Raw genomic sequence first — 57,671 nt, forward strand, 5'->3', positions numbered from 1 at the left:
GGGGCTGACACACCGCTATCGCAGGCAAGCCAGCTCCCACAGTTTGATTGGGTTTCTTCAGTTGGATACGTCAGCGATTGCTTGCGCCAGCAATGCCAGGCGCGTCGCATCAACTCCGGCAACGTTGGCCCGCCCCGAATTGACCATATACACGCTGTGCTTCTCGCGCAGTTGTTTCACTTGCTCGGCACTCAAACCGGTGTAGGAAAACATCCCACGCTGTGCCCCGATATGCGCAAACCGCTCAGCCAACCCATGGGGCGCCAAGGCTTCCACCAACCCGGAGCGCAGATGCGCAATCCGCGAACGCATGGCTTCCACTTCACCACTCCACAGCGCTTTCAGCTCGGCATCACCCAGGATCGTCGCCACCACCGCCGCACCATGATCCGGCGGCGTGGACCACAAATTACGCGCGATATTTGCCAGTTGGCTGCGCACATCCGTGAGCTTTTCGGCATCCGCCGCGCACACGATCAACGCACCGACCCGGTCGCTGTACAGGCCGAAGTTCTTCGAGCAGGAGCTGGTGACCAGCACTTCCGGCAGTTCGGCGGCGAACAGCCGCACGGCCCAGGCATCTTGCTCCAGGCCGTCGCCAAAGCCCTGGTAGGCAAAGTCGATCAGTGGCAGCAATTGGCGCTCGCGCACGATCTGCAGCACTTGGCGCCAGTCGTCCTGGGACAGGTCGAAACCGGTCGGGTTATGGCAGCAGGCGTGCAGCAGCACCACGTCGCCTTTCGGCACGGTGGCCAGGGTGGCGAGCATGGCCGTCACATCCAGGCGGTTGTCCGCGCCCACGTAGGGGTAGTGGCTGACCTTGAGCCCTGCCTTGGCAAAGATGCTTTCGTGGATCGGCCAGGTCGGGTTGCTCAGCCACACGCCACGGCCCGGCAGACTGTGGGCGATAAAGTCGGCGCTCAGGCGCAGGGCGCCGGTGCCGCCTGGGGTCTGGGTGGCGCCGGCACGGCGGGCGTGGATCAGCGCCGAGTCGGCACCGAGCACCAGTTGGCTGATCAGGGTGCCGAAGGCCGCATTGCCGTGGCCGCCGATGTAGGTCTTGGTGGTTTGCGTGTCCACCAGGCGCTGCTCGGCCAGTTTCACTGAGTGAGGAATCGGGGTCAGGCCCTGATCGTCCTTGTACACGCCAACGCCAAGGTCGAACTTGTTCGGGTTGCTGTCCTGGGCATACAGGTCCATCAGCCCGAGGATCGGGTCACCGGGTACGCGGCCAATCGCATCAAAGTGCATTACTTGCGGCCCTCGGCGTCCTTGGCCACTTCGTCGGTGCGGGCGGCCATGATGAAGTCATTGCGGTGCAGGCCCTTGATGGAATGGCTCCACCAGGTCACGGTGACCTTGCCCCACTCGGTGAGCAGGCCAGGGTGATGGCCTTCGGCTTCGGAGATGTCACCCATGGCGTTGGTAAAGGCCAGGGCGAACTTGAAGTTCTTGAACAGGAAAACCTTTTCCAGCTGCATCACGCCATCGCGCACTTCGATGTTCCAGTCGGGGATCTGCTTGATCAGTACTGGCAGTTCTTCATCGCTGACTTGTGGGGCATCGGCGCGGCAGGCTTCGCAGTGGGCTTGGTTCAAGGTGGTCATGGGAAAGTGTCCTGAATTCGAGTATTTGAAGGTCAGTGGCGTCACCCTAAAGCAACGCGGGGCCAGGGAACAGACTCACCTGGCCTTAAAAGCGGAGTCTCACGCGGCTTTTGGCTTGGGCGGGAACTTCGGTGCGTGCAGGCCGAGCTGCATGCCGCGTTCGACCATGCCCATGATGTCTTCCTGCGCCACGTCGAACAGGCGCTTGAGCTCGGGCAGCACGAAGTACAAAGGTTGCAGGATGTCGATGCGATACGGCGTGCGCATCGCTTCCAGCGGGTCGAATGCCTGGTGCTCGGGCTCGGCGGACAGGCTGTACACCGTCTCCTTGGGCGACGACAAAATGCCGCCACCGTAGATGCGCAGGCCTTGGGGCGTGTCCACCAGGCCAAACTCGATGGTCATCCAGTACAGCCGCGCCAGGTACACCCGTTGCTCTTTGCTGGCGGCGAGGCCGAGCTTGCCGTAGGTGTGGGTGAATTCGGCGAACCAGGGGTTGGTCAGCAGCGGGCAGTGGCCAAAGATCTCGTGGAAAATGTCCGGCTCTTGCAGGTAGTCCAGTTCTTCACGGGTGCGAATAAAGGTCGCGACCGGAAACTGCTTGTTGGCGAGCAGTTCGAAGAAGGTCTGGAAGGGGATCAGCGCGGGAACGCGGGCCACTTGCCAGCCGGTGGTTGCGGCCAGCACTTTGTTGATCTCGCCCAGTTGCGGGATGCGGTCGTGAGGCAGGCCGAGCTTGTCGATGCCGTCCAGGTATTCCTGGCAGGCGCGGCCTTCGATCACTTTCAACTGGCGCGTGATCAGGGTGTTCCACACCGCGTGTTCTTCCGGCGGGTAGTGGATAAAACCTTGCGCATCGGGCTCGCGGGCCACGTAGTGCGTCTGCTTCATACGGCTCTCCTGCTAGGCATTCGTTCTTGTTATGTCCTGGGATGCCCCTATTGATACCCCGTACCGGGCAAGACGCCATCCGTGTTTCAGATTGAAATGTGGGAAAAGTTACTGGTTTTCGTAAAGTATTCGTTACGGTTGTGGCGCAAGTCGTTGCAATGGGCTGGGAAAAGGTCACGGGCTGTCACATAATCTTGACGACTATCTGCGCCCAGCGACAAAAAGACGCGGCGCCTACCCACTTTTCGAGCCTCTTCATGCGTATCAAAGTGCACTGCCAGAACCGCATCGGCATCCTGCGGGACATTCTCAACCTGTTGGTGGAGTACGGCGTCAACGTCGCCAAGGGCGAGGTCGGCGGTGAGCATGGCAACGCCATTTATCTGTTTTGCCCGAACCTGGTGAACATGCAGTTCCAGGCGCTGCGCCCGCAGTTCGAGGCGATTGCCGGTGTCTTTGGCGTGAAGCGTGTAGGGCTGATGCCCAGTGAGCGTCGGCATATGGAACTCAATGCGTTGCTTGGCGCCCTGGAGTTTCCGGTGCTGTCCATCGACATGGGCGGTTCCATTGTTGCTGCCAACCGTGCGGCGGCGCAGCTCCTCGGGGTGCGCGTGGATGAGGTGCCGGGCATTCCGCTGTCGCGTTATGCCGAAGACTTCGACTTGCCGGAGCTGGTGCGCGCGAGCAAATCGCGGATCAATGGCTTGCGGGTCAAGGTCAAGGGTGACGTGTTCCTGGCGGACATCGCGCCGCTGCAATCCTCCGAACACGATGACAGCGAGGCCATGGCCGGCGCCGTGTTGACCCTGCACCGTGCCGACCGCGTGGGTGAGCGTATCTACAATGTGCGCAAGCAGGAGCTGCGCGGCTTTGACAGCATCTTCCAAAGCTCCAAGGTGATGGCCGCCGTGGTTCGTGAGGCCCGGCGCATGGCGCCTTTGGATGCACCACTATTAATAGAAGGTGAAACCGGCACTGGCAAAGAATTGCTGGCGCGTGCCTGCCACCTGGCCAGCCCGAGGGGGCAGTCACCGCTGATGGCACTCAACTGTGCCGGTTTGCCGGAGTCGATGGCCGAGACCGAACTGTTTGGCTACGGCCCCGGTGCCTTTGAGGGGGCGCGGGCCGAGGGCAAGCTCGGGCTGTTGGAGCTGACGGCGGGCGGGACGTTGTTTCTCGATGGTGTCGGGGAAATGAGTGCGCGTTTGCAGGTGAAGCTGCTGCGGTTTTTGCAGGACGGTTGCTTCCGGCGTGTGGGCAGCGATGAAGAGGTGTATCTGGATGTGCGCGTGATCTGCGCGACCCAGGTGGACTTGTCGGAACTCTGCGCCCGTGGCGAGTTTCGCCAGGATCTTTACCATCGCCTCAATGTGCTGTCGCTGCATATCCCGCCGCTGCGCGAATGCCTGGATGGTTTGGCGCCGTTGGTTGAGCACTTCCTCGATCAGGCCAGCCGGCAGATTGGTTGCCCGCTGCCCAAGCTCGCGCCCGCTGCCATGGAGAAGCTCAGCCACTACCACTGGCCGGGTAATGTGCGGCAACTGGAAAACGTGCTGTTCCAGGCGGTGTCATTGTGCGAAGGCGGTACGGTGAAGGTTGAACATGTTCGATTGCCGGACTACGGGTTGCGTCAACCGCTTGGCGATTTTTCCCTGGAGGGTGGCTTGGAGGACATTGTCGGGAGATTTGAGAAGGCAGTGCTGGAAAGCTTGTATGCCGAGCACCCTAGCAGCCGACAGTTGGGCAAGCGCCTGGGGGTGTCTCACACGACGGTCGCGAACAAGTTGCGCGACTACGATATAGGTAAGTAAGCCGTGATATTGCCCCGGTTGCGGGGCAATACGTGCAATCAGAATGGATACCCATAGTCGACGCCGATGGGGATGGTCTTGCCTGATGCCTGTTCTACCCATGCCATGGAGTTTTCGTCGTTCTCATCCTTTCTAAAGACAAATGTCAGGTCGTAATTCTTGTTGTTTTCCAACATGTCCAGGCTGCTTTTCATGTCTGGGCTGAGCGGGCCGTACTTGCCACTTTTCAGGTCGTTGGAGTTGATCCCCTCCCTGATGCGCTTGAGGGGAGCGGTGTTGACGTCGGGCATGTCGTGAGTTGCCGATCTGCCGGTTACTTCAATACGTGGGCCGCCGTTCTGGGGTGCCCAGAAAGTTGACGCGGTGTTGTCGTTATAGTGTTCGACCAAGTGGTAGTTTTGATTTTTATCGAGCATGGCCAGTTCTTTTTCCGCACCAGGCGTGAGTTTGCCGTATTTGCCCGCGCGTAAATCATCAGAGGTTATTCCTCGCTCGTTTTCAATATCCCTGTTGGGGATCTTGCGTAGCAGTTCGTGCACTGCCAGTACCTTGGCATCGTAATCGGCGCGATTCGGTGGGTTCGGATCAACATAGTCGTCATCAAAGCCATTGATGTCATCGTGCAGCCATTCATCTGCGTCAAGCCAGGGGTCGAAGGGGTGGGTGTTCATGGCGTACTGGTCGTGCTGCTGTTCCAGGCGAATCTGGGCAAGTGTTCGCGCAGGCTGGCAGTTAACGTTGCAGTCAGGTTCACGCCATTGAACTTCCGGGTGGCATGTTTGGCTGTTCCAGTCATCGTAGTGGTTGAAGTTTTGGCGTTGAGTCGGTGGCAGGGGATAGCCTCCGGTTTGATGCTCGTAGGCGGTGTGCGGGCTCAATGGCGGTGGTTGGATGAAAGCCGAGTGTGACATTGAACGATCGAGATGATTGAGCATGTTGTTGTCCTGTGGTTGCTTGTTTTTTTTGCTGATGTGCCAAGTGAGCACGAGGCGAAATTACGCAATCTGTGCTGGCTTTCACAAGTTGTATTTGTGCTAGAAGTGTAAGTCTGTATGGGGGAGTGTTTGTACATGTTTGCAATAAGGGTGAGGGCGTCAGGTGCAAGTGGTGACATAAGTTATAACTTGTTTATCTAGGGTGCGGCCTGCATGCGCCGGTTTGATATTCGATGAGTTTTGACATAATAAAAGTGGCGGTTGTCTGGTTGTTTGCAGTGGTAAAAAAATATATTGAGATCTGCTCGGTGCCGACAACCCAGCCGACTGGCTGGGCACCGCCGAAAGCCTGGAGGGGGCTATTCCCAGCATTGGATCTACGTCGCCAATCTGACCAGTGCTTGCCGCAGGCGGCATAAGTCCGCCGTTTTTTCGACTCGCAGCCAATCCCTATTGGCAGGCGGATCGCCGCAAACCCCCGCCCTGCCGGGACTTCCTCCTCTTTTAAAAAGTTGGTTCGCAAATTGCTTAACCCTCATCAGCACAGCGGTGGGCGGCAAACGTCCGTCAGAAAGAGGAAAGAGCGTGGACAAGTACCTTTATGTGGCAATGACCGGCGCCAGCCAGAATGCTCTGGCGCAGAAGGCCCATGCCAACAACCTGGCGAACATTTCCACCAATGGTTTCCAACGTGACCTGGAACAGGCGCGTTCGATGCCGGTATTTGGTGACAGCTTTCCGGCGCGGGCGTTTGCCCTCACCGAACGCCCGGCCACCGACTTCAGCCCCGGCGCCATGATCGAAACCGGCCGTGACCTGGACGTGGCCGTCAGCGGCGACGGCTGGATGGCCGTGCAGACCCCGGATGGCGGCGAAGCCTACGTGCGCAGCGCGAGCATGAACGTCGATGCGCTGGGCGTGCTGCGTGCCGGCAACGGCATGCCGATCATGGGCAACGGCGGCCCGATTGCCGTGCCGCCCCAGCAGAAAATCGAAGTGGGCGCCGACGGCACCATCAGCATCCGCGCCATGGGCGAAGGCCCGCGTGTGATGGCTGAAGTGGACCGGATCAAGCTGGTGCAGCCCGATCTGAAGAACATGACCAAGGGTCTGGATGGCAGCATCCACACCAAGGACGGCCAGCCGGCCCAGGTCGATGCGGGCGTCAAGCTGACCTCGGGTTTCCTGCAGGCGAGCAACGTGAATGCGGTGGAAGAAATGACCGCAGTGCTGGCGCTTTCCAAGCAATTCGAGCTGCACATCAAGATGATGAACAGCGCCAAGGAAGACGATCAGGCCATGACGCGCGTCATGGCAATGACCTGATTGCAACCCACTAACTAATTTGTGATGCGCGCCAACAAACAGGCGCACAAAGGAGAACAGCATGCTTCCGGCTCTATGGGTTGCCAAAACCGGTCTGTCCGCCCAGGACACCAACCTGACCACCATCTCCAACAACCTGGCCAACGTGTCGACCACGGGTTTCAAACGTGACCGTGCCGAATTCCAGGACCTGCTCTATCAGATCAAGAAGCAGCCGGGCGCCCAATCGACCCAGGACAGCGAACTGCCGTCGGGCCTGCAACTGGGTACGGGTGTGGCGATTGTCGGCACCCAGAAGAACTTCAGCGCCGGTAACCTGCAACAGACCGGCCAGCCGCTGGACATGGCGATCAACGGCCGTGGTTTCTTCCAGATCCTGCAACCGGATGGCACTACTTCCTACACCCGTGACGGTACTTTCCACCTGGACTCCAACGGTCAGATGGTCACCGCCAACGGTTTCGCCCTGGAGCCTGCCGTGATCGTCCCGGCCGATGCCAAGACCTTCACCGTCGGCAATGACGGCACCGTGTCCATCACCGTGGCCGGCAACCCGGCGTCGCAAGTGATCGGCAACCTGCAAACCGCCGACTTCATCAACCCGGCCGGCCTGCAAGCCATGGGTAACAACCTGTTCCTCGAAACCGCCTCCAGCGGCGCGCCGCAAATCGGCACCCCTGGCCTGAACGGTTTTGGTACCACGCTGCAAAGCACCCTGGAAACCTCCAACGTGAGCACGGTCGAGGAGATGGTCAACATGATCACCACCCAGCGCGCCTACGAGATGAACTCCAAGGTGATCTCCACTGCCGACCAGATGCTCTCGTTCGTCACGCAGAATCTGTAATCAAGTCTATGGGGCGCCCTTGAGGGCGCCTGCAACACCGTGAGGTAAGGGTCATGAATCGCTACGTTTCTGTTCTGGCATTGAGTGGGATTGCCGTGCTCGCGGGCTGTGTCGCCCCGACGCCGAAACCCAATGACCCGTACTACGCGCCGGTGTTGCCACGCACGCCGTTGCCGGCGGCGGCCAACAATGGCTCGATCTACCAGGCCGGTTTCGAACAGAACCTGTACAGCGACCGCAAGGCGTTCCGGGTCGGTGACATCATCACCATCACCCTGAACGAGAAGACCCAGGCCAGCAAAAACGCCAACTCGCAGATCGGCAAGACCAGCAAGACCGGCATCGGCCTGACCTCCCTGTTTGGCGGCATCCCCAACACCAACAACCCGCTGGGCAGTGGCGACCTGAGCCTGGAAGCCGGCTACAGCGGCGACCGTGCCACCAACGGCAAGAGCGCGGCGGGGCAGGGCAACAGCCTGACCGGTTCGATCACCGTGACCGTGGCCGATGTGTTGCCCAACGGCATCATCGCCGTACGCGGTGAAAAGTGGATGACCCTCAACACCGGCGACGAGCTGGTGCGAATTGCCGGCATGGTGCGTGCCGATGACATCTCCACCGACAACACCGTGCCGTCCACGCGGATTGCCGATGCGCGCATTACCTATTCGGGTACGGGTTCGTTTGCCGATGCGAGCCAGCCGGGCTGGTTCGACCGTTTCTTCCTTAGCCCGCTGTTCCCTTTCTAGGTGGCCATCTTGAACTTCAAACAGCTGATGGTGGCGGCCTTGTTGCTGTCCCTGAGCGCCGTCGCCCAGGCCGAGCGCCTGAAAGACATCGCCAGCATCTCCGGCGTGCGCTCCAACCAGTTGATCGGCTACGGCCTGGTGGTGGGACTCAACGGCACGGGTGACCAGACCACCCAGACCCCGTTCACCCTGCAGACCTTCAACAACATGCTGTCGCAGTTCGGCATCAAGGTGCCGGCCGGCTCGGGCAACGTGCAGCTGAAAAACGTCGCGGCCGTGTCCATCAGTGCCGACTTGCCGGCGTTCTCCAAGCCGGGCCAGGTGGTGGACATCACCGTGTCCTCCATCGGTAACTCGAAAAGCCTGCGTGGCGGCACTTTGCTGATGACCCCGCTCAAAGGTATCGACGGCAACGTCTACGCCATCGCCCAGGGCAACCTGGTGGTGGGCGGGTTTGACGCCGAAGGTCGCGACGGTTCGAAGATCACCGTCAACGTGCCGTCCGCCGGGCGCATTCCTGGCGGCGCCACGGTGGAACGCACCGTGCCGAGCGGTTTCAACCAAGGCAACAGCCTGACCCTGAACCTCAACCGTTCCGACTTCACCACCGCCAAGCGCGTCGTCGACAAGATCAACGACATGCTTGGCCCTGGCGTGGCCCAGGCCATCGACGGCGGCTCGATCCGCGTGACCGCGCCGCTGGACCCAAGCCAGCGCGTGGACTACCTGTCTATCCTGGAAAACCTCGAAGTCGATCCAGGCCAGGCGGTGGCCAAAGTCATCATCAACTCGCGCACCGGCACCATCGTGATCGGCCAGAACGTCAAGGTGTCGCCGGCCGCGGTGACCCACGGCAGCCTGACCGTGACCATCACCGAAGACCCGATCGTCAGCCAGCCTGGGCCTTTGTCCAACGGCCAGACGGCCGTGGTGCCGCGCTCGCGGGTAAATGCCCAGCAAGAAGCCAAGCCGATGTTCAAGTTCGGCCCCGGCACCACCCTGGATGAGATTGTCCGCGCGGTGAACCAGGTGGGCGCAGCGCCCGGCGACTTGATGGCGATCCTTGAAGCCCTGAAACAGGCCGGCGCCTTGCAAGCCGACCTGATCGTGATCTGAGGCCATGGCCATGGATATGCGCAAGAGCGGGATCACCAGCACGGCGGACTCGGGGTCGTACTCCGACTTGAACCGGCTTAACCAGCTCAAGGTCGGTGCCGACAAGAACAGCGAAGGCAACATGCGCAAGGTGGCGCAGGAGTTTGAGTCGCTGTTCCTGAGCGAGATGCTCAAGTCCATGCGTTCGGCGACCGAGGCATTGGGCAAAGACAACCCGATGAACACGCCGGCGGCCAAGCAGTACCAGGAAATGTACGACCAGCAACTGGCGGTATCGATGTCCCGCGAAGGCGGTGGTATCGGCCTGGCCGACGTGCTGATGCGCCAGATGCAGAAGAACAAACCGGTGGAAGCCCAGGCGGCCACCTTGCAAGGCCCGGCGGCGGCTGAGCCGGCGAAGAAGGTGGATGTGCCGACGGAAATCGGCGCGGGCACCCAGGCCGAAGGTCCGCTGGGTCGTTCCAATGGCCAGCGCCCACTGTGGGCGTATCGCGTGGCGGAGCCGCAGGCCGGCGCCGCAGCGTCCCACAGCAATGACATGGAGCTGATGAACCAGCGCCGCATCGCCTTGCCGAGCAAGCTGACGGATCGCCTGCTGGCTGGCATCGTGCCAAGCACCGACACCAGCGTCGCCAAGGCCGCGCCACTGCGTAACAGCGCCGCCGACGACAACGTGATCAACAGCACTGCACGCAGCTTTGCCGTGCCAAGCGGGCGCATGCAGGTCTATGGCCGCGCCATTGCCCAGCCACCGCTGGCGCCGGCGAAAAAAGCCTTCGGCTCCCAGGACGAATTTGTCGCCACCATGCTGCCGATGGCCAAGGCGGCCGCCGCACGCATTGGCGTCGATCCGAAGTACCTGGTGGCCCAGGCCGCGCTGGAAACCGGTTGGGGCAAGTCGGTGATGCGTGCCGAAGACGGCAGCAGCAGCCACAACCTGTTCGGCATCAAGGCCGGCCAGAGCTGGCAGGGCGGTCAGGCCCGCGCGATCACCAGCGAGTTCCGCGATGGGGCGATGGTCAAGGAAACGGCGCAGTTCCGCTCCTACGATTCGTACCAGGACAGCTTCCACGACCTCGTGACATTGCTGCAAAGCAATGATCGCTATAAAGAAGTTGTGAAGTCGGCCGACAACCCGGAACAGTTTGTACGCGAGTTGCAAAAGGCCGGTTACGCAACCGACCCAGACTATGCCAGCAAGATTTCGCAGATCGCCAAAACGATGAACAGCTACCAGAACTACGCTGCCGCTGGCGCAACCACACATTTATAAGGTCTGAATCATGAGTTTGCTCAGTATCGGGATGTCAGGGCTCAATGCCGCTCAAGGATCGTTGTCGGTCTTGAGTAATAACATTGCCAACGTCAACACCGCGGGCTACTCACGTCAGCAGGCCACCCAGAACGCCAGCGCGTCGAACCAGTTCGGCGGCGTGTTCATCGGCACCGGCACGACCCTGGCGGATGTGCGTCGGGTGTACAACGAGTACCTGGATGCGGCGTACCAGAACAGCACCGCGCTGAGCAGCGATGCCAATGCCTACCTGGGGCAGGTCAGTGCCATCGACAAAGTGTTGTCGGACAAGACCACCGGCATGTCGTCGGCGCTGAGCTCGTTCTTTGCAACCCTGCAGACCGCGTCGTCCAACCCGAATGACCTGTCGGCGCGCCAGCTGCTGGTGTCCAACGCCAAGACGCTGAGCAACCGCTTCAACTCGATCTCGACGCAGCTGACCCAGCAGAAAGAAACCATCAACAGCCAGCTGAGCACCATGAGTGATCAGGTCAATCAACTGACCTCCTCGATTGCTTCGCTGAACAAGCAGATCTCCCAGGCCCAGGGCTCGGCAACCGCCGCGCCAGCGAACCTGCTGGACTCACGCAACGAGGCCGTGCGCGCGCTCAATGAACTGATCGGCGTTACCGCGACGGAGAAGAACGGCCAATTCAGTATCAATACCGGCACCGGTCAGTCGCTGGTGGAAGGCGGGATTGCCAACACGATTTCGGCGGTACCGAGCAAGGACGACAACAGCCAGTACACCATCCAGCTGAACGTCAATGGCACCGCCCTGGACATGGGCTCGGTGATCAGCGGCGGCAGCATTGGCGGCTTGTTGCGCTATCGCAGCGACGCCCTGATGCCGGCCATCAACGAGCTGGGGCGCCTGGCGATTGCGACTGCCGATACGATCAACAATCAGCTGGGCCAGGGCCTGGATCTGAACGGTGACTTCGGCACGTCGCTGTTCAAGGACATCAACAGCGCCACCGCCATTGCTTCGCGTAGCCAGGCGGCAGCGGGCAACAGCGCCGCGTCCAGCAACCTGAATGTGACGATCAACGACAGCAGCAAGCTGACGACCTATGACTACAAGATCACGTTCAGCGACAAGACCAACCCGAACATGATCACCGTGGAGCGCTCGGACGGTAAGTCCATGGGCAACTTCGACATCAGCTCTACCACCGTCCCCGTGTCGTTTGACGGCGTGACCGTGACACTCGATGGCAAAGGCACGATGAGCTATGGCGACAGCTTCAAGGTCAGCCCGACGGCCAACGGTGCCAGCGCTATCGGCGTGGACATGGCGGATGCCAACAAGCTCGCCTTTGCCGGCCCACTCATTGGCGAAGGTGGCAAGACCAACAGCGGCACGGGCACCTTTACCCAGCCGACGCTGACGGCGCCACTGGATATCCATGGCGGTGCGGACACGGCGAAGCTGCGCACGAACATCGAAGGCCTGATGCCGGTGAAAATGGTGTTTGGCAAACCGGCCGCCGACGGCACCCAGTCCTATACGATCAGCAACGCCCAGGGCAAGGCGATTGGCACCGGCACCATCGTGCCGGGGCAGGGCAACAAGATCACCGTCAATGTGCCCGAGCTGGATGCGACCGGTACGCCGATCCCGGGTTCGGGCTTCAAATTCGACACCACCATCAACGGCTCGCCGGCTGACGGTGACAGCACCACGTTCTCGTTCAACAGCGCCGGCAAGTCCGACGGCCGCAACGCGCAGCAGTTGCTTGACCTGCAAACCAAGGCCACGGTGGGCATGGGCGACGGCAACGTCGGCGTGAGCCTGGTGGGGGCGAACAGCCGCCTGGTGTCCCAGGTGGGTGCCAAGGCCAGCCAGTCGAGTGTCGATGTGGCCGCGACCGGCGCCTTGCTGGCGGCCAACAAAGGCGCGCGCAACTCGGTGTCCGGGGTCAACCTGGATGACGAGGCGGGCGACATGATCAAGTTCCAGCAGTACTACACCGCGTCGTCGCAGATCATCAAGGCCGCGCAAGAAACCTTCACCACATTGATCAATAGCCTTTAAGGGAGTCTGGGACGATGCGTATTTCTACACAGCAGTATTTCGAAACCAGCTCCACCAAGTACCAGGAAAACTATTCCAGTGTGGTCAAGGCGCAGGACCAGGCCAGCTCTGGCGTGCGTGTGCAAACGGCTGCGGATGATCCGGTCGCGGCCGCGCGGTTGCTGATGCTGCAACAGCAAAAAGACATGCTGGGGCAGTACAACACCAATATCGACACGCTGAAAAACTCGCTGCAGACCGAAGACAGCGTGCTGCAGAACATCAACACGGCGATCCAGCGCGCCAGCGAACTGGCGCTGAAGGTCGGTAACGTCGGGATCAGCGATGCTGACCGCAAATCGACCGCCGCCGAAATCGGTGCCCTGGAAGACCAGATCATGGGTCTGCTCAATACCAAGGATGCCAGCGGCAACTACCTGTTCTCCGGCAGCAAGACCGACACGCCGCCCTACACGCGCAACAACGATGGCACCTACACCTATCAGGGCGATGACACCGCGCTGAACCTGCGGGTGGCGGAGAATCTGTCGGTGCCGATGGGCGATACCGCGAAGAAAATGCTCGAGACCTCGGCCAACACCGGTCGTACCCAGGCCACACCGGTGCTGGTTCCGCCGGCGGTGGATGACGGCAAGGTCACGATCTCGGCGGGCCTGATTGCGTCGGGTGTCGATGTGAAGTTTGCCGACGGCCAGCCTTACACGCTGAAGTTCCTCAGCAGCACCCAATACACCGTCAGTGACAGCACCGGCAAGGACATCACGTCCGAGATCGCGGGCAACGGCACCTTTGACTCCACCAAGGAAGGCGGTTCGACCATCAGCCTGCGCGGGGTCAAGTTCGACATCGGCCTGAACCTGGGCAAAGACGTACTGCCGGGCGCGCCGTCGGATGCGCTGGTAAAAGACCGCGAGTTCACCCTGGCCCTCAAGCCGGACTCGTTCAGTGTTTCGCGTACCGCCAGCAACCCAAGCGCGGCCCAGTTGACCGGTGGTTCGGTGAGTGATCCGGCGGCTTACGCCAGCACCTTTCCCAACGCCGGCCTGGTGGTCAAATTCGGTGCGGGCGGTAGCTATAACGTCTACGCGCAGCCTTACACGGCAGACAGTAAATCCATCGCCAATGACACGCTGGCTGCGGGCGCGACCTCGATCACCGTGGCGGGCGTGACGCTGGGCGTGACCACTGCGCCGGCACCGGCAGATGGCGATCAGTTCCTGGTGGGCGCCACCAGCAACAAGAACGAAAACGTGCTCGACACCCTCAGCCGCCTGCGCCGCACGCTGGAGACGCCGTCGGATGGCAACCCGGCGGCGCAGAAGGAACTCAAGGATGTGGTCGCCCGGTCCATCGGCAACCTGACCAACGCCTACAGCCAGATCGACCAGGTTCGCGGGGATATCGGCGCACGGCTGAACACCCTGGATATCCAGAGCGCCGAAAACACCAGCCTGAGCCTGGCGAACGCCACCACCATGAGTTCGCTGGGTAACGTTGACTTCGCCGAAGCCGCGATCAACCTGAGCTTGCAACAAACCATGCTGCAAGCCTCGCAGCTGGCGTTCGTGAAAATCTCCCAGCTGAGCCTGTTCAACAAGATGTAAGCGGCCCGCTGCACAGCAACGGCCCAGCCTGGAAACAGGCTGGGCCGTTGTCGTTTGCGGGACTTAATTGTTTGAAGGTTTTGCAGAAAGCACACACAATTAGGTGACCTGCGGGTCATAAAGCGCATCTTCACTGTATCGTGTGAAAAGGATAAGTCGTCCAAGGCGCCTTGCGCAGCGGCTTTCAGCGAGTTCTTCACGGGGTTTGTCCCCTTTATTGTCACCACTTCGCGAGGCAGTTCGCGGGGTGTTCTCCAGCTATTTAGTATTGGGAAGCCACAATGATTGGCATAAAAAGCATCGCCAGTTACGTGCCGGCCGACGGCATCGATAACTACGCCCAGGGTGCCAAATTCGCCAAGGATGAAGAATTCATCATTGGCAAGATCGGTTCGGCGTTCCTGCCGCGCAAGGAAGCTGCCCAGGAAACTTCCGATCTGTGTGTCGAGGCAGTCAACGCTTTGTTTGCCAACAACCCGCAGTTGAAGCGCGAGTCGATTGACGCGCTGATCGTCGTCACCCAGAACGGGGACGAAGAGGGTTTGCCCCACACCGCCGCCATCGTCCAGGACAAACTGGGCCTGCCGACCCACGTGGCCGCGTTCGATATCTCCCTGGGCTGCTCCGGCTACGTCTACGGCATCTACGCGATGAAGGGCTTCATGGAAGCCGCCGGCCTGAAAAACGGCCTGCTGATCACCGCCGACCCGTACTCGAAGATCGTCGACCCGGAAGACCGCAACACCACCATGCTGTTCGGCGACGCCGCCACCGCCACGTGGATGGGTGAAGACGCGCCTTGGCTGCTGGGCAAGTCGAAGTTCGGCACCGACGGTTCCGGCGCGCCGCACCTGAAGGTCAGCGACGGCGTGTTCTTCATGAACGGTCGCCAGGTGTTCAACTTCGCATTGCTCAAAGTGCCGGCGCATTTGCACGAGCTGCTCAATGAGTCGGACCTCAAGGCCGACGACATCGATGCCTTCTGCATTCACCAGGGCAGTGCGGCGATTGTCGACGCTGTGGCGCGCCGCTTTGAAGAGGCGCCGGTGGAGAAGTTCATCAAGGACATGGTCGAGACCGGCAACACCGTGTCGTCGAGCATTCCGTTGCTGCTGGAAAAGCACGTGATGGACGCCACCTGGAAGCGCGTGGCGATCAGTGGTTTTGGCGTGGGCCTGTCGTGGGGCTCGGCGATTCTCTATCGTCCGTGACGCTTTAACCCGCAATACAAAAAACGCCGATGATCGAGAGATCATCGGCGTTTTTTATTTGGCGCCAGAAAAGCCAATGAATGCTGGGTTTTACCCCTGTGTAAGCCCTTGAATTGCAAGGGGTGGCACCAAGCCAGCAAAAAAATCAAAAAAAAGACTCAAGCAACCGGCACACACGACGATAACTATTACGAAGGTTCTCTAGGCCACACCCGGCGGTTGCCAGGGCCGGAAGCCGCAGCATCCCATCCAACGAGGATTTCGTCATGGCATTATCAGTTAACACCAACATCACGTCTCTGGGGGTCCAGAAGAACCTGAATAAGGCTTCCGACGCTCTGAGCCAGTCGATGAACCGTCTGTCCTCCGGCCTGAAAATCAACAGCGCCAAAGACGACGCTGCCGGCATGCAGATCGCCAACCGTCTGAACAACCAGGTCAAAGGCCTGAACGTTGCCATCGCCAACGCCAACAACGGCGTGTCGATTGCCCAGACTGCTGAAGGCGCAATGCAAGAATCCACCAACACCCTGCAGCGTCTGCGTGAACTCGCCCTGCAAGCGGCGAACGGTGATAAAAGCGACGCTGACCGTGTTTCCCTGCAGCAAGAATTCACCGCTAAAGTGGGCGAGCTGAACCGTATCGCCAGCACCACTACCTTCGGTGGTCGTAACCTGCTGGACGGCTCGTTCCAGAACGTAGCTTTCCAAATCGGCGCCAACGCCAACGAGACTATCTCGTTCGGCATGACCGACATCAGCTCCACCGCGCTGAAAGGTAACTTCAGCGAAGCCACTGTTAACAGCACCGCATTGAGCGGTCTCGCTGCTACCACTACTGGCTCGGTACTCACTGATAAAGCCACTGTCTCGGGTTCCGCTGCTGTTGGCGCCACTGTGGCGAGCGACAATATCAAAATCAACGGTACAACAATCACTTTCGGTGCTGTCGCAGCTAGTGACTTGGGTGTTGCCGCAGCTGCTGCTATCAACAAAGAGACAGCTACCACCGGTGTTACTGCAAGCACCGATGCTACTGGCGTCCTGACACTGAGCTCCACCAAGGCTATCAACCTCGCAGCTGGCGATGTTGTAACTGCTTCTGCTGGCCCACCCCCAGTCGCTGCCAAAACTGATGGCTTGGCTAACCTGAAGCTGACTGCTAACCCTGCCATTGCCACTACCAGCAACCTGACCTCTGACGGTGCGATCACTGTAAACGGTGCTGCAGTAACTTGGGCGAAAGGCGACGCCATGTCGACCGTTCTCACCAAGCTCACCAATGCTGCTGGCGGCACTGCAGCGGGTGCTTCCGCTACCTTCACCGAAGGTCGTCTCAAGCTGACCTCGGGCAACGGTGCAGACATCAAGCTGGCTAACACTAACAGCGGTTCACTGTCGCAACTGGGTCTGTCTGCCGGTACCACTCAGGCCAAACTGACCGACGATACTTCCATCTCCGTCAACGGCGTAGAAGTCAAGTTCAAGAAAGGCGACACCGCTGATGCAGTTGTAGCTTCGATCAACAGCGCAAGCACCGGTGTACAGGCGAGCAAAAACGCTGACGGTACTCTGAGCCTGTTCGCAGACAAAGACATCACCATCAAAGACGGCAGCGCTGGTACCGGTCTGAAAGCCCTGGGCCTGACCACTGTTCCTGCCAACGGCACCAAAACCGCCGTGACCATGGAAACCAGCGTTTCCGACCTGAACATCCTGTCCGCCGCTTCTTCGCAGCAGGCTATCCAGGCTCTGGACGACGCCATGCAGCAGATCGACAGCCAGCGTTCGCAGCTGGGTGCCGTACAAAACCGCTTCGCCAGCACCGTGGCCAACCTGCAGAGCATTTCGCAGAACTCCTCCGCTGCCAAAGGCCGCGTAGAAGACGCTGACTTCGCTTCTGAAGCTGCTGAACTGACCAAGCAACAAACCCTGCAACAGGCTTCGACTGCGATCCTGTCCCAGGCCAACCAACTGCCATCCTCTGTTCTGAAGCTGCTTCAGTAATAGCGGTAGCGGTTAAATAACGGGAGGGTGCGTGCATAACGTGCCCTTCCGTTTTTTCAGTTTGGAGGTGATGACATGGACATGAGCATCAAGCTGAACACGCCGTACCCGGCTGCCGTAACCCAGCCCAGCACTGCACCTGTCGCCCAGGCCCAGCCTGCGGCCAACAGTGAAGCGAAAGTGCCGGCGAGCGAAGAGCCACAGCGCGTTGCGCTGGAAAAAGCCGTTACCGATATGCGTGAGTTTGTGCAGGCTTCACAGCGCAACCTGGATTTTTCCATCGATGACTCCACTGGCATAGTGGTCGTCAAGGTGATCGCCACCGACAGTGGTGAAGTGATTCGACAGCTTCCATCGGAGACCGCGCTGAAATTGGCGCAGAATTTGAGCGATGCCAGCAGCCTGCTGTTTGATAGCAAGGCTTGAGTTGGCACGAAACATGTTTCTGATTGCGGCATCGGCGCTTGAGCGCCAAAAAACGGCCGCTTCAGGACAAGGAGAATAAGCAGATGGCTAGTTCAACGATTTCCGGCCCAGGTTCGGGCTACAACACGCAAGCGATCGTCGAGGCACTGGTTGGGGCTGAAAAGGCACCCAAGCTGGCCCAGATCACCAGTCAGCAAAAAGACGCGACTATCAAGTTGTCGGCTGTCGGCTCGATCAAAACCGCGTTGGAAGCCTATCAGGCGGCAATCACCAAGTTGAACAATGTCTCTGCGTTCAACGGGCTTTCTGCCAGTTCTTCCGAAGACAAGAACATCAAGGTCACCTTGGGTGACGGTGCTTCCAGCGGCAAGTACGAGGTAAAGGTCGATAGCCTGGCCACCGCCGCCAAAGTCACCAGCAAGGTGAATACGGACGGTGCCACGGGCAAGGCCAACAGCACTGACGAAGCGCAGACGTTGACCATTAACCAGGGCGACAAAAGCTACGACGTGGTGATTGCCGGCGGCGCGACCCTCAAGGAAGTGCGTGAAGCCATCAACACCCAGCTCTCGGCCCAGGGTATCAGTGCCAACGTGCTGAGCGACTCCAACGGCGCACGTCTGGTCCTGACGTCGACCAAGACCGGCGATGGCACCGATATCACCCTCAGCGGTGACTCGGAGCTTGCCGTCGGTTACGACCAAGGCAAGCCCCCGGCCAACGCCAAGTACAGCATCGACGGCGTCGCGATGTCGTCCGCCACCAACAAGATCGATTCCGCCATCAGTGGTGTGACCCTCGACTTGCTGGCCGTTGACTTGACCAAGCCGACCACCACCATCACCGTGGCCACCAATACCGACACCTTGAAGACCTCGGTGCAGTCCTTCGTTACCGCGTACAACGCGTTGACTACGGCGATCAACACCCAGACCAAGGTGACCGCCACAGGCGATGCGTCGACGACCGTTGCGGGCGCCTTGACGGGTGATGCGTCGATGCGTCAGCTGGTGAACAGCATGCGTACCGAACTGACCAGCGGCTCCGGTGCGGGCAGCATGACCAGCCTGGCACAGATGGGGATTACCACGGACCAGAAAACCGGCCTGTTGACCCTGGACGACAAGGCGTGGGACAAGGCAGTGGTCAAGGGCGCTGGCGATGTGGCCAAGTTCTTCACTGGCGACACGGGCTTGATCACCCGCATGAACAAAGCCACCGCCAGCTACGTCGGCACCACCGGCACCCTGGCGACGCGCGCCACCGACCTCAACAACAAGTTGACCTCGCTGACCACCGAATCCTCCGACCTGGACGTGCGCATGGAGGCCTTGAAGAAGTCCCTGAGCGCCAAGTACACCGCGATGGACACGATGATCGCGCAGATCAACGCCAGCAGCTCCAGCATCATGACGACCCTCAACTCGCTGAACAACGCGAAGTCGTCGTCCTGATTCGTGGGGGCGCTTCGGCGCCCCGCAGCAGGCTTTACCGGTGGTCTGGCGTATGACGCCTGGATTAAAGAATTTTGTGACGTGGTCGAAAAACTGGTTAAGCAACCCTATTCGACATGGCCAGTAACGAGGTAGCAACATGAACCCGATGAGAGCCCTTCGCCAGTACCAGAAGGTCAATTCCCACGCCCAAGTCTCCGAAGCCAGCCCGCACCGCCTGGTGCAGATGCTGATGGAAGGCGGCCTTGATCGCATGGCGCAGGCCAAGGGGGCATTGAGCCGTGGCGATATCGCTCAGAAAGGTCTGATGCTGGGCAAGGCGATTGAAATCATCTCTGGCCTGCGTGATGGCCTCGAACCGGAAAAAGCGGAAGATCCGGCGTCGGTACAGCAGCTGGATGCGCTGTATGACTACATGAGCAACCGTCTGGTTGAAGCCAACCAGGTGAACGATGCCGACATGATCGACGAAGTCGCGCGGTTGCTGATTACCGTCAAGTCCGGCTGGGATGCCATCGCTCCACAATAAGGCCAAGCGCCTTGAGGTACACATCATGAGCCAAGCACTGCAACGCATCGATGAAGCCCGCGACGCCCTGATAAGCGCGTTGGCCGAGCGCAATTGGGATGCTGTCGGTGAGCTGGATATGGGCTGCCGTGCGGTGATCGATGAGGTGCTCAGCGAGGCGCCGGTGGACGAGGATGCGCTGCGCGAAAAGCTGGAGAGTCTGCTGGCGGTGTATCAGCAGTTGCTGGAAGTGACCACTGGCGAAAGACAGGCGATTTTTGAAGAGATGTCGCAGATCAACCAAGCTAAAAATGCGTCAAAGGTTTACCATCTGTTCGGCTGAACGGGCTCAGTTAAACCGAATGCGCGTCATAAATTTGACTGCGCGTGATTTTTTGACTTAACTAGTGCTGTTTTCAGATTTCAGAGGGGTGTAAAGCAGAAAATGCTTACAGCCATCTAGATTGCCCAGACTTCAGGGCACTTGAGTTAACTAGGGAAGTTGCTATTGCATGTGGCGTGAAACCAAAATTCTGCTGATTGATGACGATAGCGTCCGCCGCCGCGATTTAGCGGTGATTTTGAATTTTCTTGGCGAAGAAAATCTGCCCTGCGGCAGCCATGACTGGCAGCAGGCGGTCAGCTCATTGTCATCGAGCCGTGAAGTCATTTGTGTGCTGATCGGGACGGTAAACGCTCCTGGCGCTGTTTTGGGCTTGTTGAAGACACTGTCTACGTGGGATGAGTTCCTTCCCGTGTTGCTGATGGGCGATATTTCTTCCGTCGAGCTGCCCGAAGACCAGCGCCGCCGCGTGCTGTCCACCCTGGAAATGCCGCCCAGCTACAGCAAATTGCTCGATTCCCTGCACCGCGCCCAGGTCTATCGCGAGATGTACGACCAGGCCCGCGAGCGCGGCCGCCACCGCGAACCCAACCTGTTCCGTAGCCTCGTCGGCACCAGCCGTGCGATCCAGCACGTGCGCCAGATGATGCAGCAAGTGGCCGACACCGACGCCAGCGTGCTGATCCTCGGCGAGTCGGGCACCGGCAAGGAAGTGGTCGCGCGCAACTTGCACTATCACTCCAAGCGCCGCGACGGGCCTTTTGTGCCGGTCAACTGTGGGGCGATCCCGGCAGAGCTGCTGGAAAGCGAATTATTCGGCCACGAGAAGGGCGCCTTTACCGGGGCGATCACCAGCCGTGCCGGGCGTTTCGAGCTGGCCAACGGCGGCACCCTGTTCCTTGACGAAATCGGCGATATGCCCCTGCCGATGCAGGTCAAGCTGCTGCGTGTGTTGCAGGAGCGTACCTTCGAGCGTGTGGGCAGCAACAAGACCCAGAGCGTCGATGTGCGCATCATCGCGGCCACCCACAAGAACCTCGAAAGCATGATCGAGGTGGGCAGCTTCCGCGAAGACCTGTACTACCGCCTCAACGTTTTCCCAATCGAGATGGCCCCGCTGCGTGAGCGCGTGGAGGACATCCCGCTGCTGATGAACGAACTGATCTCGCGCATGGAGCACGAGAAGCGCGGTTCGATCCGTTTCAATTCCGCCGCGATCATGTCCCTGTGCCGCCACGGCTGGCCGGGCAACGTGCGTGAGCTGGCCAACCTGGTGGAGCGCATGGCGATCATGCACCCCTATGGTGTGATCGGCGTGGTCGAGCTGCCGAAGAAATTCCGCTACGTCGATGACGAAGACGAGCAGCTCAATGACATCCGCAGCGACATGGAAGAGCGGGTAGCGATCAACGGCCACACGCCGGACTTCGCGTCTACCGCCATGCTGCCGCCGGAAGGCTTGGACCTCAAAGACTACCTCGGCAACCTGGAACAAGGCCTGATCCAACAGGCCCTGGACGACGCCAACGGCATCGTCGCCCGCGCCGCCGAGCGCTTGCGTATCCGCCGCACCACCCTGGTGGAGAAGATGCGCAAGTACGGCATGAGCCGTCGAGATGGCGATGAACAGGCGGATGATTGACGCCTAAATCACAAACCGCTGATTAGTCAGCGGTTTTTTTTTAGGCACGGGTATTGCTACAACCCTCGCAACGTTCCGTTTAACTGACGGTCAGCCAAGCGAGAGAGCATGATGCCCCACGCCGCCCAACTATCTTCGGCTCCCGATGCCGAACAGCTCAGCCGCAATGGCCTGGAACAGGCCTTTTCGCTGTTCAACCAGATGTCCAGCCAACTGACAGACTCCTACAGCCTGCTGGAAGCCCGGGTTTCCGAGCTTAAAGGCGAGCTGGCGGTGGTCAGTGCGCAGCGCATGGAAGAGCTGGCCGAGAAAGAGCGCCTGGCCAACCGTCTGCAAAACCTGTTGTCGCTGTTGCCCGGTGGCGTGATCGTCATCGACGAAGACGGCCGCGTGCGCGAAGCCAACCCGGCCGCCTGCGACATGCTCGGCCTGCCGCTGGAAGGCGAGCTGTGGCGCCACGTGATCACCCGCTGCTTCGCGCCCCGTGAAGACGACGGCCATGAAATCTCCCTGAAAGACGGCCGCCGCCTGTCCATCGCCACGCGCTCGCTTGATGCCGAGCCCGGCCAGCTGGTGCTGCTCAACGACCTCACCGAAACCCGTCACCTGCAAGACCAACTGGCGCGCCATGAGCGTTTGTCGTCGTTGGGCAGGATGGTCGCTTCTTTGGCGCATCAGATCCGCACGCCGCTGTCGGCCGCGCTGATCTACGCCAGTCATTTGACTGATGAGCAACTGCCGCCAGAAACCCAGCAACGTTTTGCTGGCAGGCTCAAGGAGCGTCTGCACGAATTGGAGCACCAGGTGCGCGACATGCTGGTGTTCGCCCGCGGCGAATTGCCGCTGACCGACCGAGTCACCCCGGCCGAGCTGATGCGCGCCCTGCAAGCCGCCGCGAGCACTCATATCCAGGAGGCCGAAGTGCGCTGGCAATGCGACAGCCACCTCGGCGAGTTGCTGTGCAACCGCGACACCCTGGTCGGCGCCTTGCTCAACCTGATCGAAAACGCCACCCAGGCCAGCACCCCCGGCGCGCGCCTGAAGATTCACCTGTACAGCCGCGCGCAAACCCTGCGCCTGTGCATCAGTGACAGCGGCAGTGGCATCGACCCGCAGGTGCTGCAGCGCCTCGGCGAACCCTTTTTCACCACCAAGACCAACGGAACGGGCCTGGGCCTGACCGTGGTCAAGGCCGTGGCACGCGCCCATCAGGGAGAATTGCAGCTGCGTTCCCGATTGGGGCGTGGCACCTGTGCATTGATGACCTTGCCGCTGTTTTCAGGCGCGGCAAGCGCGGAGTAAGCGAACATGGCAATCAAGGTTTTATTGGTAGAAGACGATCGCGCCCTGCGTGAGGCATTGGCTGACACGCTGTTGTTGGCGGGCCATGACTATCGGGCGGTCGGTTCAGCCGAGGAAGCCTTGCACGCGGTCGAGCAGGAACCCTTCAGCCTGGTGGTCAGCGACGTCAACATGCCCGGCATGGACGGCCACCAGTTGCTCGGCCTGCTGCGCGCCCGCCAGCCGCAATTGCCGGTGCTGCTGATGACCGCCCATGGCGCCGTGGAGCGCGCGGTCGACGCCATGCGCCAAGGCGCGGCGGATTACCTGGTCAAGCCGTTCGAACCGAAAGCCCTGATCGAGCTGGTGGCCCGTCATGCCCTCGGCGTACTGCCGGCCAGCGACGGCGAAGGGCCGATTGCCTTCGAGCCGGCCAGTGCGCAATTGCTGGAACTGGCCGCCCGCGTGGCGCGCAGCGACTCCACGGTATTGATCTCCGGCGAGTCCGGCACCGGCAAGGAGGTGCTGGCGCGCTATATCCACCAGCAATCCAGCCGCGCCAGCCAGCCGTTTGTCGCGATCAACTGCGCGGCGATCCCCGACAACATGCTGGAAGCCACCTTGTTCGGCCATGAAAAGGGCTCGTTCACCGGTGCCATTGCGGCCCAGGCGGGCAAGTTCGAACAAGCCGACGGCGGCACGATCCTGCTCGATGAGATTTCCGAAATGCCCCTGGGCCTGCAAGCCAAGTTGCTGCGCGTGTTGCAGGAGCGTGAAGTGGAGCGGGTCGGCGCACGCAAGCCGATCCAGCTGGATATCCGTGTGGTCGCCACCACCAACCGCGACCTCGCCGGCGAAGTGGCGGCGGGGCGTTTCCGTGAGGATCTGTTCTACCGCCTGTCGGTGTTCCCCCTGGCGTGGCGCCCGCTGCGTGAACGCCCGGCGGACATCATTCCGCTGGCCGAGCGCCTGCTGAACAACCACGTCAAAAAAATGAAGCACGCCCAGGCACGTCTGTCGGGCGAGGCCCAGGCGTGCCTGATCGCCTATCCATGGCCCGGCAACGTGCGGGAATTGGACAATGCGATCCAGCGCGCGCTGATCCTGCAACAGGGCGGCCTGATCCAGCCCCAGGATTTCTGCCTGGCCATGGGCAGTGGCGCGGCGCCATTGCCGAGCCTGGCACCCGCGCCGGTGCCTGTCGAAGCCGAATCTGCCGGTGCCCTGGGCGACGACCTGCGCCGCCGCGAATTCCAGATGATCATCGACACCCTGCGCGCCGAGCGCGGCCGCCGCAAAGAGGCCGCCGAACGCCTGGGCATCAGTCCGCGCACCCTGCGCTACAAGCTGGCGCAGATGCGCGATGCGGGGATGGATGTGGAAGCGTATCTGTTTGCCACCTAACTGGTACCAAGGCCGACAAGCTTTGTCGCCTTTTCTTACGAATCGATACAGAGCTGGCACCCTTGTTGCTACTTCCCCTAGTAATTGCGGCGTAGTGTCAAAAATTTGCGGGTTGTCGGAGAGAGAAGGTCATGAGCCAGGGTATTGAGTTCAATCGGTTGATGTTGGATATGCGCTCCATGCAAATGGATGCCATGGCTCAACCGAAATCCGTCGCGCAAGCGCCGGAATTGGGCCAAAGCAGCTTCGCCGACATGCTCGGCCAGGCGATCAATAAAGTCAGTGACACCCAGCAAGCCTCCAGCCAGTTGGCCACCGCGTTCGAAATCGGCAAAAGCGGCGTGGACCTCACCGATGTGATGGTCGCTTCGCAAAAAGCCAGCGTGTCGTTCCAGGCGTTGACCCAGGTGCGTAACAAGTTGGTTCAAGCCTATCAAGACATCATGCAGATGCCGGTTTAAGGACGAGATTTAAGTCATGGCAGAAGCAGTCGTGGACAACGCACCCGCCAAGGCAGACGGCAAGCCGCCGCTGTTTGGCCTGTCGTTCCTGGAAAACCTCTCCGAAATGACCATGTTGCGTCAGGTGGGCCTGATGGTCGGCCTGGCTGCCAGCGTGGCGATTGGTTTTGCCGTGGTGTTGTGGTCGCAGCAACCGGATTACCGCCCGTTGTACGGCAGCCTGGCGGGCATGGATTCCAAGCAGATCATGGAAACCCTCGCCGCCGCCGACATCGCCTACACCGTCGAGCCCAACTCCGGCGCCTTGCTGGTCAAGGCCGACGACGTGGCCCGTGCGCGCATGAAACTCGCCGCCGCCGGCGTGACGCCGTCCGACGCCAATATCGGTTTTGAAATCCTCGACAAAGACCAGGGCCTGGGCACTTCCCAGTTCATGGAAGCCACCCGCTATCGTCGCGGCCTGGAAGGCGAGTTGGCCCGCACCATCTCCAGCCTGAACAACGTCAAGGGCGCCCGCGTGCACTTGGCCATCCCGAAAAGCTCGGTGTTTGTGCGCGATGAGCGCAAGCCAAGCGCCTCGGTGCTGGTGGAGCTGTTCTCCGGCCGCTCCCTCGAGCCTGGCCAGGTGCTGGCGATCATCAACCTGGTGGCCACCAGCGTGCCTGAGTTGAGCAAGTCGCAGATCACCGTGGTCGACCAGAAGGGCAACCTGCTGTCGGACATGGCCGAGAACTCCGCGCTGACCCAGGCCGGCAAGCAATTCGACTACAGCCGCCGCATGGAAAGCATGCTCACCCAGCGCGTGCACAACATCCTGCAACCGGTGCTCGGCAACGACCGCTACAAGGCGGAAGTGTCGGCCGATGTGGACTTCAGCGCCGTCGAGTCGACCTCCGAACAATTCAATCCGGACCAGCCCGCGCTGCGCAGCGAGCAGTCCACCAGCGAACAACGCACCGCCAGCAGTGGCCCGCAAGGTGTGCCGGGTGCCCTCAGCAACCAGCCACCTGCACCAGCCTCGGCGCCGCAAACCACTGGTGGCGCCGCAGCCACCGCGGGCGCCATCGCCCCGGGCCAACCGCTGCTGGACGCCAACGGCCAGCAGATCATGGACCCGGCCACCGGCCAGCCGATGCTCGCCCCGTACCCGGCGGACAAGCGTAACCAGTCCACCAAGAACTTCGAGCTCGACCGTTCCATCAGCCACACCAAGCAGCAACAGGGCCGCGTCAATCGCCTGTCGGTGTCGGTGGTGGTCGATGATCAGGTCAAGGTCAACGCCGCGGACGGCACCATTACCCGTGCGCCATGGGGTGCCGATGAGTTGGCGCGCTTCACTCGCCTGGTGCAGGACGCAGTCGGTTTCGACGCCAGCCGTGGCGACAGCGTCAGCGTGATCAACATGCCGTTCTCCGCCGAGCGTGGTGAAGTGATCGCCGAAGCGGCGTTCTACACGCAGCCGTGGTTCTGGGACATCGTCAAGCAAGTGCTGGGTGTGTTGTTCATCCTGGTGCTGGTGTTCGGCGTGCTGCGCCCGGTGCTCAACAACATCACCGGCAACGGCAGCAAGAAACAACTGGCAGCCTTTGGTGGCAGCGACGTCGAGTTGGGTGGCATGGGCGGCCTGGACGGCGAACTGGCCAACGACCGCGTCAGCCTCGGCGGCCCGCAAAGCATCCTGTTGCCAAGCCCGAGCGAAGGGTACGACGCGCAGTTGAATGCAATCAAAAGTCTGGTGGCAGAAGATCCGGGTCGTGTGGCCCAGGTCGTGAAAGAGTGGATCAACGCAGATGAGTGATAATCGAGCCGCTGTTGCCAAGCTCACCAAGGTCGACAAAGCGGCGGTTCTGCTGCTGTCCCTCGGTGAAACCGATGCCGCCCAAGTGCTGCGTCACATGGGCCCCAAAGAGGTTCAGCGCGTCGGCGTGGCCATGGCGCAAATGCGCAATGTGCACCGCGAGCAAGTCGAACAGGTGATGAGCGAGTTCGTCGAGATCGTCGGCGACCAGACCAGCCTGGGCGTCGGCTCCGACAGCTACATCCGCAAGATGCTCACCTCGGCCCTGGGCGAAGACAAGGCCAACGGCCTGATCGACCGCATCCTGCTGGGCGGCAACACCAGTGGCCTCGACAGCCTCAAGTGGATGGAGCCGCGCGCGGTTGCCGACGTGATCCGCTTCGAACACCCGCAGATCCAGGCCATCGTCGTGGCTTATCTGGACCCGGACCAGGCCGGTGAAGTGCTTGGCCACTTCGACCATAAGGTGCGCCTGGACATCATCCTGCGCGTGTCGTCGCTGAACACCGTGCAGCCGGCGGCGCTGAAAGAACTCAACACGATCCTGGAGAAGCAGTTCTCCGGCAACTCGAATGCCGCGCGGACCACCTTGGGTGGTATCAAGCGTGCCGCCGACATCATGAACTTCCTCGACAGCTCGGTCGAAGGCCAGCTGATGGACTCGATCCGCGAGATCGACGACACCCTGTCGGGCCAGATCGAAGACCTCATGTTCGTGTTCAACAACCTCTCCGATGTCGACGACCGTGGCATCCAGGCGTTGCTGCGCGAAGTGTCCTCCGACGTGCTGGTGCTGGCCCTCAAGGGTTCGGACGAAGGCGTCAAGGAGAAGATCTTCAAGAACATGTCCAAGCGTGCGTCCGAACTGTTGCGCGACGACCTCGAAGCCAAGGGCCCGGTGCGCGTCAGCGACGTGGAAACGGCGCAGAAAGAAATCCTCACCATTGCCCGCCGTATGGCCGAAGCCGGAGAAATCGTTCTCGGCGGGAAGGGCGGCGAAGAAATGATCTAAGGCGCGCCCCATGTCGAACAAAGATGAGACGCCCAGCGATCTGATTCGCGCGCGGGATGTCGGCGGGTTCGACATCTGGTCGTTGCCCAGCTTCGACCCGCATGTGCCGGAACCCGAGCCTGAGCCGGAACCCGAACCGCCGGTGGAAATGGAAGAAGTGCCGCTGGACGAAGTCCAGCCACTGACCCTCGAAGAGTTGGAAAGCATCCGCCAGGAGGCCTACAACGAAGGCTTCGCCGCCGGTGAAAAAGACGGCTTTCGCAGCTCTACGCTCAAGGTGCGCCAGGAAGCCGAGGCGGCGCTCAGCGCCAAGCTGGGCAGCCTGGAGCGCCTGATGCGCAGCCTGTTCGAGCCGATTGCCGAGCAGGATTCGCAGCTGGAGAAATCCATGGTCGGCCTGGTGGAGCACATCGCGCGCCAGGTGATCCAGCGCGAACTGGTGCTCGATTCCAGCCATATCGAAAGCGTCATGCGTGAAGCCCTCAAGCTGCTGCCCCTGGGCGTCGGCAATGTGCGCTTGTACATCAACCCGCAGGATTTCGAACAGGTCAAAGCCCTGCGCGAGCGCCATGAAGAAACCTGGCGCATCGTCGAAGACGCGGCGTTGCAGCCCGGTGGTTGCCGCGTCGAAACCGAACACAGCCGCATCGATGCCACGGTGGAAACCCGCATCAGCCAGATCATGGCCAAGCTGCTGGACCAGGCCCACGAGCAGGTGCTGAACCCGGCCGAGCCGGATCTGAGCGTGGACCTGGACGCCCCCGATGCGCCTTGATCGCACCAGCTTCGCCAAGCGCCTGAGCGGTTATGCCGAGGCCACGGAGTTGCCCGGCCAGCCGATCCTCGAAGGGCGCCTGTTGCGCATGGTCGGCCTGACCCTCGAAGCCGAAGGCTTGCGCGCCGCCATGGGCAGCCGCTGCCTGGTGATCAACGACGACAGCTACCACCCGGTGCAGGTCGAAGCCGAAGTGATGGGCTTTTCCGGCAGCAAGATTTTCCTGATGCCCGTCGGCAGCCTGGCGGGTATTGCCCCCGGCGCCCGCGTGGTGCCCCTGGCCGACACCGGCCGCCTGCCCATGGGCATGAGCATGCTCGGCCGCGTACTCGACGGCGCCGGCCGTGCGCTGGACGGCAAGGGCGGCATGAAAGCCGAAGACTGGGTGCCGATGGACGGCCCCACGATCAACCCGCTCAAGCGCAACCCCATCAGCCAGCCGCTGGACGTGGGCATCCGCAGTATCAACGGTTTGTTGACGGTCGGCCGTGGCCAGCGTCTGGGCCTGTTTGCCGGTACTGGCGTGGGTAAGTCGGTGTTGCTGGGCATGATGACCCGCTTTACCGAGGCCGACATCATTGTGGTCGGGCTGATCGGCGAACGGGGCCGCGAGGTGAAGGAATTCATCGAGCACAGCCTCGGCGAAGAAGGCCTCAAGCGTTCAGTCGTGGTCGCCTCGCCGGCGGATGATGCGCCGCTGATGCGCCTGCGCGCCGCCATGTACTGCACGCGCATCGCCGAATATTTTCGCGACAAGGGCAAGAACGTCCTGTTGCTGATGGACTCGCTCACCCGTTTCGCCCAGGCCCAGCGGGAAATCGCCCTGGCCATCGGCGAGCCGCCCGCCACCAAAGGCTATCCGCCGTCGGTGTTCGCCAAGCTGCCCAAGCTGGTGGAGCGTGCCGGTAACGCCGAGGCCGGGGGTGGCTCGATTACCGCGTTCTACACCGTGTTGTCCGAAGGCGATGACCAGCAGGACCCGATTGCCGACTCGGCGCGGGGCGTGCTCGACGGCCACATCGTGCTGTCGCGACGTTTGGCGGAGGAGGGGCACTACCCGGCCATCGACATCGAAGCGTCCATCAGCCGGGTGATGCCGTCGGTGGTCACGCCGACGCATATGGCGCGGGCGCAGCAGTTCAAGCAGCTGTGGTCGCGCTATCAGCAGAGCCGCGATTTGATCAGCGTCGGCGCCTACGTGGCCGGTGGCGACCGCGACACCGACCTGGCGATTGCCCTGCAACCGCAACTGGTGACGTACCTGCGCCAGGGCCTTAACGACAAGATCAGCATGGGCGAAAGCGAAGCGCACCTGAACTCGATCTTCGCCCCGGCACCGGGCGGCTAAGCCATGGCCAGCACTCGTTCGTCGCGCCTGGCGCCAGTGGTGGACATGGCCGAAAAGGCCGAAAAAACCGCGGTGCAACGCCTGGGGTATTTCCAGGGCCAGGTGCGCCTGGCGGAAAGCAAGCTCGGCGACCTGGAGCGCTTTCGCGGCGAATACCAGCAACAGTGGATCGAACGCGGCACCCAGGGCGTGTCGGGCCAATGGTTGATGGGCTACCAGGGCTTTCTCAACCAGCTGGAAACCGCCGTCGACCAACAGCGCCAAAGCCTGCTCTGGCACCAGAACAACTTCGAAAAGGCCCGCGACAGCTGGCAGCAGGCGTACGCCCGGGTCGAGGGCTTGCGCAAGCTGGTGCAACGCTACATCGACGAAGCGCGGGCGTTGGAAGACAAGCGTGAGCAAAAGCTGCTGGATGAGTTATCACAGCGCCTCCCGCGCCAATCCCAATACTAAAGACCACCACCGGTCCCCTGTGGGAGCTGGCTTGCCTGCGATAGCGGTGTACCAGTTGGCTTATCCTTAGCTGATGTACCGCTATCGCAGGCAAGCCAGCTCCCACATTTGATCCTCTGTGTTGCTGCTGTGGCGTTCAGCTGCTAAACCTGTGTCTACCGCCAATGACAAGGAAGCAGTCACATGTCAGTCGAGTCTGAAGTATCCCTGGACGGGAAGAAGTTGACGATCGCGATCAAGGGTCGGTTCGATTTCGGCAGCCACCAGACGTTTCGCGAATCCTACGAACGCTTCTACAAGGTGCCCGAGTTGTACGTGGTCGACCTGAAAGACACCACCTACATGGACAGCTCGGCCCTGGGCATGCTCCTGCTGTTGCGTGATCACGCCGGCGGTGACAACGCGGACGTGCAGGTGGTCAACAGCAATTCCGATGTGCGCAAGATCCTCGCCATCTCCAACTTCGACAAACTGTTCGACATCAGTTGAGCGGCCTGGCCCCCGTGCTTGAGCCGCTGACGGTGCTGATCGCCGAAGACAGCGCCACCGACCTGCTGTTGTTGTCCACCATCGTGCGGCGCCAGGGGCATCAGGTGCTCACCGCCAGCAATGGTTTGGACGCGGTGCAAGTGTTTGCCCGCGAGCGCCCGCAGTTGGTGTTGATGGACGCCCTGATGCCGGTGATGGACGGCTTTGAAGCGGCGCGCCAGATCAAGCAGTTGGCGGGCGAAACCTTGGTGCCGGTGATTTTCCTCACCTCCCTGCGCGAGAGTTCGGCCCTGGCCCAGTGCCTGGATGCCGGCGGCGATGACTTCATGGCCAAGCCCTACAACCCGCTGATCCTGGCGGCGAAGATCAACGCCATGGATCGCCTGCGCCGCTTGCAAGCCACGGTGTTGCAGCAGCGCGACCTGATCGCCCGGCACCACGACTACCTGCTGCATGAGCAACGGGTGGCCAAGGCGGTGTTCGACAAGGTGGCGCATTCGGGCTGTATCAACGCCGCGCCGAATATCCGCTACCTGCAATCGCCCTATGCGCTGTTCAACGGCGACCTGTTGCTGGCGGCCTATACGCCGTCGGGCGATATGCATGTGTTGCTGGGCGACTTCACCGGCCACGGCTTGCCGGCGGCGGTGGGCGCCATGCCCCTGGCGGAAGTGTTCTACGGCATGACCGCCAAGGGCTACGGCCTGGCGCAGATCCTGCGGGAGATGAACGTCAAGCTCAAACGCATCCTGCCGGTGGACATGTTCTGCTGCGCCACCCTGTTGTGCCTGAGCACCCAGCGCCGTGTGGTGGAAGTGTGGAACGGCGGCATGCCCGAAGGCTATGTGCATGAAGTCGCCAGCGGCAAGCGCACGGCGTTGGTGCCGCGGCATCTGCCGTTGGGCGTGCTGTCGGCCGAAGCCTTCGATGACCGCACCGAGGTGTGGCCGATGGCCCTGGGTGACCGGGTGTTTTTGCTCTCCGATGGCGTGCTCGACACGGCTGACAGCAATGACCAGCTGTTTGGCGTCGAGCGCCTGCATCAGGTATTTGCCGCCAACCGCGAGCCCGACCTTTTGTTTGCCGAGATCGAGCAAGCCCTGGCCGGGTTTCGCGGTGAGGCGCGGGATGACGTGAGCATGGTGGAAATCACCCTGCAAGCCGGGCAGTCCCTGCGCGCGACCGGGCCGCTGTATACCGACAGCAGCCAGTCGTGCCCGCTGGATTGGTCGGTGAGTTTCGAGTTTCGCGCCGAGACCCTCAAGCGCTACAACCCGTTGCCGTACTTGCTGCAACTGTTGCTGGAAATCCACGGCCTGCGCGAGCGCAGCGGGGCGTTGTACAGCGTGATGGCCGAGCTGTATTCCAACGCCCTGGAGCACGGCGTGCTGGGCCTGGACTCGCGGCTCAAGCGGGATGTGCACGGTTTTGCCGACTACTATCGCCAGCGCAACGAGCGGTTGGCGCAGTTGAGCGGCGGTTACGTGCGGGTGCACGTGCAGGTGGTGCCGACGGCGACGGGCGGGCAGATGTCGTTGCGCATCGAAGACAGCGGCGCCGGCTTTGACGTGGAACAGGTGCTGGCGCGCCCGCTGGAGGTTGATCGCCTGTCGGGCCGGGGGCTGAACCTGGTGCGTCAATTGAGCGGCGACGTGCACTGGTCCGACGGCGGGCGGAGCGTCTGCGTGGAGTTTTCGTGGCCGGCTCAGGCATAATCCGCCGATTCTTGATCAAGGAGCGAACAAGTGGCTGAGATTCATCTGGACCCGGACGTGTTATCGGGGTTGCAGGAAGTGATGGAAGGTGAGTATCCGCGCTTGCTGGATACCTTCCTCGACGATTCGCAAAAGCGCGTCGAAGCGTTGCGCAAGGCCCGGGATGACGCCAAGGCGCTCGGGCGCATCGCCCACAGCTTCAAGGGCAGCAGCGGCAACCTGGGCGCGGTGCGGCTGGCGCAGTTGTGCCAGCGGTTGGAGGCGGAGTCGGCGCAGGCGCCTGGCAGTGACTTGGGTGAGCTGGTGGATCAGATCGATCACGAATTTGCGCTGGTGCGGCCGCTGTATGAGTCGGAGCGCCAGCGCTTCCAGCTCTGACCTGTGGGAGCTGGCTTGCCTGCGATAGCATCACCACGGTTTAACTGAAATATCGAGTTGCCCGCATCGCAGGCAAGCCAGCGCCCACAGAAAAGCCAGCTCCCGCATTTCTAGTCGCACTCGGCAACCTGGCCCGACTCTTGCTCTATCTCCTGTTACTGCATCCCCGACCCCATGCAGTGGAGACCTTTACCTATGCCAGTCGCCCCGAATTCGCTCCTCCAGGCTGCCCCTGCGGCCAAGCCGCAAGCGCCCGCTGCCAACCCCCCGGCAGCGGCCGTGGAGCCGCGTGACAAGGGCGCCGGCTTTGCCCAGGTGTTCGCCAGCCAGGGGTCAAAACCGGTGGCAAAGGCCGACGACGCGCCGTCAAAAACCACACGCGACAAGCCTGCCGACGCCAATGCCAAGCAGGTGGACAGCAATGACAAACCTGCCGCCAGCAAGCCGGCGGTTGCCGATAGCGGCAATCCTTTGCCTGCCAAACCGCCCGCCAAGTCCGACGACAGCGCCAGCACGGATGACGACAAACCTGTCGGCCCGGCCCTGGCGCAGCAGCCTCCCACTGACCCGGTAGTCGACCCGGCCTTGGTGGCAGCGGTCACGCCGGCTGTAGTCGTGCCGGTGGTGACTGTTACTGACGACAGCAAGCCTGCGCCCGTGGCCACCGCACCGCTGGCGGTGACCGACGAGGTCAAGCAGCCAGCCTTCGACCCCGAGGCGGACCCCCTCGATTCCATGCCGGCCGTACGCCTGGCGATGGAGCAGGGCGGCCACGTCTCCGCCAGCAGCCAGTCGCCGCAGAAACCTACGCCAAACCTGGACCAGCCCACCGCTGCGCAAAACTTCACGGCTGGCCTGGCCAATATGGTCGACCAGCAAGCCGCCAAGGACAGCACTGACCAAGGTGGCGACAAGGCTTTCAGCGGGCTGATCGACGACGGTCTCAAGGACTTGAAGGGCGCCAGCAGCGACACCCGTGTCGATGACTTCGCCAACCGCCTGGCTGCGTTGACCCAGGCTGCCACGCCGAAAACCGCAAATGCCTTGCCGCCGGCCACCAACACGCCGTTGGCCATGCATCAGAGCGGCTGGACCGAAGAAGTGGTCAACCGCGTGATGTACCTGTCCAGCGCGAACCTCAAGTCCGCCGAGATCCAGTTGCAGCCAGCGGAATTGGGGCGCCTGGATATCAAAGTCAATATGACGGCGGACCAGCAGGCCCAGGTCAGCTTCATGAGCGGCCATGCCGTGGTGCGTGAAGCGCTGGAAAGCCAGTCCGGGCGCCTGCGCGAGATGTTTGCCCAGCAGGGCATGGGACAGGTGGATGTGAACGTGTCGGACCAGTCCCGTGGCCAGGAGCAGCAACAGCAGCAGGGCCAGGCGCGTGGCGTGAGTGGCATCGGTGGGCGTGGGGGTGATAGTGACAGCGGTGCCCATGCTGAAGTGGCTGAAGCGGTTGCGCCGGTGACGTCAACGGTGATCGGCTCCAGCGCCGTCGATTACTACGCCTGACCCCAGCAGGAACGCGGTCCATGTGGGAGCTGGCTTGCCTGCGATAGCGATCTATCAGTGACAGATGTATTCACTGACACACCGCTATCGCAGGCAAGCCAGCTCCCACAGTTGATTTGGGGTGTAGCTGCTTCCTCGCATTACCAGACAACTCTGGCATAACACTTGCTCTTGCCTTTCCGTAGATCTATGAATCCCCGAATAGTGACGGATTATTGGCATGGCGAAGAGCGACGACGCAGCAAAAGCACCCGCAGGCAAAGGCAAGCTCAAGCTTATCCTGATGATTGTCGTGGGCCTGATCCTGGCTATCGGCGCCTCTGTCGGTGGCACCTGGTACATCATGCACAGCAGTGCAAGCAAACCGGCACCGGCTGCCGAAACCGCCAGTAACGTCAAGCAACCGGCAATCTTCGAGCCGATGCTGCCGGCCTTTGTCGCCAACTTCAACCAGAACGGCCGCCAACGCTACCTGCAAGTCAGCATGACCTTGCTGGCGCGCAACCAGGCCGACCTGGATGCCCTCAAGGTGCATATGCCGGTGATCCGCAACAACCTGGTGATGCTGTTCTCCGCCCAAAGCTTCGACGCCCTGGCCACCCCGGTCGGCCAGGAAATGCTGCGCCAGAAGGTCACCGCAAGCGTGCAGGAAGTGTCCCAGAAAGAGCTCGGCAAAGTCGCAATCGAGCAAGTGCTCTTTACCAACTACGTACTGCAGTAGGATCACGACATGGCCGTGCAAGACCTGCTGTCCCAGGATGAAATCGACGCGCTGCTCCACGGCGTCGACGATGGTCTGGTGCAGACCGAAATGGCTGCCGAACCCGGCAGCGTCAAAAGTTATGACCTGACCAGCCAGGACCGCATCGTCCGTGGGCGCATGCCGACCCTGGAGATGATCAACGAACGTTTTGCCCGTTACACGCGGATCAGCATGTTCAACATGCTGCGCCGCTCGGCGGACGTGGCGGTGGGCGGCGTGCAGGTGATGAAGTTCGGTGAATACGTGCACTCGCTGTACGTGCCCACCAGCCTCAACCTGGTCAAGATCAAGCCGCTGCGCGGCACGGCGCTGTTCATCCTCGACGCCAAGCTGGTGTTCAAGCTGGTGGACAACTTCTTCGGCGGCGACGGTCGTCACGCCAAGATCGAAGGCCGTGAATTCACCCCCACCGAACTGCGCGTAGTGCGCATGGTGCTGGAGCAAGCCTTCATCGACTTGAAGGAAGCCTGGCAGGCGATCATGGAAGTCAATTTCGAGTACATCAACTCGGAAGTGAACCCGGCCATGGCCAACATCGTCGGCCCCAGCGAAGCCATTGTGGTGTCGACCTTCCACATCGAACTCGATGGCGGTGGCGGCGACCTGCACGTGACCATGCCGTACTCGATGATCGAGCCGGTGCGCGAAATGCTCGACGCCGGTTTCCAGTCCGACCTCGACGACCAGGACGAACGCTGGGTCAAGGCCCTGCGCGAAGACTTGCTGGATGTGGACGTGCCCCTGAGCGCCACCGTGGCCCGCCGCCAACTGCGCCTGCGCGACATCTTGCACATGCAGCCGGGCGACGTGATCCCCGTGGAATTGCCGGAAGAAATGATCATGCGCGCCAACGGCGTGCCGTCGTTCAAGGTCAAGCTCGGTTCCCACAAGGGCAACCTGGCGTTGCAAGTGATCGAACCGATCAACCGCCGCTGATCAACTTTAATTTTTGCTGCGCCGAGGACATGTAATGGCTACCGAACACGAAAACACTTCCGCCGAAGACCAGGCCCTGGCTGACGAATGGGCGGCTGCCCTGGAAGAGACCGGCGATGTTGGCCAGGACGACATCGACGCGCTGCTGGCCGCCGACGCCGCCACCGCGCCGGCCGGCAACCGCCTGCCGATGGAAGAATTCGGCAGCGTGCCGAAGAACAACGAGCCGGTGACCCTCGATGGGCCGAACCTGGATGTGATCCTCGACATCCCGGTGTCGATCTCCATGGAAGTGGGCAGCACCGAAATCAACATCCGCAACCTGCTGCAACTCAACCAGGGTTCGGTGATCGAGCTCGATCGCCTGGCCGGTGAGCCGCTGGACGTGCTGGTCAACGGCACCCTGATTGCCCACGGCGAAGTGGTGGTGGTCAACGAAAAGTTCGGCATCCGCCTGACCGACGTGATCAGCCCGAGCGAACGCATCAAGAAGCTGCGCTGATATGAACCGCCTGATGGTAGGACTGTTATTCGCGCTGCCATTGGGCGCCATGGCCGCCGAGCCGATTGCCCAGGCCGCCACGGCGGCGCCGGCCGGCAGCGGCCTCGGTGGCCAGTTGACGCAGCTGGTGCTGGGCCTGCTGCTGGTGGTGGGCCTGATTTTCGTGCTGGCCTGGCTGATGCGCCGGGTGCAGAACGTCGGTCCGGGCAATGGCCAGGTCATCGAGCTGATCGGCTCGCGCGCCCTTGGCCCGCGTGATCGGCTGGGGCTGGTGCAAGTCGGCGAGGAACAGATCCTGCTGGGCCTCACCCCTGGCCGCATCACTCCGCTGCATGTGCTCAAGACCCCCGTGAACGTGGATCAGGCCGAGTCCGCCACGCCAGAATTCGCCCAGCGCCTGATGGAGTTGCTGGGCAAGGATCAGAAGGATAAGAAGTAATGCGCGTTTTATTGACGCTCATGCTGTTGCTGGCGGCGCCATTGGCGTTCGCCGCCGACCCGTTGTCGATCCCGGCGATTACCCTGGGCACCAACGCGGCGGGCGCGCAGGAGTATTCGGTCAGCCTGCAGATCCTGCTGATCATGACGGCGCTGAGTTTTATCCCGGCGTTTGTCATGCTGATGACCAGCTTTACGCGGATCATCATCGTGTTCTCGATCCTGCGCCAGGCCCTGGGCTTGCAGCAGACGCCGTCGAACCAGATCCTCACCGGCATGGCCTTGTTCCTGACGCTGTTCATCATGGCGCCGGTGTTCGACAAGGTGAACCAGCAAGCGCTGCAGCCTTACCTGGCGGAAACCATCACGGCCCAGGTCGCCATCGACAAGGCCCAGGGCCCGATCAAGGACTTCATGCTGTCGCAGACCCGCTCCAGCGACCTGGAGCTGTTCATGCGCCTGTCCAAGCGCACCGACATCGCCACCCCGGACCAGGCGCCGCTGACCATCCTCGTGCCGGCGTTTGTCACCTCGGAATTGAAGACCGCATTCCAGATCGGCTTCATGATCTTTATCCCGTTCCTGATCATCGACCTGGTGGTGGCGAGCGTGCTGATGGCCATGGGTATGATGATGCTGTCGCCGCTGATCATCTCGTTGCCGTTCAAGATCATGCTGTTTGTGCTGGTGGACGGTTGGGCGCTGATTATCGGCACCCTGGCCGGCAGTTTCGGCGGGGTATAGCGCAATGACTCCAGAAGTAGCCGTCGACCTGTTCCGTGAAGCGCTGTGGCTGACCACCATGATGGTCGCCGTGCTGGTGGTGCCGAGCCTGTTGGTGGGCCTGCTGGTGGCGATGTTCCAGGCGGCGACGCAGATTAACGAACAGACCTTGAGCTTCCTGCCGCGTTTGCTGGTGATGCTGATCACCCTGATCGTCGCCGGCCCGTGGCTGGTGCAGACGTTCATGGAATACATCCTGCAGCTGTACGGCAGTATTCCGCAGTTGATCGGCTGACCTGATGCAGTCCGTACTGGCCTTGACCGACACCCAGATCAGCACCTGGGTGGCGTCCTTCATCCTGCCGATGTTCCGGGTCATGGCGGTGCTGATGACCATGCCGGTGTTTGGCACGACCCTGGTGCCCAAGCGCATCCGCCTGTATTTCGCATTCGCCATCACCGTGGTGATCGTGCCCGGCTTGCCGCCGATGCCACCGGTGAATGCGCTGGACCTCAGTGCGTTGTTGCTGATTGCCGAGCAGATCCTGATCGGCGCAATCCTGGGTTTCTCGCTGACGTTGTTCTTCCAGGCCTTTGTGATCGCCGGGCAAATCATCTCGATCCAGATGGGCATGGGCTTTGCGTCCATGGTCGACCCTACCAACGGCGTGTCGGTGGCGGTGATCGGGCAGTTCCTGACGATGCTGGTGACCTTGCTGTTCCTGGCCATGAACGGCCATCTGGTGGCATTCGAGGTGATGACCGAGAGCTTCACCACCTTGCCCGTGGGCTCGGGGCTGGTGGTCAACCATTTCTGGGAGCTGGTCGGGCGCCTCAGTTGGGTGCTGGGCGCGTCGCTGTTGCTGGTGTTGCCGGCGATCACCGCGTTGCTGGTGGTCAACATCGCGTTTGGCGTGATGACCCGGGCGGCGCCGCAATTGAACATCTTCTCCATCGGTTTCCCGTTGACCCTGGTCTTGGGCATGGGGATTTTCTGGGTCGGCATGGCCGACATTCTCAATCAGTATCAACCGCTGGCGTCCGACGCCTTGCAGTTCTTACGTGATCTGGCACGGGCGCGCTGAACCATGGCCGAGAGCGAGAGTGGTCAGGACAAGACAGAAGACCCCACGGAGAAACGCAAAAAGGACTCCCGGGAAAAGGGCGAGATCGCCCGCTCCAAGGAGCTGAATACCGTAGCGACCATGATGGCCGGCGCCGGTGCCTTGCTGATCTACGGCGGTGGCCTGGCGCTGGACCTGATGGAGCTGATGAAGCACAACTTCACCTTGCCCCGCGAGGTGTTGCTCAGCCCCGGCGCCATGGGCCAATACCTGCTGCACTCGGGCAAGATCGCGATTCTGGCGGTGCAGCCGGTGTTGATCACCTTGCTGCTGGCCGCGCTGATCGGCCCGGTCGCCCTCGGCGGCTGGTTGTTTGCCGCCGGCAGCATGGCGCCGAAATTCAGCCGCATGAACCCCGGCGCCGGGCTCAAGCGCATGTTCTCCGCCAAGGCTTTGGTGGAGTTGCTCAAGGCCCTGGCCAAGTTCATCGTGATTCTGTTTGTGGCGCTGATGGTGTTGTCGTCCGACATCGACGACCTGCTGCGCATCGCCCATGAGCCGCTGGAGTCGGCGATCATCCACAGCGTGCAGGTGGTGGGCTGGAGCGCGCTGTGGATGGCGGCCGGGCTGATCATCATCGCCGCGGTGGATGCGCCGATCCAGCTGTGGGAAAGCCACAAGAAACTACTGATGACCAAGCAGGAAGTGCGCGACGAACACAAGGATCAGGAGGGGCGCCCCGAGGTCAAGCAACGCATTCGCCAACTGCAGAGGGAAATGTCCCAGCGCAAGATGATGGCCTCGGTGCCCGACGCCGACGTGGTTATCACCAACCCGACCCACTACGCCGTGGCGCTCAAGTACGACCCGGAGAAGGGCGGTGCGCCGATGTTGCTGGCCAAGGGCAGCGACTTCACCGCGTTGAAGATCCGCGAAATCGCAGTGGCCAACGACATCCTGCTGCTGGAGTCGCCGGCGCTGGCGCGGTCGATTTTCTATTCCACCGACCTCGACCAGGAAATCCCTGCCGGGCTGTACCTGGCGGTGGCCCAGGTGCTGGCGTATGTCTATCAGATCCGCCAGTACCGCGCGGGCAAGGGCAAGCGGCCGGACCCGTTGAAGGATCTGCCGATTCCGCCAGAGTTGCGCCGCGATTCCTGAGGTTTGCAGTGCCTGTAAGGGCCTCATCGCAGGCAAGCCAGCTCCCACATAAATCACTGTGCTGCCAACCTGTGGGAGCGGGCCTGCCCGCGATGAGGCCCTGAAGCCGTCCTTGTACCGTTCGTCGAAAACCCTTCCCTACCTGTCAACTCTGACAGTAGCCAGCTGGCCCTTCTCGCGGTTCCATGGCGCTAGATACGCGGCGCAGGAAGCAGAGAGATAGCAATGAAGTGGGTCTCAGGAACGGTCAAATCTTACAACCACCAGACGGGTGAGGGTGTGATCGCAATGGATGGCGGGAGCGAGCAGGTGCCTGTGGACCTCGTCAGCTCTGCCGGGGTTCGGCTCAGCGAAGGGCAGCGGGTGAGATTTGCGCGGATCCACCGGCCCCAGGGCGTATTTGCAGCCAGCATCACACTTATCTCGGGTTGATGAATGAGAAGTCGGGAGAACGGCAATGGCAACAGGCACTGTGAAGTGGTTTAACGCGGAGAAGGGGTTTGGGTTTATCACGCCGGACGACGGCTCGGCGGATGTGTTTGTTCACTTCTCTGCGATAACGGGGGACGGTTTCAAAACCCTTGAAGAGGGCAAGAAAGTCGAGTACGGCATCACTCAGGGCCAAAAAGGCCCGCAGGCCGAAAACGTCCGCGCCCTCTAGGCCTTTTCCTCTATCTCAAGCCGAACACGGTCAATTGTGGGAGCGGGCTTGCCCGCGATAGCGCAGTGTCAGTCAACTTGTTCGGGGCTGGTCTGCCGCCATCGCGGGCAAGCCCGCTCCCACATGTGTGTGGGCTTTCACCGCGATCTGCCCGTTGAAGCAAAAGTTGGAAGGCTTCTTGCAATACCGCCTCCAAGACGCCTTCTGGCGTCAAAACTTTGCTTCAAAGGACACGAGGAATACCGGTGGTAGATCGCTCTCAAATGTTCAGCACGGCCCGTGGCACCCTGACTGACCTGTCGCGGGGCAATCTGGGTGTGCCGTTGTTGTTGCTGGTGATGCTGGCAATGATGATGTTGCCGATGCCGCCGTTCCTTTTGGACGTGTTCTTCACTTTCAACATTGCCCTGTCCGTCGTGGTGCTGCTGGTCTGCGTGTACGCCCTGCGGCCGTTGGACTTTGCGGTGTTCCCGACCATCCTGCTGGTGGCGACCCTGCTGCGGCTGGCGCTGAACGTGGCGTCGACCCGGGTGGTGATGCTGCACGGCCAGGACGGCCACGCCGCTGCCGGCAAGGTGATCCAGGCCTTCGGTGAGGTGGTGATCGGCGGTAACTACGTGGTCGGTATCGTGGTGTTCGCGATCCTGATGATCATCAACTTCGTCGTGGTGACCAAGGGCGCCGGGCGGATTTCCGAGGTGAGCGCGCGCTTCACCCTCGACGCCATGCCCGGCAAGCAGATGGCTATCGACGCCGACCTCAACGCCGGCCTGATCGACCAGAACCAAGCCAAGTCCCGCCGTGCCGAAGTGGCCCAGGAAGCCGAGTTCTACGGCTCCATGGACGGTGCCAGCAAATTTGTGCGCGGTGACGCCATCGCCGGCTTGCTGATCCTGTTCATCAACCTGATCGGTGGCATGGCCGTCGGTATCTTCCAGCACGGCATGACCTTCGGCGATGCCGGTCGTGTGTATGCCTTGCTGACCATCGGTGACGGTTTAGTGGCGCAATTGCCATCACTGTTGTTATCTACAGCTGCCGCCATCATGGTGACCCGTGCTTCGGGCTCCGAAGACATGGGCAAGCAGATCAGCCGGCAGATGTTTGCCTCGCCCAAGGCCCTGGCCGTGGCGGCGGGCATCATGGCGATCATGGGTATCGTGCCGGGCATGCCCCATGTGTCGTTCCTGAGCATGGCGGCCCTGGCGGGCGGTGCGGCGTACCTGTTCTGGAAAAAGCAAAACGCCGTCAAGGTGCAAGCACTGCAAGAAGTCGCCCGTCAGCAGGAACTGCTGCCATCCCCGGCCCGCGCCTCGGAAACCAAAGAACTGGGCTGGGACGACGTCACGCCCATCGACATGATCGGCCTGGAAGTCGGCTACCGCCTGATTCCGCTGGTGGACCGCAACCAGGGCGGCCAGTTGCTCGCGCGGATCAAGGGCGTACGCAAGAAGCTGTCCCAGGACCTGGGCTTCCTCATGCCCACCGTCCATATCCGCGACAACCTCGACCTGGCTCCAAGCGCCTACCGCCTGACCCTGATGGGGGTAATCCTGGCCGAAGCCGAGATCTACCCGGACCGCGAACTGGCGATCAACCCCGGCCAGGTCTTCGGCACGCTCAACGGCATAACCGCCAAAGATCCGGCTTTTGGCCTGGAAGCGGTGTGGATCGAAATCAGCCAGCGCAGCCAGGCGCAGTCCCTCGGCTACACCGTGGTAGACGCCAGCACCGTGGTTGCCACGCACCTCAACCAGATCCTCTACAAGCACTCCCATGAGTTGATCGGCCACGAGGAAGTCCAGCAATTAATGGGCTTGCTGGCCAAAGCCTCGCCAAAACTCGCCGAAGAGCTGGTGCCGGGCGTGCTGTCGCTGTCGCAATTGCTCAAGGTGTTGCAGGCGTTGTTGTCCGAACAGGTGCCGGTGCGCGACATCCGCAGCATTGCCGAGGCCATCGCCAACAATGCCGCCAAGAGTCAAGATACTGCCGCGCTGGTGGCGGCGGTGCGCGTCGGATTGTCCCGCGCAATCGTGCAAAGCATTGTAGGCACTGAGTCTGAGCTGCCTGTGATCACCTTGGAACCAAGGTTGGAACAAATATTGCTCAATAGTATCCAGAAGGCAGGACAAGGCCAGGAAGAGGGCGTTCTGCTGGAGCCAAGCATGGCTGAAAAACTGCAGCGTTCGTTGATCGACGCCGCACAGCGCCAGGAAATGCAGGGCCATCCAGTGATTCTGCTGGTGGCAGGCCCCGTCCGGGCGATGCTGTCGCGGTTTGGACGCCTGGCAGTGCCGAATTTGCACGTTTTGGCTTATCAGGAAATTCCTGACAACAAGCAAGTGACTATCGTCGCGACAGTAGGGCCCAACGGCTGAGGTAGTGGGTTATGCAAGTGAAGCGTTTTTTCGCCGCCGATATGCGTCAGGCCATGAAACTGGTACGTGATGAGCTGGGCGCCGATGCCGCGATTATCGGTAACCGTCGGATTGCCGGCGGTGTCGAGCTGACGGCTGCCCTGGATTACACCCCCCAGGCCCTGGCCCCGCGTGTGCCGAACATGGAACTCGAAGACGAGCTGCGCAAGACCGCCTCGCGCATCGTCTCGGCCCAGGCTGAGCTGAGCATGCGTGGCGACAGCGATGCCACCACCAATCGCCAGTTGTTCGCCGGCCTGCCGCTCACCGCTGCCGAGCCGCTGGTCGAGCCGACGTTGACCGAACCGCCACGTCCCGCAGCGCCAGCCCCGGCCGCCGCGGTTGACCAGCGTGTGTTCGACTCGATGCGCTTTGAACTCAACGGCCTGCGTGAGCTGCTGGAAGTGCAACTGGGCTCCCTGGCGTGGACGCAGCTGCAAGGCAGCAAGCCGGCCCAGGCCAACCTCTGGCGCCGCCTGCAACGCATCGGCCTGTCCGGCCCGTTGTCCCGCGACCTGCTGGCGCTGACCACCGAAATCGAAGAACCTCGCCAGGCCTGGCGCATGTTGCTGGCGCACCTGGCGCGGATGATCGTCACCCCGGAAATCGAACCCCTGGAAGAAGGTGGCGTGATCGCCATGGTCGGCCCTGCCGGCATGGGCAAGACCACCACCCTGGCCAAGCTGGCGGCGCGTTACGTGCTCAAGTACGGCGCGCAGAATATCGCGCTGGTGAGCATGGACAGCTACCGCATCGGTGCCCAGGAACAACTCAAGACACTCGGGCGCATCCTCAATGTGTCGGTGACCCACGTCGACCCGGGCCAGTCCCTGGCCAACGCCCTCGATCCGCTGCTGCGCAAACGCGTGGTGCTGATCGACACCGCCGGCCTGCAAGCCAGCGACCCGGCCTTGCGCATGCAGCTGGAAAGCCTGGCCGGGCGCGGGATCAAATCGAAAAATTACCTGGTGCTTGCAACCACCAGCCAGAAACAGGTTCTTACCGCTGCGTATCACAGCTATAAGCGTTGCGGGCTGGCCGGTTGCATCCTGACTAAACTGGATGAGACGGCGAGCCTGGGCGAAGTGTTGAGCCTGGCTATCAGCCATGAACTGCCGGTCGCCTACCTGACCGACGGGCCGCGGATTCCAGATGATTTGCATCTGCCGCGCCGTCATCAGTTGGTCAGTCGGGCAGTCAGCGTACAAATGCAAGAAGAGCCTAGCGAGGAAGCGATGGCCGATATGTTCGCTGACCTCTATCACAACCCGGCAAAGCGGGTGGGTTGAGGCAGTACGAACACCGTGAAATGTACCTACATCGATGGTCTGCAAGCGATTCACGCGGCCAAGCCATGTAGCCTGCGTCTAAGCAAGACAAGGTAAAGAAATAAAATGGGCAGCATGCATCCCGTACAGGTGATCGCGGTGACCGGCGGCAAAGGTGGCGTCGGGAAAACTAACGTGTCAGTGAATTTGTCCCTGGCCCTGGCAGAGCTTGGCCGTCGCGTCATGCTGCTGGATGCTGACCTGGGGCTGGCGAACGTCGACGTTCTGCTGGGGCTGACGCCCAAACATACCCTTGCCGATGTGATCGAGGGCCGCTGTGAGCTGCGCGATGTGCTGCTGCAGGGGCCTGGCGGGATCCGCATCGTGCCGGCCGCCTCGGGCACCCAGAGCATGGTGCACCTGAGCCCGGCGCAACATGCCGGCCTGATCCAGGCGTTCAGTGATATCGGCGACAACCTCGACGTGCTGGTGATCGACACCGCCGCCGGGATCGGCGAGTCCGTGGTCAGCTTTGTGCGCGCCGCGCAGGAAGTCTTGCTGGTGGTCTGCGATGAACCCACCTCGATCACCGACGCCTACGCCCTGATCAAGCTGCTCAACCGTGACTACGGCATGAACCGCTTCCGGGTCCTGGCCAACATGGCCCAGAGCCCGCAAGAAGGCCGCAACCTGTTCGCCAAGTTGACCAAGGTCACGGATCGCTTCCTCGATGTCGCCTTACAATACGTCGGCGCAGTTCCCTATGACGAGTGTGTGCGCAAGGCCGTGCAAAAGCAGCGTGCGGTCTATGAAGCGTTCCCTCGTTCGAAGTGCGCACTGGCGTTCAAGGCTATTGCCCAGAAGGTCGATACCTGGCCGTTGCCCGCCAACCCGCGGGGGCATCTGGAGTTTTTCGTCGAGCGATTGGTGCATCAGACGAGCGCAGGACCGGTGCTATGACAGCCAGCGGCTACAACCTTTACAAGAAGTCGGCACGTGACAGCCAGGGCGAATTGATCGAGCGCTATGCGCCTCTGGTCAAGCGCATCGCCTATCACCTGCTGGCGCGTTTGCCCGCGAGTGTGCAGGTCGAAGACTTGATCCAGGCTGGCATGATCGGCCTGCTCGAAGTCTCGACCAAATACGACGCGAGCAAGGGTGCGAGTTTCGAGACGTATGCGGGTATCCGCATCCGGGGTGCGATGCTCGATGAAGTGCGTAAAGGGGATTGGGCGCCGCGTTCGGTACACCGCAATACACGCATGGTCAGTGACGCAATTCGTGCAATTGAAGCAAAAACCGGTCGCGACGCTAAAGATCACGAAGTTGCGGCCGAACTCCAATTGAGTCTCGACGATTACTACGGGATTTTGAACGATACCTTGGGCAGCCGCCTGTTCAGTTTCGACGACCTGCTACAGGACGGCGAACACGAGGGGCTGCATGAGGACGGCGCAAGTGCACATCTTGAGCCGTCGCGTGACCTGGAAGACGAACGTTTCCAGGGCGCGTTGGCGGACGCGATTGCCAATTTGCCGGAGCGTGAGCGACTGGTGTTGGCGCTGTACTACGACGAAGAGCTGAACCTCAAGGAAATCGGTGAGGTCCTGGGGGTCAGCGAGTCGCGTGTCAGCCAGCTGCATAGCCAGTGCGCAGCCCGCTTGCGGGGGCGATTGGGAGAGTGGCGCGCGCGCTGACAGGCGGTGTGGGGACACTGCAGACGAACCCGTGAAGGCCACCGGCTTTTGCGGGTTTGCACCGTGGTGCCCTGGGCAGTCCTTTTTGTGTAACGCCTGTTGATTGAAATGGCGCGTCCAGGTGCTGGGCGCGTTTAAGACTGCTTGGAGGTCGAATTGGACAAGAACATGAAAATCCTCATCGTTGATGACTTCTCAACGATGCGGCGGATCATTAAAAACCTGTTGCGTGACCTTGGGTTCACAAACACGGTCGAGGCGGATGACGGCATTACGGCGATTCCGATCCTCAACAGCGGGAGCATCGACTTTCTGGTAACCGACTGGAACATGCCGGGCATGACCGGTATCGACCTGCTGCGCCACGTGCGTGCGGACGAAAAATTGCGCAGCTTGCCGGTGCTGATGGTGACCGCCGAAGCCAAGCGTGAACAGATCATCGAAGCCGCCCAGGCCGGGGTCAACGGTTACGTGGTCAAGCCTTTCACGGCATTGGCGCTGAAAGAGAAGATCGAGAAAATCTTCGAACGCATCCACGGCTAATGCCATCGCGGGGGAGCTATGGAGCATAAAGAAACATCACAGGGAGACTTCGAGTCGACCCTGAAGAAGCATGCTCACCAGTTGGTCGACAGCCTTGAAAAAGGCCAGTTCGGCGACGCGGTGCAGTTGATCCATGAGCTCAACCAGACCCGTGACCGCGGCCTGTACCAGGAAGTGGGCAAGCTCACACGCGAGCTGCACAGTGCGATCGTCAATTTCCAGATTGACCCGCACATGCCCCAGGCCGAAGAAATCTCGCAGATTACCGATGCCACCGAACGCCTTTCCTATGTGGTCAGGCTGACTGAGGCGGCGGCCAACCGCACCATGGACCTGGTGGAAAACGCCACGCCCCTGGTCAACGGCATGGCCAACGAAGCCCAGGCCTTGGGCCACGACTGGGGCCGCTTCATGCGTCGCGAAGTCGGGGCCGAAGAGTTTCGTGAATTGGCGCGTCGGGTCGAAGGTTTCCTGTCACGCAGCGAGCAGGACAACCGCACGGTTTCCAGCAACCTCAATGACATTCTGCTGGCCCAGGATTACCAGGACCTCACCGGTCAGGTGATCAAGCGCGTGACCCAACTGGTCACCGAAGTGGAAAGCAATTTGCTCAAATTGGTGCTCATGGCAGGCCAGGTTGACCGTTTTGCCGGCATCGAACATGACCGCGAAGCGATCCTCTCGGAAAAAGATCCACAAAAACATCTCGCCAAGGGTGAAGGTCCGCAGATTCATGCCGATAAACGTGAAGACGTTGTATCGGGTCAAGATGATGTTGATGACCTGTTATCCAGTTTAGGCTTCTAAGGAGCACCCACATGAGCTTCGGCGCCGATGAAGAAATCCTTCAGGATTTCCTTGTAGAGGCCGGCGAAATTTTAGAGCAGTTGTCCGAGCAACTGGTCGAGCTGGAAAGCCGACCGGATGATGCGAACCTGCTCAATGCAATTTTTCGCGGTTTTCACACTGTAAAAGGGGGCGCCGGCTTCCTCCAGCTCCATGAGCTGGTGGAGTGCTGCCACATCGCCGAGAACGTGTTCGACATCCTGCGCAAGGGTGAGCGTCACGTTGATTCGGAATTGATGGACGTGATTCTCGAAGCACTGGATGCGGTCAACGGCATGTTCAGCGAGGTGCGCGAACGTGCACCGATCACCGCGGCCACCCCGGAACTGCTGGCCGCCCTGGCGCGCCTGGCAGAGCCGGCCGACACCTCGGCTGCGCCTGTTGCAGAAGCGGCGCCGGAGCCGGTGGTCGAGGCCGAGGCGGATGTCACGGACAGCGAGTTCGAACAGCTGCTCAACTCCCTCAATGCGGTCAAGGCTGAGGCCGAAGCGCCGGTGGCTGCTGTTGCAGCGCCAACGGGCGAAGACATCACCGACGCCGAATTCGAATCGTTACTCGACCAGTTGCACGGCAAAGGCCAGTTCGCTGCCGATGCGGTTGCGCCTGCCGCTGCTGTCGAGGCGCCTGCCGCGCCTGCCAGCACCGACATCACCGACGATGAATTCGAAGCGTTGCTCGACCAACTGCACGGCAAGGGCACGTTCGTGGCCGACGCCTTGCCGGAAGTCGCGGCTGCGGCGCCAACGGCTGCTGCTGCACCGGCTGCTGACGGCCTGATTTCCGATCACGAATTCGAGTCCCTGCTGGACGAGTTGCACGGCAAAGGCAAGTTCACCGAAGTGGGGGCCTCGGCCTCGGCTGCGGTCGCAACTCCTGCACCAGTGGCCGCCAAGGCAGCGGCACCGGTGGCGGCCAAACCCGCTCCGGCACCTGCCGCCGCAGCAGCGCCTGCACGGGCTGCGGCACCGGCACCGGCCGCCGCGGAAAAGCCTGCCAGTGAAGCCGAAACCACCGTGCGGGTGGATACCGCACGCCTGGACGACATCATGAACATGGTCGGCGAACTGGTCCTGGTGCGTAACCGCCTGGTGCGCCTGGGCCTGAGCAGCGGCGATGAAGCCATGCAAAAGGCCGTGTCGAACCTCGACGTGGTCACTGCCGACCTGCAAACCGCCGTGATGAAAACGCGGATGCAGCCGATCAAGAAAGTCTTCGGCCGCTTCCCGCGCCTGGTTCGCGACCTTGCGCGCCAGCTGAAGAAAGAGATCAACCTGGAACTGGTGGGTGAAGAAACCGACCTCGACAAAAACCTTGTCGAGGCCCTGGCCGACCCGCTGGTCCACTTGGTGCGCAACGCCGTCGACCACGGCGTCGAAACCCCGGAAGAACGCGAAGCCTCGGGCAAGTCCCGCAACGGCAAGGTGATTCTGGCGGCGGAACAGGAAGGCGACCATATCCTGCTGTCGATCACCGATGACGGCAAAGGCATGGACCCGGCGATCCTGCGCAATATCGCGGTCAAGCGTGGCGTGATGGACAAGGACGCCGCCGACCGCCTGACCGACACCGAGTGCTACAACCTGATCTTCGCCCCGGGCTTCTCGACCAAGACCGAGATCTCCGACGTGTCCGGCCGCGGTGTGGGCATGGACGTGGTGAAGACCAAGATCAGCCAGCTCAACGGCTCGATCAATATCTACTCGACCAAGGGCCAGGGCTCGAAGATCGTGATCAAGGTGCCGTTGACCTTGGCGATCATGCCGACCCTGATGGTGATGCTGGGCAACCAGGCGTTCGCCTTCCCGCTGGTCAACGTCAACGAGATCTTCCACCTCGACCTGTCGCGCACCAACGTGGTGGACGGCCAGGAAGTGGTGATCGTGCGCGACAAGGCGTTGCCACTGTTCTACCTCAAGCGCTGGCTGGTGGCATCGGCCAAGCATGAAGAGCAGCGCGAAGGCCATGTGGTGATCCTCTCCGTGGGCACTCAGCGGATCGGCTTTGTCGTCGATCAACTGGTTGGCCAGGAAGAAGTGGTGATCAAGCCTTTGGGCAAAATGCTGCAGGGAACCCCGGGCATGTCGGGCGCGACCATCACCGGTGACGGTCGGATCGCGCTGATTCTCGATGTTCCGAGCATGCTCAAGCGTTACGCCGCTCGGCGTATTTGATTCTGGTGGGGCAGGGCGGTTTGCCCGCCCCGCCTAACGGAGTGTTTATGGCAGTCAAGGTCCTGGTGGTGGACGATTCGGGTTTCTTCCGCCGCCGCGTCTCGGAAATTCTTTCCGCCGATCCAAGCATCCAGGTGGTCGGCACGGCCACCAACGGCAAAGAGGCGATTGATCAAGCCATTGCGTTGAAGCCTGACGTCATCACCATGGACTACGAGATGCCGATGATGGATGGCATCACCGCAGTCCGCCACATCATGCAACGCTGCCCGACCCCGGTGTTGATGTTCTCCTCGCTGACCCACGAAGGCGCCCGAGTCACTCTCGATGCGCTGGACGCGGGTGCGGTGGACTTCCTGCCGAAGAATTTCGAAGACATCTCGCGCAACCCCGAGAAGGTCAAGCAACTGCTGTGCGAGAAAGTCCACAGCATTTCCCGCAGCAACCGTCGCAGCCTGTTCAGCGCGCCTGCGCCTGCACCGGTTGCGGCGGCGCCTGCGCCGACGTCGTCGTTCGGTCGCCCGGCCCCTGCGCCGGTGCCCCGGCCTGCGCCAGCCGCCGCACCGGTGCGCGCCGCAGCGCCGAGCGCGCACTCGCCAGCGCCCAAGCGCAAAGCCTACAAGCTGGTCGCCATTGGTACGTCCACCGGCGGCCCGGTGGCCCTGCAACGCGTGTTGACGCAGTTGCCAGCGAACTTCCCGGCGCCGATCGTGCTGATCCAGCACATGCCCGCCGCGTTCACCAAGGCCTTCGCCGAACGCCTCGACAAGCTGTGCCGCATCAGCGTCAAGGAAGCCGAGGATGGCGACATCCTGCGCCCTGGCCTGGCGCTGCTGGCCCCGGGTGGCAAGCAGATGATGGTGGATGGCCGTGGCGCGATCAAAATCCTGCCGGGGGATGAACGCCTGAACTACAAGCCGTGCGTGGACATCACCTTCGGTTCGGCAGCCAAGTCCTACGGCGACAAAGTTCTGGCGGTGGTCCTCACCGGCATGGGCGCCGACGGCCGTGAAGGCGCGCGCCTGCTCAAGCAGGGCGGCAGTGCGATCTGGGCCCAGGACGAAGCCAGCTGCGTGATCTATGGCATGCCCATGGCCATCGTCAAGGCTGACCTGGCCGACGCCATCTACAGCCTGGACGACATCGGCAAGCATCTGGTGGAGGCCTGCCTCTAATGGATGTGTTGAGCCTGATCGGCATCATCATGGCGTTTGTCGCCATCATCGGCGGCAACTACCTCGAAGGCGGCCACCTTGGTGCGCTGGCCAACGGCCCGGCCGCGTTGATCGTGATCGGCGGCACCGTCGGTGCGGCGTTGTTGCAGTCGCCGTTGAGCTCGTTCAAGCGCGCCATGCAGATCCTGGTGTGGATCATCTTTCCGCCGCGCGTCGACCTGGCCGGTGGCATTGATCGCGTGGTCAACTGGAGCCTCACCGCCCGCAAGGAAGGCCTGCTGGGCCTCGAAGGCGTGGCCGATGCCGAGCCCGACAGCTACGCGCGCAAAGGCCTGCAATTGCTGGTGGACGGCGCCGAGCCGGAAGCGATCCGCAGCATTCTGGAAGTGGATTTCTACACCCAGGAAAGCCGCGATATCAACGCCGCCAAAGTCTTTGAAAGCATGGGCGGCTACGCGCCGACCATCGGCATCATCGGTGCCGTGATGGGCCTGATCCACGTGATGGGCAACCTCGCCGACCCTTCGCAACTGGGCAGCGGCATTGCCGTGGCGTTTGTCGCCACCATCTACGGCGTGGCCAGTGCCAACCTGGTGTTGTTGCCGGTGGCGAGCAAGCTCAAGTCGATTGCCCAGCGCCAGTCGCGTTACCGCGAAATGTTGCTGGAAGGCATCCTGTCGATTGCCGAGGGCGAGAACCCGCGCTCCATCGAATTGAAGCTCCAGGGCTTCATGGACTGATGGGAGGTCATGATTGTGAGCCGTCGCCGTCGCGAGCCTGAAGAGCACGTCAACCATGAACGCTGGCTGGTGTCCTACGCGGACTTCATCACCTTGCTGTTCGCGTTTTTCGTGGTGATGTACTCCATCTCGTCGATCAACGAAGGCAAGTACAAAGTCATTTCCCAAGCCCTGATCGGCGTGTTCAACGACGCCGATCGCTCGCTCAAGCCGATTCCCATTGGTGAGGAACGGCCCAGGACCGTGACCCCGGCCAAGCCGCTGGTCAACGACAGCGACGAAACCGCCGCTGGCGTCGGTGGCACCAGCGACCCGCTGAAAAGCATTGCCGACGACATCAGCGCGGCCTTTGGCGACTTGATCAGCTCCAACCAGATGACCGTGCGCGGCAATGAGTTGTGGGTCGAGATCGAACTCAATTCCAGCCTGCTGTTCGCCAGTGCCGATGCGCTGCCCAGTGACCAGGCGTTCACCATCATCGACAAGGTCGCGGGCATTCTCAAGCCGTTCGAGAACCCGATCCACGTCGAAGGCTTCACCGACAATTTCCCCATCAGCACCGCGCAGTACCCGACCAACTGGGAACTGTCGTCGGCGCGCGCATCGAGCATCGTGCGCATGCTCGCGATGCAGGGCGTGAACCCCGGGCGCATGGCGTCGGTGGGTTATGGCGAATTCCAGCCGGTGGCGAACAACGCCACGGTGGAAGGCCGCGCGAAGAACCGCAGGGTGGTGCTGGTGGTGTCGCGCAACCTCGATGTGCGCCGCAGCCTGACCGGTACCGGCACGGCCAATGCAACACCGGACGCGGCCTTGAAGCGCGCTGGCACACAAACTGCACCGGCAGTGGTAACGCCGCCGGTTCGGCAGAGCTCCGTCAATTCTCCGTCACCGGCTCAATAACCTATGCAATGTCTCGGTCGCGCCTGTGCCCACCGGGAGGAACCAACTGAATGAGAGTCTGGGCAGTTGCCAATCAAAAAGGTGGGGTCGGCAAGACCACCACCTCCATCGCCCTCGCTGGCTTGCTGGCCGAGGCGGGCAAGCGTGTGGTCGTGGTCGACCTCGACCCCCACGGCTCGATGACCAGCTATTTCGGCTACGATCCGGATGCGCTGGAACACAGCTGCTACGACCTGTTCCTGCACAAGGGCAGCGTGCCGGCCGACCTGCCGGGGCAGCTGCTGTTGCCCACCAGCAACGAGCGCATTTCCCTGCTGCCGTCCAGCACGGCGCTGGCCACCCTTGAGCGCCAGTCGCCGGGGCAGAGCGGCCTGGGCCTGGTGATCGCCAAGACCCTGGCGCAACTGTGGCAGGACTTCGACTACGCCATCATCGACAGTCCGCCGTTGCTGGGCGTGCTGATGGTCAACGCGTTGGCGGCCAGCCAGCAGTTGGTGATCCCGGTGCAGACCGAGCACCTGGCGGTCAAAGGCCTGGAACGCATGGTCAGCACCCTGGCGATGATCAACCGCTCGCGCAAACAGGCGCTGCCGTTCAGCATCGTGCCGACCCTGTTCGACCGCCGTACCCAAGCCTCCCTCGGCACCCTGCGCGTACTGCGCGATGCCTACCCGGAGACGATCTGGAACGGCTATATCCCGGTGGACACGCGCCTGCGTGACGCCAGCCGCGCCGGCCTCACGCCGTCGCAGTTCGACGGCAAGAGCCGTGGCGTGATGGCCTACCGCGCGCTGCTCAAGCACCTGCTGTCCCAGCAGCTTGTGGCGCAGGTGGCTTGATGAACCGTCCTGTCGAATTCAAGACCCGGCCGCAACTGGCACTGGAATCCTACCTGGATGCCTTGCTCCAGGACGCGACCGCCGAAGAGCTGCCCGAACCGCTGCTGGTGCTGGAGCCGGTCGTCGAGCCGCCGGCCACACTGGATGAGTTCCAGCTGGCGGTGCTCGAAGAACAAGCCCGCGATGCCCAGGTGGTGGTGCCGATCACGCCGGCCGTAGTGGCCCCCGTGGTGGTCGCACCGGTGGTGGAAGTCCATCTGCCGCCGAGCATCACACCGCCGCCGGTCACCACCGATGGCCGCCCGAGCTGGGCCGCCGAGCCGTTCGAATGCCTGCTGTTCGACGTCGCCGGCTTGACCCTGGCGGTGCCGCTGGTGTGCCTGGGCTCGATCTATTCCCTGGAAGGCCAGGAGCTGACGCCGCTGTTCGGGCAACCGGAGTGGTTCCTCGGCATCCTGCCCAGCCAGGCCGGCAACCTCAAAGTCCTCGACACCGCGCGTTGGGTGATGCCCGACCGCTACCGCGACGACTTCCGCCAGGGCCTGCAATACGTGATCTCGGTGCAGGGCTACGAGTGGGGGTTGGCGGTGCATCAGGTCAGCCGCTCGTTGCGCCTGGACCCGAACGAAATCAAATGGCGCAGCCACCGGGGCCAGCGGCCTTGGCTGGCGGGCACCGTGATCGAACACATGTGCGCATTGCTCGACGTCTCCGAACTGGCCGAGTTGATCGCCAGCGGCGCCGTCAAGTCGATGCCGGTGACTACACGCAGTTGATTGAACAATAAGGGCCGCGATGTTTCGGGGCCAATGAAGCACACACGCCGTACATAGCGGCATTTGAAGGGGTCAGGGGTATGAACAACAAGTCAGCGTCCGCACAAGGTTTGGATGATCCGATCCTGCAATGGGTAACCTTCAAGCTGGACAACGAGTCCTACGGGATCAACGTGATGCGCGTGCAGGAAGTGCTGCGCTACACCGAGATCGCCCCCGTGCCGGGTGCGCCAAGCTACGTGCTGGGCATCATCAACCTGCGCGGCAACGTGGTCACCGTGATCGACACCCGCCAGCGTTTTGGCCTGGTGCCGACCGAAGTCAACGACAACACCCGTATCGTCATCATCGAAGCCGACAAGCAAGTGGTTGGCATCATGGTCGACAGCGTGGCCGAAGTGGTCTACCTGCGCCAATCGGAAGTGGAAACCGCGCCGAACGTGGGCAACGAAGAGTCCGCCAAGTTTATCCAGGGCGTGTGCAACAAGAACGGCGAACTGCTGATTCTGGTTGAGCTGGACAAGATGATGAGCGAAGAAGAATGGTCGGATCTGGAGAACATCTGATTGTTTCTTGAAGCGGCGGTGATCGTCCTGGCCCTGTTGTGGGCCGGGACGTTGGCCTTCCTGCTGCGCTACCTGCGCCAGCAACGGGAAGTGGCCCTGCAACAGGCCGAGCGCGACGCCGTGCGTGATCGGCGTGTGCTGGAGTTGGTCAAGCGGGTTGATCATTACCAGCAGACGGCGGTGCGGGTGGGCGACGAAGTGCACGAACTGCGCGCGATCCTGGCGCCGTTGCCGGACAAGCTGGCGCAGATCGAGCAGCGTGATCCGTCGAGCCTGTCGTTTGCCCAGGCGGCGAAGTTGGTAGGGATGGGGGCGACGGTGGATGAGTTGACCCAGTCCTGCGGGCTGACCCAGGCTGAGGCGCAGCTGATGAGCAAGCTGCACAAAAGCTGACCCCTGGTTGTATGTGCCCTGATTCAAAAATGTGGGAGCTGGAGCTTTTTGGCCAGAGTACATATCCGTTGCTGCGGTAACGGCCACTTAGGGTTCTGCTCTTACAGCGGGTCACTTTTGGAGGAGCCTGTACGGACCGGAGACATGGTTGACGGGTGTGCGGGGACATGGTGGACACTTTTCGGCGAGCCAGCTTCGCCGGGTTGCCCACGGCTTCAAGCCTGCGTTCGGGGCGACCCCAGATCAAAGCCAGAGCGCGGCGGCCTTAGAGCCGACCGGTATTTCTCATGTCGTTCACCGTTCGCCTGTGGGAGCTGGCTTGCCTGCGATCGCATCACCTCGGTATGACTGACACACCGAGGTGCCTGCATCGCGGGCAAGCCCGGCTCCCACACAAAGCTGTACAAAAGTTGAATTATTGTCGAATTCACCTAAGTCAGCTCCAGGCCTTGAAATAGAGCCTTCCAACAAAAAAACCAAGCCTTCCCCAACCCCTCGTTTTTGCGAAATGTGTCACAGGGCCATACATCCCCATGGCACTTTTATGTCTTTGTGGTGACCAAGCCTGCGAATGTAGGAAGTTTCACTCACAAGGATGCGAAATGTCTTTCGACGCTTTACCTAGAACAAAACCGTCTGTTTTGCTGCAGTCTTGCGTCGCCACCTGTTCCCTTGTCGGTTTCCTGACCAGTGCAGCGGCTTTAGCGGCTGAACCGCAAGCACCTGCCCAACAATTACTCCTGCAGCAACAACGTGAACGCGCCCAGCGCGAGCAGTTGGAGCAATCCCCCGACGTCCGTCTGGAAGCGCCGCTGGACAGCGCCGGCAACCTGCGTCTGCCGCGCAATGAAACGCCGTGCTTCAAGATCGACCGCGTGGTCCTCCGTGGCGAGCAGGCCGAAGACTTCCAGTGGGCCCTGCGCGCCGCCAACCCGGCGGACGATCCGGTGCAAGGGCGTTGCGTCGGTTCCGCCGGTATCAACCTGACGATGAAGCGCATTCAAAACGCGATCATCGCCAAGGGTTTCATCACCACCCGTGTCCTCGCCGAGGCCCAGGACTTGAAGCAGGGCACGCTGTCGCTGGTGCTGGTGCCGGGGCGGATCAAGCACATCCGTTTTGCCGAAGGCACCTCCGCCCGCGCCAATTATTGGAACGCCATGCCCGCATCGCCGGGTGATGTGCTGAACCTGCGCGACATCGAGCAGGCGCTGGAGAACTTCAAGCGCGTGCCCACCGCCGAAGCCGACGTGCAGATCACCCCGGCCGAAGGCGCGGATGCGCAGCCCGGCGAGAGCGATGTGGTGATCGCCTGGAAGCAGGCGATTCCGGTACGGGTCAGCCTGTCGGTGGACGATTCCGGCAGCAAGCAGACCGGCAAGTACCAGGGCAACGTCGCGCTGTCGCTGGATAACCTGGCCAGCCTCAACGACCTGTTCTACATCAGCTTCAACCATGATCTGGGCGGCGGCCAAAGTGGCGACCGTGGTTCCAAGGGCCATACCGTGCATTACTCGGTGCCCTACGACTATTGGCAGCTGAGCCTGACGTCCAGCGAGTACGACTACCACCAGACGATTGCCGGGGTGAACCAGGCGTATTCCTACAGTGGCCGCAGCCGGACCAATGAGGTGCAGCTGTCGCGGGTGATCTACCGCGATGCGGTGCGCAAGACCACCGTGTCGGTCGGCGGTTGGAGCCGCACCTCCAGCAACTACATCGAAGACACCGAGATCGAACTGCAACGCCGGCGCATGGCCGGTTGGCAGGCGGGGATCAACCACCGTGAATTCATCGGCGCCAGCACCCTCGACCTCGGCGTCGGCTATCGCCGTGGCACCGGCGCCCGCGATGCATTGCGCGCGCCTGAAGAGGAAAACGGCGAAGGCACCTCGCGCTCGCAGATCATCACCGCCAACGCCCAATTGCAGCTGCCGTTCACCCTGGCCGACCAACGCCTGCGCTACATCGCCGGCTGGCGCGGGCAGTGGAACCGTACGCCGCTGATCCCCCAGGACCGCTTTTCGATTGGCGGACGCTACACCGTGCGCGGTTTCGACGGCGAGCAGATCCTCTCGGCCGAACGCGGCTGGACCTTCAGCAACGACCTCGGCCTGAGCCTGGCCAACACCGGCCAGGAACTCTACCTGGGCGTGGACTATGGCGAAGTCGGCGGGCATTCCACCCAGTACCTCTCGGGCCGACGCCTGGCCGGTGCGGTGGTGGGCCTGCGCGGCGGCTACAAGCAGTTTTCCTATGACATCTACACCGGCAAGCCCCTGGAAAAACCCAAGGGTTTCCAGACCGCCGACGTGACCAGTGGCTTCAGCGCCAACTGGTCATTTTGAAGGAGGCCAGCATGCACCACGACACCCTGGAGGTGCTCGCCCCCGAGCGGGCCGACAGCCCCATCGACGAAGCCCAGGTGCTGGGCTCGGCGGTGTGGCTGTGGATGCACTCGGCGGCCCATCGCGATGCGCCGTTGCACAGCCTGTCCACGCTGTTGCTGCCGGCGATCAAGCGGCGCCAGTTCATCTTGATCAGCGAAGGCGGGCGGCCGGTGTTTTTCCTCTCGTGGCTCAACCTCAGTGCCGATGCCGAGGCACGTTACCTGCGGGCACCGGCGGTGTGCCTGCCCGCCGAGGATTGGGACAG

56 protein-coding genes (1 of these 56 running past the window's edge) are annotated in these 57,671 nt (G+C 61.6%); 52 read left to right on the forward strand and 4 right to left on the reverse strand.

Annotation, left to right across the window (positions count from 1 at the left end; translation table 11 throughout):
- Positions 1-57 precede the first annotated feature (57 nt).
- The 3 genes from B348_RS0105720 to phhA all read right to left on the reverse strand — a co-directional run bounded on the left by B348_RS0105720 (position 58) and on the right by phhA (position 2,498).
- Complete coding sequence (locus B348_RS0105720) at positions 58-1,251, reverse strand: amino acid aminotransferase (protein WP_017735185.1); 1,194 nt, start codon at positions 1,249-1,251, stop codon at positions 58-60.
- On the reverse strand, positions 1,251-1,607 hold the full coding sequence (locus B348_RS0105725) for a 4a-hydroxytetrahydrobiopterin dehydratase (protein WP_017735186.1): 357 nt from the start codon (positions 1,605-1,607) through the stop codon (positions 1,251-1,253). The genes B348_RS0105720 and B348_RS0105725 overlap by 1 nt, the downstream gene beginning before the upstream one ends.
- Positions 1,608-1,706: 99 nt before the next feature.
- Positions 1,707-2,498: a phenylalanine 4-monooxygenase gene (gene phhA, locus B348_RS0105730; RefSeq protein ID WP_017735187.1), complete on the reverse strand. Its 792-nt coding sequence runs from the start codon at positions 2,496-2,498 to the stop codon at positions 1,707-1,709.
- 257 nt (positions 2,499-2,755) lie between these two features.
- On the opposite strand from phhA, the gene B348_RS0105735 reads away from it, so the two are divergent.
- Positions 2,756-4,309: a sigma-54-dependent phenylalanine hydroxylase transcriptional regulator PhhR gene (locus B348_RS0105735; RefSeq protein WP_017735188.1), complete on the forward strand. Its 1,554-nt coding sequence runs from the start codon at positions 2,756-2,758 to the stop codon at positions 4,307-4,309.
- Positions 4,310-4,347: 38 nt separating this feature from the next.
- Here the strand turns inward: B348_RS0105735 and B348_RS1000000130460 are convergent, their stop codons facing one another.
- Positions 4,348-5,244 (reverse strand): hypothetical protein, encoded by an 897-nt coding sequence (locus B348_RS1000000130460; RefSeq protein WP_157356481.1) that lies wholly within the window; start codon positions 5,242-5,244, stop codon positions 4,348-4,350.
- A gap of 585 nt (positions 5,245-5,829) precedes the next feature.
- Between B348_RS1000000130460 and B348_RS0105745 the strand changes: the two genes are divergently transcribed.
- The 51 genes from B348_RS0105745 to B348_RS0106000 all read left to right on the forward strand — a co-directional run.
- Positions 5,830-6,570: a flagellar basal body rod protein FlgF gene (locus tag B348_RS0105745; protein WP_026136592.1), complete on the forward strand. Its 741-nt coding sequence runs from the start codon at positions 5,830-5,832 to the stop codon at positions 6,568-6,570.
- A gap of 61 nt (positions 6,571-6,631) precedes the next feature.
- On the forward strand, positions 6,632-7,417 hold the full coding sequence (gene flgG / locus B348_RS0105750; protein WP_017735191.1) for a flagellar basal-body rod protein FlgG: 786 nt from the start codon (positions 6,632-6,634) through the stop codon (positions 7,415-7,417).
- Positions 7,418-7,470: 53 nt separating this feature from the next.
- Complete coding sequence (gene flgH, locus B348_RS0105755; RefSeq protein ID WP_026136593.1) at positions 7,471-8,166, forward strand: flagellar basal body L-ring protein FlgH; 696 nt, start codon at positions 7,471-7,473, stop codon at positions 8,164-8,166.
- A 6-nt stretch (positions 8,167-8,172) separates the two neighbouring features.
- Positions 8,173-9,282 carry a flagellar basal body P-ring protein FlgI gene (locus B348_RS0105760; RefSeq protein ID WP_370695328.1) on the forward strand — a complete coding sequence of 370 codons (1,110 nt, stop codon included), beginning with the start codon at positions 8,173-8,175 and terminating at the stop codon, positions 9,280-9,282.
- Between the two features lie 4 nt (positions 9,283-9,286).
- On the forward strand, positions 9,287-10,555 hold the full coding sequence (gene flgJ / locus B348_RS0105765; protein WP_017735194.1) for a flagellar assembly peptidoglycan hydrolase FlgJ: 1,269 nt from the start codon (positions 9,287-9,289) through the stop codon (positions 10,553-10,555).
- Between the two features lie 10 nt (positions 10,556-10,565).
- On the forward strand, positions 10,566-12,614 hold the full coding sequence (gene flgK, locus B348_RS0105770; RefSeq protein ID WP_026136594.1) for a flagellar hook-associated protein FlgK: 2,049 nt from the start codon (positions 10,566-10,568) through the stop codon (positions 12,612-12,614).
- 14 nt (positions 12,615-12,628) lie between these two features.
- Positions 12,629-14,218, forward strand: coding sequence for a flagellar hook-associated protein 3 (locus tag B348_RS0105775; protein WP_017735196.1), 1,590 nt, complete (start codon positions 12,629-12,631; stop codon positions 14,216-14,218).
- 281 nt (positions 14,219-14,499) lie between these two features.
- The gene (locus B348_RS0105780) at positions 14,500-15,429 is read left to right on the forward strand and encodes a ketoacyl-ACP synthase III (RefSeq protein WP_017735197.1); all 930 of its coding nucleotides are present in this window, start codon (positions 14,500-14,502) and stop codon (positions 15,427-15,429) included.
- 266 nt (positions 15,430-15,695) lie between these two features.
- The gene (locus B348_RS0105785) at positions 15,696-17,435 is read left to right on the forward strand and encodes a flagellin (protein WP_026136595.1); all 1,740 of its coding nucleotides are present in this window, start codon (positions 15,696-15,698) and stop codon (positions 17,433-17,435) included.
- A gap of 75 nt (positions 17,436-17,510) precedes the next feature.
- The gene (locus B348_RS0105790; RefSeq protein WP_017735199.1) at positions 17,511-17,861 is read left to right on the forward strand and encodes a flagellar protein FlaG; all 351 of its coding nucleotides are present in this window, start codon (positions 17,511-17,513) and stop codon (positions 17,859-17,861) included.
- A gap of 83 nt (positions 17,862-17,944) precedes the next feature.
- Entirely contained in the window at positions 17,945-19,315 is a 1,371-nt protein-coding gene (gene fliD / locus B348_RS0105795) for a flagellar filament capping protein FliD (RefSeq protein ID WP_017735200.1), read from the forward strand.
- A 139-nt stretch (positions 19,316-19,454) separates the two neighbouring features.
- Positions 19,455-19,844, forward strand: coding sequence for a flagellar export chaperone FliS (gene fliS / locus B348_RS0105800; protein WP_026136596.1), 390 nt, complete (start codon positions 19,455-19,457; stop codon positions 19,842-19,844).
- A gap of 25 nt (positions 19,845-19,869) precedes the next feature.
- Complete coding sequence (fliT, locus tag B348_RS0105805; protein ID WP_017735202.1) at positions 19,870-20,166, forward strand: flagellar protein FliT; 297 nt, start codon at positions 19,870-19,872, stop codon at positions 20,164-20,166.
- Between the two features lie 169 nt (positions 20,167-20,335).
- Positions 20,336-21,808: a sigma-54 dependent transcriptional regulator gene (locus tag B348_RS0105810; RefSeq protein ID WP_017735203.1), complete on the forward strand. Its 1,473-nt coding sequence runs from the start codon at positions 20,336-20,338 to the stop codon at positions 21,806-21,808.
- A 111-nt stretch (positions 21,809-21,919) separates the two neighbouring features.
- Positions 21,920-23,110, forward strand: coding sequence for a PAS domain-containing sensor histidine kinase (locus tag B348_RS0105815; RefSeq protein WP_032864718.1), 1,191 nt, complete (start codon positions 21,920-21,922; stop codon positions 23,108-23,110).
- 6 nt (positions 23,111-23,116) lie between these two features.
- The gene (locus tag B348_RS0105820; RefSeq protein ID WP_017735205.1) at positions 23,117-24,493 is read left to right on the forward strand and encodes a sigma-54 dependent transcriptional regulator; all 1,377 of its coding nucleotides are present in this window, start codon (positions 23,117-23,119) and stop codon (positions 24,491-24,493) included.
- 131 nt (positions 24,494-24,624) lie between these two features.
- Positions 24,625-24,954 carry a flagellar hook-basal body complex protein FliE gene (gene fliE, locus B348_RS0105825; RefSeq protein WP_017735206.1) on the forward strand — a complete coding sequence of 110 codons (330 nt, stop codon included), beginning with the start codon at positions 24,625-24,627 and terminating at the stop codon, positions 24,952-24,954.
- A 16-nt stretch (positions 24,955-24,970) separates the two neighbouring features.
- Positions 24,971-26,752, forward strand: coding sequence for a flagellar basal-body MS-ring/collar protein FliF (fliF, locus tag B348_RS0105830; RefSeq protein WP_017735207.1), 1,782 nt, complete (start codon positions 24,971-24,973; stop codon positions 26,750-26,752).
- Positions 26,745-27,764, forward strand: a complete 1,020-nt coding sequence (fliG, locus tag B348_RS0105835) for a flagellar motor switch protein FliG (protein WP_017735208.1) — start codon at positions 26,745-26,747, stop codon at positions 27,762-27,764. The genes fliF and fliG overlap by 8 nt, the downstream gene beginning before the upstream one ends.
- Before the next feature lie 10 nt (positions 27,765-27,774).
- Positions 27,775-28,539 carry a flagellar assembly protein FliH gene (gene fliH, locus B348_RS0105840; protein WP_017735209.1) on the forward strand — a complete coding sequence of 255 codons (765 nt, stop codon included), beginning with the start codon at positions 27,775-27,777 and terminating at the stop codon, positions 28,537-28,539.
- Positions 28,529-29,887 carry a flagellar protein export ATPase FliI gene (gene fliI / locus B348_RS0105845; protein ID WP_017735210.1) on the forward strand — a complete coding sequence of 453 codons (1,359 nt, stop codon included), beginning with the start codon at positions 28,529-28,531 and terminating at the stop codon, positions 29,885-29,887. The genes fliH and fliI overlap by 11 nt, the downstream gene beginning before the upstream one ends.
- A 3-nt stretch (positions 29,888-29,890) precedes the next feature.
- The gene (gene fliJ, locus B348_RS0105850; protein WP_017735211.1) at positions 29,891-30,340 is read left to right on the forward strand and encodes a flagellar export protein FliJ; all 450 of its coding nucleotides are present in this window, start codon (positions 29,891-29,893) and stop codon (positions 30,338-30,340) included.
- A gap of 183 nt (positions 30,341-30,523) precedes the next feature.
- On the forward strand, positions 30,524-30,829 hold the full coding sequence (locus B348_RS0105855; protein WP_017735212.1) for an STAS domain-containing protein: 306 nt from the start codon (positions 30,524-30,526) through the stop codon (positions 30,827-30,829).
- Positions 30,826-32,544: a fused response regulator/phosphatase gene (locus B348_RS0105860; RefSeq protein ID WP_017735213.1), complete on the forward strand. Its 1,719-nt coding sequence runs from the start codon at positions 30,826-30,828 to the stop codon at positions 32,542-32,544. Before B348_RS0105855 ends, B348_RS0105860 begins: the two co-directional genes overlap by 4 nt.
- 30 nt (positions 32,545-32,574) lie before the next feature.
- The gene (locus tag B348_RS0105865; protein ID WP_017735214.1) at positions 32,575-32,922 is read left to right on the forward strand and encodes an Hpt domain-containing protein; all 348 of its coding nucleotides are present in this window, start codon (positions 32,575-32,577) and stop codon (positions 32,920-32,922) included.
- 195 nt (positions 32,923-33,117) lie between these two features.
- Positions 33,118-34,434, forward strand: a complete 1,317-nt coding sequence (locus B348_RS0105870; RefSeq protein ID WP_017735215.1) for a flagellar hook-length control protein FliK — start codon at positions 33,118-33,120, stop codon at positions 34,432-34,434.
- A 220-nt stretch (positions 34,435-34,654) separates the two neighbouring features.
- A complete protein-coding gene (fliL, locus tag B348_RS0105875; protein ID WP_017735216.1) occupies positions 34,655-35,155 on the forward strand; it encodes a flagellar basal body-associated protein FliL in 501 nt (166 codons plus the stop codon).
- Between the two features lie 9 nt (positions 35,156-35,164).
- Positions 35,165-36,133: a flagellar motor switch protein FliM gene (gene fliM / locus B348_RS0105880; protein ID WP_017735217.1), complete on the forward strand. Its 969-nt coding sequence runs from the start codon at positions 35,165-35,167 to the stop codon at positions 36,131-36,133.
- 34 nt (positions 36,134-36,167) lie between these two features.
- Positions 36,168-36,635, forward strand: coding sequence for a flagellar motor switch protein FliN (gene fliN / locus B348_RS0105885; protein ID WP_010208756.1), 468 nt, complete (start codon positions 36,168-36,170; stop codon positions 36,633-36,635).
- Position 36,636: 1 nt separating this feature from the next.
- Positions 36,637-37,074, forward strand: a complete 438-nt coding sequence (gene fliO / locus B348_RS0105890; RefSeq protein WP_017735218.1) for a flagellar biosynthetic protein FliO — start codon at positions 36,637-36,639, stop codon at positions 37,072-37,074.
- Positions 37,074-37,817 (forward strand): flagellar type III secretion system pore protein FliP, encoded by a 744-nt coding sequence (gene fliP / locus B348_RS0105895; RefSeq protein ID WP_017735219.1) that lies wholly within the window; start codon positions 37,074-37,076, stop codon positions 37,815-37,817. The genes fliO and fliP overlap by 1 nt, the downstream gene beginning before the upstream one ends.
- 4 nt (positions 37,818-37,821) lie before the next feature.
- Positions 37,822-38,091 carry a flagellar biosynthesis protein FliQ gene (gene fliQ / locus B348_RS0105900; protein ID WP_003214552.1) on the forward strand — a complete coding sequence of 90 codons (270 nt, stop codon included), beginning with the start codon at positions 37,822-37,824 and terminating at the stop codon, positions 38,089-38,091.
- Between the two features lie 4 nt (positions 38,092-38,095).
- Complete coding sequence (fliR, locus tag B348_RS0105905; RefSeq protein ID WP_017735220.1) at positions 38,096-38,881, forward strand: flagellar biosynthetic protein FliR; 786 nt, start codon at positions 38,096-38,098, stop codon at positions 38,879-38,881.
- Between the two features lie 3 nt (positions 38,882-38,884).
- Entirely contained in the window at positions 38,885-40,021 is a 1,137-nt protein-coding gene (flhB, locus tag B348_RS0105910; RefSeq protein ID WP_017735221.1) for a flagellar biosynthesis protein FlhB, read from the forward strand.
- Positions 40,022-40,478: 457 nt separating this feature from the next.
- On the forward strand, positions 40,479-40,682 hold the full coding sequence (locus B348_RS0105920) for a cold-shock protein (RefSeq protein ID WP_017735223.1): 204 nt from the start codon (positions 40,479-40,481) through the stop codon (positions 40,680-40,682).
- Positions 40,683-40,945: 263 nt separating this feature from the next.
- Positions 40,946-43,060: a flagellar biosynthesis protein FlhA gene (gene flhA / locus B348_RS0105925; protein ID WP_017735224.1), complete on the forward strand. Its 2,115-nt coding sequence runs from the start codon at positions 40,946-40,948 to the stop codon at positions 43,058-43,060.
- Positions 43,061-43,071: 11 nt separating this feature from the next.
- Positions 43,072-44,388, forward strand: coding sequence for a flagellar biosynthesis protein FlhF (gene flhF / locus B348_RS0105930; RefSeq protein ID WP_017735225.1), 1,317 nt, complete (start codon positions 43,072-43,074; stop codon positions 44,386-44,388).
- A 105-nt stretch (positions 44,389-44,493) separates the two neighbouring features.
- Positions 44,494-45,327 carry a flagellar synthesis regulator FleN gene (fleN, locus tag B348_RS0105935; protein WP_003192912.1) on the forward strand — a complete coding sequence of 278 codons (834 nt, stop codon included), beginning with the start codon at positions 44,494-44,496 and terminating at the stop codon, positions 45,325-45,327.
- Positions 45,324-46,064, forward strand: coding sequence for an RNA polymerase sigma factor FliA (gene fliA / locus B348_RS0105940; protein ID WP_017735226.1), 741 nt, complete (start codon positions 45,324-45,326; stop codon positions 46,062-46,064). Before fleN ends, fliA begins: the two co-directional genes overlap by 4 nt.
- Positions 46,065-46,232: 168 nt before the next feature.
- Positions 46,233-46,607, forward strand: coding sequence for a chemotaxis response regulator CheY (locus tag B348_RS0105945; protein WP_015885173.1), 375 nt, complete (start codon positions 46,233-46,235; stop codon positions 46,605-46,607).
- Between the two features lie 18 nt (positions 46,608-46,625).
- Complete coding sequence (locus tag B348_RS0105950) at positions 46,626-47,414, forward strand: protein phosphatase CheZ (protein ID WP_026136598.1); 789 nt, start codon at positions 46,626-46,628, stop codon at positions 47,412-47,414.
- A gap of 11 nt (positions 47,415-47,425) precedes the next feature.
- A complete protein-coding gene (locus B348_RS0105955; RefSeq protein WP_017735228.1) occupies positions 47,426-49,624 on the forward strand; it encodes a chemotaxis protein CheA in 2,199 nt (732 codons plus the stop codon).
- Positions 49,625-49,671: 47 nt separating this feature from the next.
- Positions 49,672-50,799, forward strand: a complete 1,128-nt coding sequence (locus tag B348_RS0105960; RefSeq protein WP_017735229.1) for a chemotaxis response regulator protein-glutamate methylesterase — start codon at positions 49,672-49,674, stop codon at positions 50,797-50,799.
- Complete coding sequence (locus B348_RS0105965) at positions 50,799-51,539, forward strand: flagellar motor protein (RefSeq protein ID WP_017735230.1); 741 nt, start codon at positions 50,799-50,801, stop codon at positions 51,537-51,539. Before B348_RS0105960 ends, B348_RS0105965 begins: the two co-directional genes overlap by 1 nt.
- A gap of 15 nt (positions 51,540-51,554) precedes the next feature.
- Positions 51,555-52,442, forward strand: a complete 888-nt coding sequence (gene motD, locus B348_RS0105970) for a flagellar motor protein MotD (RefSeq protein WP_026136599.1) — start codon at positions 51,555-51,557, stop codon at positions 52,440-52,442.
- A gap of 50 nt (positions 52,443-52,492) precedes the next feature.
- A complete protein-coding gene (locus B348_RS0105975) occupies positions 52,493-53,281 on the forward strand; it encodes a ParA family protein (RefSeq protein WP_017735232.1) in 789 nt (262 codons plus the stop codon).
- The gene (locus tag B348_RS0105980) at positions 53,281-54,057 is read left to right on the forward strand and encodes a CheW domain-containing protein (protein WP_017735233.1); all 777 of its coding nucleotides are present in this window, start codon (positions 53,281-53,283) and stop codon (positions 54,055-54,057) included. Before B348_RS0105975 ends, B348_RS0105980 begins: the two co-directional genes overlap by 1 nt.
- An 80-nt stretch (positions 54,058-54,137) precedes the next feature.
- Entirely contained in the window at positions 54,138-54,623 is a 486-nt protein-coding gene (locus B348_RS0105985; protein ID WP_017735234.1) for a chemotaxis protein CheW, read from the forward strand.
- Positions 54,624-55,016, forward strand: a complete 393-nt coding sequence (locus B348_RS0105990; protein WP_017735235.1) for a DUF2802 domain-containing protein — start codon at positions 54,624-54,626, stop codon at positions 55,014-55,016.
- Between the two features lie 641 nt (positions 55,017-55,657).
- Positions 55,658-57,364: a ShlB/FhaC/HecB family hemolysin secretion/activation protein gene (locus B348_RS0105995; protein WP_017735236.1), complete on the forward strand. Its 1,707-nt coding sequence runs from the start codon at positions 55,658-55,660 to the stop codon at positions 57,362-57,364.
- An 11-nt stretch (positions 57,365-57,375) separates the two neighbouring features.
- On the forward strand, positions 57,376-57,671 hold the 5' portion of the coding sequence (locus B348_RS0106000; protein ID WP_017735237.1) for a toxin-activating lysine-acyltransferase. The gene runs 226 nt beyond the window's last position; only the first 296 of its 522 coding nucleotides appear in the window; its start codon is at positions 57,376-57,378; its stop codon lies beyond the right edge, outside the window.

The sequence above is a fragment of the Pseudomonas sp. CBZ-4 genome (assembly GCF_000346755.1).
In the GTDB taxonomy this organism is placed as follows: Bacteria; Pseudomonadota; Gammaproteobacteria; order Pseudomonadales; family Pseudomonadaceae; genus Aquipseudomonas.

Bases quoted from the DNA above. Each gene is read 5' to 3' on its own strand.
- B348_RS0105810 (WP_017735203.1), top strand. From the start codon at position 20,336: ATGTGGCGTGAAACCAAAATTCTGCTGATTGATGACGATAGCGTCCGC.
- B348_RS0105980 (WP_017735233.1), top strand. From the start codon at position 53,281: ATGAACCGTCCTGTCGAATTCAAGACCCGGCCGCAACTGGCACTGGAA.
- B348_RS0105780 (WP_017735197.1), top strand. From the start codon at position 14,500: ATGATTGGCATAAAAAGCATCGCCAGTTACGTGCCGGCCGACGGCATC.
- fliG (WP_017735208.1), top strand. From the start codon at position 26,745: ATGAGTGATAATCGAGCCGCTGTTGCCAAGCTCACCAAGGTCGACAAA.
- B348_RS0105815 (WP_032864718.1), top strand. From the start codon at position 21,920: ATGCCCCACGCCGCCCAACTATCTTCGGCTCCCGATGCCGAACAGCTC.
- B348_RS0105985 (WP_017735234.1), top strand. From the start codon at position 54,138: ATGAACAACAAGTCAGCGTCCGCACAAGGTTTGGATGATCCGATCCTG.
- fliI (WP_017735210.1), top strand. From the start codon at position 28,529: ATGCGCCTTGATCGCACCAGCTTCGCCAAGCGCCTGAGCGGTTATGCC.
- B348_RS0105735 (WP_017735188.1), top strand. From the start codon at position 2,756: ATGCGTATCAAAGTGCACTGCCAGAACCGCATCGGCATCCTGCGGGAC.
- fliQ (WP_003214552.1), top strand. From the start codon at position 37,822: ATGACTCCAGAAGTAGCCGTCGACCTGTTCCGTGAAGCGCTGTGGCTG.
- B348_RS1000000130460 (WP_157356481.1), bottom strand. From the start codon at position 5,244: ATGCTCAATCATCTCGATCGTTCAATGTCACACTCGGCTTTCATCCAA.
- fliS (WP_026136596.1), top strand. From the start codon at position 19,455: ATGAACCCGATGAGAGCCCTTCGCCAGTACCAGAAGGTCAATTCCCAC.
- fliD (WP_017735200.1), top strand. From the start codon at position 17,945: ATGGCTAGTTCAACGATTTCCGGCCCAGGTTCGGGCTACAACACGCAA.
- B348_RS0105820 (WP_017735205.1), top strand. From the start codon at position 23,117: ATGGCAATCAAGGTTTTATTGGTAGAAGACGATCGCGCCCTGCGTGAG.
- flhF (WP_017735225.1), top strand. From the start codon at position 43,072: ATGCAAGTGAAGCGTTTTTTCGCCGCCGATATGCGTCAGGCCATGAAA.
- B348_RS0105950 (WP_026136598.1), top strand. From the start codon at position 46,626: ATGGAGCATAAAGAAACATCACAGGGAGACTTCGAGTCGACCCTGAAG.
- fleN (WP_003192912.1), top strand. From the start codon at position 44,494: ATGGGCAGCATGCATCCCGTACAGGTGATCGCGGTGACCGGCGGCAAA.
- B348_RS0105960 (WP_017735229.1), top strand. From the start codon at position 49,672: ATGGCAGTCAAGGTCCTGGTGGTGGACGATTCGGGTTTCTTCCGCCGC.
- B348_RS0105725 (WP_017735186.1), bottom strand. From the start codon at position 1,607: ATGACCACCTTGAACCAAGCCCACTGCGAAGCCTGCCGCGCCGATGCC.
- fliP (WP_017735219.1), top strand. From the start codon at position 37,074: ATGCGCGTTTTATTGACGCTCATGCTGTTGCTGGCGGCGCCATTGGCG.
- fliM (WP_017735217.1), top strand. From the start codon at position 35,165: ATGGCCGTGCAAGACCTGCTGTCCCAGGATGAAATCGACGCGCTGCTC.
- fliT (WP_017735202.1), top strand. From the start codon at position 19,870: ATGAGCCAAGCACTGCAACGCATCGATGAAGCCCGCGACGCCCTGATA.
- fliL (WP_017735216.1), top strand. From the start codon at position 34,655: ATGGCGAAGAGCGACGACGCAGCAAAAGCACCCGCAGGCAAAGGCAAG.
- fliE (WP_017735206.1), top strand. From the start codon at position 24,625: ATGAGCCAGGGTATTGAGTTCAATCGGTTGATGTTGGATATGCGCTCC.
- flgJ (WP_017735194.1), top strand. From the start codon at position 9,287: ATGGCCATGGATATGCGCAAGAGCGGGATCACCAGCACGGCGGACTCG.
- fliF (WP_017735207.1), top strand. From the start codon at position 24,971: ATGGCAGAAGCAGTCGTGGACAACGCACCCGCCAAGGCAGACGGCAAG.
- B348_RS0105975 (WP_017735232.1), top strand. From the start codon at position 52,493: ATGAGAGTCTGGGCAGTTGCCAATCAAAAAGGTGGGGTCGGCAAGACC.
- B348_RS0105870 (WP_017735215.1), top strand. From the start codon at position 33,118: ATGCCAGTCGCCCCGAATTCGCTCCTCCAGGCTGCCCCTGCGGCCAAG.
- fliR (WP_017735220.1), top strand. From the start codon at position 38,096: ATGCAGTCCGTACTGGCCTTGACCGACACCCAGATCAGCACCTGGGTG.
- B348_RS0105720 (WP_017735185.1), bottom strand. From the start codon at position 1,251: ATGCACTTTGATGCGATTGGCCGCGTACCCGGTGACCCGATCCTCGGG.
- B348_RS0105920 (WP_017735223.1), top strand. From the start codon at position 40,479: ATGGCAACAGGCACTGTGAAGTGGTTTAACGCGGAGAAGGGGTTTGGG.
- fliN (WP_010208756.1), top strand. From the start codon at position 36,168: ATGGCTACCGAACACGAAAACACTTCCGCCGAAGACCAGGCCCTGGCT.
- B348_RS0105790 (WP_017735199.1), top strand. From the start codon at position 17,511: ATGGACATGAGCATCAAGCTGAACACGCCGTACCCGGCTGCCGTAACC.
- flgG (WP_017735191.1), top strand. From the start codon at position 6,632: ATGCTTCCGGCTCTATGGGTTGCCAAAACCGGTCTGTCCGCCCAGGAC.
- flgH (WP_026136593.1), top strand. From the start codon at position 7,471: ATGAATCGCTACGTTTCTGTTCTGGCATTGAGTGGGATTGCCGTGCTC.
- flhB (WP_017735221.1), top strand. From the start codon at position 38,885: ATGGCCGAGAGCGAGAGTGGTCAGGACAAGACAGAAGACCCCACGGAG.
- B348_RS0105775 (WP_017735196.1), top strand. From the start codon at position 12,629: ATGCGTATTTCTACACAGCAGTATTTCGAAACCAGCTCCACCAAGTAC.
- B348_RS0105965 (WP_017735230.1), top strand. From the start codon at position 50,799: ATGGATGTGTTGAGCCTGATCGGCATCATCATGGCGTTTGTCGCCATC.
- fliO (WP_017735218.1), top strand. From the start codon at position 36,637: ATGAACCGCCTGATGGTAGGACTGTTATTCGCGCTGCCATTGGGCGCC.
- B348_RS0105945 (WP_015885173.1), top strand. From the start codon at position 46,233: ATGAAAATCCTCATCGTTGATGACTTCTCAACGATGCGGCGGATCATT.
- fliA (WP_017735226.1), top strand. From the start codon at position 45,324: ATGACAGCCAGCGGCTACAACCTTTACAAGAAGTCGGCACGTGACAGC.
- flgK (WP_026136594.1), top strand. From the start codon at position 10,566: ATGAGTTTGCTCAGTATCGGGATGTCAGGGCTCAATGCCGCTCAAGGA.
- B348_RS0105855 (WP_017735212.1), top strand. From the start codon at position 30,524: ATGTCAGTCGAGTCTGAAGTATCCCTGGACGGGAAGAAGTTGACGATC.
- B348_RS0105955 (WP_017735228.1), top strand. From the start codon at position 47,426: ATGAGCTTCGGCGCCGATGAAGAAATCCTTCAGGATTTCCTTGTAGAG.
- flhA (WP_017735224.1), top strand. From the start codon at position 40,946: ATGTTCAGCACGGCCCGTGGCACCCTGACTGACCTGTCGCGGGGCAAT.
- phhA (WP_017735187.1), bottom strand. From the start codon at position 2,498: ATGAAGCAGACGCACTACGTGGCCCGCGAGCCCGATGCGCAAGGTTTT.
- fliJ (WP_017735211.1), top strand. From the start codon at position 29,891: ATGGCCAGCACTCGTTCGTCGCGCCTGGCGCCAGTGGTGGACATGGCC.
- fliH (WP_017735209.1), top strand. From the start codon at position 27,775: ATGTCGAACAAAGATGAGACGCCCAGCGATCTGATTCGCGCGCGGGAT.
- B348_RS0105785 (WP_026136595.1), top strand. From the start codon at position 15,696: ATGGCATTATCAGTTAACACCAACATCACGTCTCTGGGGGTCCAGAAG.